Below are 46462 nucleotides of genomic sequence, written 5' to 3'. Positions count from 1 at the left end.
AGTGGCGCGTCCTGGAGGATTCGAACCTCCGACCGCCTGGTTCGTAGCCAGGTACTCTATCCAGCTGAGCTAAGGACGCGCAGATCTTCTTGCTAGGAAGTTGTGAAGTAAATCACATTCATTTCTTGCGAAACAAAAAAAAGGCCATCGGGCCAGTCAATGAATGGCGGTGAAGGAGGGATTCGAACCCTCGATACGGGATAAACCGTATACTCCCTTAGCAGGGGAGCGCCTTCAGCCTCTCGGCCACCTCACCGTTTTCATTGTTATATCTCAAAAGAGATATGGCGCGTCCTGGAGGATTCGAACCTCCGACCGCCTGGTTCGTAGCCAGGTACTCTATCCAGCTGAGCTAAGGACGCACTTTTTGTTGATAAATCAACGTTGCAAGAATGGCGGTGAAGGAGGGATTCGAACCCTCGATACGGGATAAACCGTATACTCCCTTAGCAGGGGAGCGCCTTCAGCCTCTCGGCCACCTCACCGTCTTGCGGAGGCACATATTACGTTTTACCGAAAATATGTCAAACACTTTCTTTGAAAAAAAACGCAAAAAACGCTTAACCGATGCGGATTTAATCAAAGTGACTATAAAACAAACCTTATCACTCTATTATGATGAAAAAAAGAGAATCTTCTCTTAAAAAATGACATTTATCAGAAACTAAAAAGGCTAGCCGATCGGCTAGCCTTTTTCATTCAAACTAAGCTCTGTAAACAGGAGCGACTTAGTAGTTACCTGAAGCAACGTTGCCATTGCCTTTTTCAGCCTGAATGCGCATGTAGATTTCTTCACGGTGAACTGAAACCTCTTTCGGAGCGTTAACACCGATACGTACTTGGTTACCTTTAACACCTAGTACAGTTACAGTCACTTCATCACCAATCATAAGTGTTTCGCCTACGCGGCGAGTCAAAATTAGCATTCTTTGCTCCTTGAGTAATCTCTAAATTTTCTTGCTACAAAGCTATTATCCAACAAAAGTTATATTTTCGTAAACTACCTTGTCACGGAAAATCAGCCTAAAAAGGCATGTTTTTGCTGAATGTTCAATGCTTCACTAGACGTAATGTAAGCATCATGAAGAATGTTTGCTGCTGTATCCACACTCTCAGGTGGCAATACCAGCATCATAGTGAGTGCATTCGTTGCGCAGAAGTTGATCGCAATATCTTGCTGAGCCAACAAACCGCATGCATGTTCCACCATTCCATTGGCTTCAAGCCCTACTGCGGTTAACAGACTTACTGCTTCACTATTACGGATTTTATCGCTGAACACCAGATCGAACTTGGCACATGCTTCTTGTTTTATCATGATACCTGTTCGTTCTGTTTCCTCGATCACATTCCAAATGTCTATGCCTAACATCTGACATTGTTTTGTAGCACTAGATAAATGTTCTTTATCGACTTCAATAATGGCAAGGTCACGTTGAATGGCTATACCAGAGACGGCTTGATGGCCTGATTCCCCCTTAACCAAACTGCCTTCATTAACTTCAAAGGTCGAAAGCACGCGCAGCGGTACATTATTCTTCCATGCGAACTGCACAGAAGGTAAATGTAGAACTTTTGCTCCTCGACTTGCCATTGCTTCCATTGAAGGAAAGTCAATGACCGCCATTTTCTGAGCATTTTTCACTACACGTGGGTCACAAGTATAAATACCATCAACGTCGGTAAAGATTTGACACTCGTCAGCGCGCAATGCGCCTGCAAGCGTCACGGCGCTCGTATCAGAGCCGCCTCGACCTAATGTGGTGATATCCCCATTTTCATTCACACCTTGAAAACCTGCGACAATGACGATTTGATCTTGTTCAAGTAAATCCGTAATCGTTGAGGTATCAATATGTTTAATCGTCGCGTCATTGTGTTGATTATCCGTCACAATATTCGCTTGTGCTCCGGTAAGTGAGCGAGCTACATAGCCCAGTTTATTGAGTGTCATCGCCAATAACGCCATTGACACTTGCTCACCAGCAGAGAGCAAAACATCAAGTTCTCGAGCCGTAGGAACACTATCTACTTGTTTCGCTAGGTCCATTAGTCGGTTTGTTTCGCCTGACATTGCAGACACAACTACGACAACTTGATTACCATCATTTTTCGCCTTAATGATGTGTTCAGCGACCTGGTGGATTCTTTCAATTGAACCCACGGAGGTTCCACCAAACTTTTGCACGATAAGGGGCTTTTTCACCAGTCTTCACCTTCCCAAGACCAAAGTCTCATTCGGACCACTTATATTCCACTAGTTGAAATTATATAAGCGGTAGTTACAACAAAAACCAAGCAGCTTAAATGACCTGGTTATTTTTCGGTCAATTAAACCACTTGGTTACCGTAAAAAAATTACGCCCAATCAAAGAAACTTGATTGAGCGTAAATTCGTTATGTAATGCTTATAAGCGCTCTTCTAGCCAAGGCTGAACAGTTTTGATCGCTTCTGGTAATGCTGACACATCAGTACCACCAGCTTGCGCCATGTCAGGGCGACCACCGCCCTTACCACCAACCTGCTCTGCAACCATTTTAACGAGGTCGCCCGCCTTAACTTTGCCTACGAGATCTTTCGTCACACCAGCAATCAAGCCAACTTTGTCATCTGTTACGTTTGCTAGAAGCACAACACCTGAGCCCATTTGGTTCTTGATGTCGTCAACCATTGTACGTAGGTTTTTGCTATCCGCACCTTCTAGTGCAGCAACCAGTACTTTCGTGCCGTTTACTTCCACTGCTTTACCCATGATGTTTGCGCTTTCAGCAGCAGCCATCTTGTCTTTAAGCTTCTGAAGTTCTTTTTCTAGCATTTTCGCTTTTTGTGCAGATTCTGCTAGTTTCTCTTCGTATTTTGCTGCTTGAGCTTCGATCGCATCTAGAGCAGCTTCACCTGTTACTGCTTCAATACGACGGATGCCCGCCGCGATGCCGCTCTCAGAGGTGATCTTGAATAAGCCGATATCGCCAGTGTTAGAAGCGTGGATACCACCACAAAGCTCTGTAGAGAAATCGCCCATAGACAGTACGCGTACTTCATCATCGTACTTCTCGCCAAATAGTGCCATTGCGCCTTTCTTCTTCGCAGACTCAATGTCCATCACGTTGGTTTCAATAACGTGGTTGCGACGAATTTGCGCGTTCACTAGACGTTCAACTTCTTTTAGCTCTGCCGCCGTTACCGCTTCTAGATGAGAGAAGTCAAAACGTAGGTTTTCTGCTTTAACCAAAGAGCCTTTTTGCGTCACGTGCTCACCAAGAACTTGACGAAGTGCGGCGTGTAGCAAGTGCGTTGCTGAGTGGTTTAGAGAGATAGCTGCGCGACGTTCTGCGTCAACGATAGTAGCGACTTCATCGCCTTTCGCTAGAACGCCTTCCGCCATAACACCGTGGTGTGCGATTGCGTTGCCTAACTTTTGAGTATCTTCTACTCGGAATACACCTGCTTCAGTGCGGATTTCACCCGCATCACCACATTGACCGCCTGACTCAGCGTAGAATGGGGTTTCACCAAGCACAATGATCGCTTTGTCGCCAGCAGATAGAGAATCCACTTCGTTGCCTTCAACGAACATTGCAGCTACTGAGCTAGAGCCTTTTGTTCCAACGTAGCCACAGAATTCAGTTTGTGTGTCAACTTTAATTGCTGCGTTGTAGTCTGTACCGAACTGACCCGCTTCACGCGCACGCTGACGCTGCTCTTCCATTGCTTTCTCGAAACCTTCTTCGTCAATCGCGAACTCACGTTCACGCGCAACGTCGTTAGTCAAGTCAGCTGGGAAGCCGTAAGTATCGTAAAGTTTGAATACGGTTTCACCGTCGAGCACTTTACCATCTAAGTTATCTAGCGCTTCGTTTAGAATCGCCATACCGCGTTCAAGCGTACGACCGAAGTTTTCTTCTTCGATACGCAGTACTTTTTCTACGACAGCTTGCTGACGTTTCAGTTCTTCACCTGCAGTGCCCATGATGTCAGCTAGTACACCAACCAATTTGTGGAAGAATGCACCTTGTGCACCTAGCTTGTTACCGTGACGAACAGCACGACGAATGATACGACGTAGAACATAGCCACGACCTTCGTTTGAAGGCATAACACCATCAACAATCAGGAATGAACATGAACGAATGTGGTCAGCGATAACGCGTAGCGATTGGTTTGATAGGTCTTCGTAACCGATCACTTCTGCGGCTGATTTGATAAGAGCTTGGAATACGTCGATTTCGTAGTTTGAGTGAACGCCTTGCATGATTGCAGAGATACGTTCGATACCCATACCTGTATCTACCGACGGTTTTGGTAGCGGTTCCATCGTGCCATCAGCATGACGGTTGAACTGCATGAATACATTGTTCCAGATCTCGATGAAACGGTCACCATCTTCTTCAGGCGTGCCAGGACGGCCACCCCAGATGTGCTCACCGTGATCGTAGAAAATTTCAGTACATGGACCACAAGGACCAGTGTCACCCATTTGCCAGAAGTTGTCTGACTCGTATGGCTTACCACCTTTCTTGTCGCCAATGCGGATGATGCGATCTGCAGGAACACCTACTTTCTTGTTCCAGATATCGAATGCTTCGTCATCAGTTTCGTAAACGGTCACCAATAGACGGTCTGCAGGCAGCTTAAGAACGTCTGTTAGAAATTCCCAAGCGAATGAAATCGCGTCTTCTTTGAAGTAATCGCCAAAGCTGAAGTTACCTAGCATTTCAAAGAAAGTATGGTGACGAGCTGTAAAGCCCACGTTTTCCAGGTCGTTGTGTTTACCGCCAGCACGTACACAACGTTGAGCCGTAGTCGCTCGAGTATAGGCTCGTTTTTCCAAGCCTAAGAAACAATCCTTAAATTGGTTCATACCTGCGTTTGTGAACAGCAGGGTTGGGTCGTTATGTGGAACTAACGATGAACTTTCTACGATTTGGTGTCCTTTGCTTTCAAAGAACTTGAGGAACGCGTTACGAACCTCGTCAGTGCTCATGTACATGCAGCTCTTCCTGAAAATAGTCGAGTTAGAATTTTGCCGTATTGTAGATCATGCAATCAGCTGAGACTAGTTTTCTTGCGGAAAAGAGGGGGTAGAAGAAAAAATTTGAAGCAAAACAAAAATCAGCGTGAATAATTCACGCCTAATCTTCGTCTTCAAAGCTTAACGCATAGCTAATTTGGTCAAAACTGTAGCCGCGATATTGTAAGAAACGAACCTGTTTAGCGTACTCTTTCTGGTCTTTGGCCTTTATTCCTTTAAATTTCTTCTCTGCTGCCAACTTTGCCAATTCAAACCAATCTTGGGGCTCTTCTGCCATTGCTTGTTCAATGACAGATTCTGCAACGCGCTTCTGGTTAAGCTCTTGGCGAATACGACGCTCACCATGACCTTTGTAAACGTGTTGACGCACTTGGCTTTTGGCGTAACGCAAGTCATCCAAATAATTGTGTTCTAAACAAAAGTTAATCGCAGCTTCAATATCAGCCTCTTCATAGCCTTTCATCGCAAGCTTTTGATGGAGCTCATATAAGCCATGATCTCGACGACTAAGTAACTGAATCGCGGCTTCTTTGCTAGATAGCGTCGGTGCTTGTCGCTTTTGGTACATAGTGATCCTAAAGGTAATTTAGCTGTACAGGCTTTTCGTTTGCCTTAAATTTCTTCGATTTTGATTTCGACAAATACAACAAAGCCCTGCAACGCAGGGCTTTATTTTTAGTTTATCAGAAGATTAAAACTCTTCTTCTTGCTCAGGCTTCTCACCGGCAGCAGGTGCTTCTGGTTGAGCTGGAGAAAGTAGCATTTCACGCAGTTTGGTATCGATTGTCTTCGCGATTTCTGGATGCTCACGCAGGTAGTTACAAGCGTTTGCTTTACCTTGACCAATCTTATCGCCATTGTAGCTGTACCAAGCACCGGCTTTTTCTACTAGCTTGTGCTTCACGCCTAAGTCAATCAACTCACCTTCACGGTTAAAGCCTTGGCCATACATGATTTGCGTGTTTGCTTCTTTAAATGGTGCTGCAATCTTGTTCTTAACCACTTTGATACGCGTTTCGTTACCTACAACTTCATCGCCTTCTTTGATTGCGCCAGTACGACGGATATCTAAACGAACAGAAGCGTAAAACTTAAGCGCGTTACCGCCAGTAGTCGTTTCAGGGTTACCGAACATCACACCAATCTTCATACGGATTTGGTTGATGAAGATACACATACAGTTAGACTGTTTCAGGTTACCTGTAAGCTTACGCATTGCTTGAGAAAGCATACGAGCTTGAAGACCCATGTGGCTGTCGCCCATTTCGCCTTCGATCTCAGCTTTAGGTGTTAGAGCAGCAACAGAGTCAACAACCATTACGTCGATTGCGCCAGAGCGAGCTAATGCATCACAAATCTCTAGAGCTTGCTCACCAGTGTCTGGTTGAGAAACCAATAGTGCATCGATATCAACGCCAAGTTTCTTTGCATATACAGGATCTAGAGCGTGCTCTGCATCGATAAACGCACAAGTTTTGCCTTCACGTTGTGCAGCAGCGATAAGCTCGAGAGTTAGCGTTGTTTTACCTGAAGATTCTGGACCGTAGATTTCTACGATACGACCCATTGGTAGACCACCAGCACCCAAAGCGATATCAAGAGAAAGCGAACCCGTTGAAATGGTTTCTACATCCATTGCGCGGTTATCACCAAGGCGCATGATAGAGCCTTTACCGAATTGCTTTTCAATTTGACCTAGCGCAGCGGCGAGCGCTTTCTGTTTGTTCTCGTCCATTACTTTCTCCGATTTATTCATCTTCTTTGGGCGACGAATAGTAATTCATTTTTCTTAAGCAGAAGTTCTGCTCAGCAATGAAAGTCATTATACTGTTGATTCATACAGTGTCTATACCTGTATGAAAAAAATTTGGCTCACAATATCGTGCAGTTTTCTCTAGCCCTTGTTTTCTCTGGGCTTACGCAGATCCAAAAAACTAGATTAAGTGTTGGTACAATTGACTCAATGCATGAATCACCGCTTGTTCGCGAACTTCTGCTCGATTTCCAGAAAAATGCATGGTTTCTACTAACTGCCACCCCTGATTATCTGCAAAGGCAAAACACACCGTTCCAACCGGTTTTTCCTCACTGCCACCACCAGGGCCAGCGATGCCACTGATAGACACCCCAATTGTTGCATTGGAATGTTTTAATGCTCCCTGCACCATTTCAACTACAACTGGCTCACTCACTGCGCCATACGCTTCGAGTGTTTGAAACTGCACTCCAAGCATCTCCATTTTGGCCTCATTACTGTACGTAACAAAAGCGCGGTCAAGCCAACCGGAGCTACCTGCAATATCAGTAATTGCGGCTGCAACGCCACCGCCAGTACAGGACTCTGCTGTAGTCAGCACATGCCCATGTCGCGCAAGTAACACACCTAAATCAGCACTTAATTTTGTTGTTTTTTCCATAGCCAAAATGCCCTTTGTCTCTTTTTACTTGATAGGGATTCACGTATCCTAAGCCGCTACGGAAATAAACAAAAGAACTTACCTGTGAAAGCTGAACAAAAACACACTCCGATGATGCAGCAATATCTCAAGCTAAAAGCTGAGAACCCAGAAATTTTGCTGTTCTACCGCATGGGCGATTTCTACGAACTCTTCTATGATGACGCGAAACGAGCGTCTCAACTGCTTGATATTTCATTAACCAAGCGCGGTTCATCGGCCGGAGAACCTATTCCTATGGCGGGAGTGCCATTCCATGCCGTGGAAGGGTATCTCGCGAAACTAGTTCAGCTTGGTGAGTCAGTCGCAATCTGTGAACAAATTGGGGATCCTGCAACGAGCAAGGGTCCTGTTGAGCGTAAAGTAGTACGCATTGTCACGCCAGGCACCGTAACCGATGAGGCACTGCTTTCTGAACGTCTCGATAACTTAATCGCTGCGATTTACCATCACAACGGCAAGTTTGGTTATGCGACGTTAGACGTTACTTCTGGCCGTTTTCAATTAACGGAGCCAGAAACCGAAGAAGCCATGATGGCAGAACTACAACGCACCGCACCGCGTGAGTTGTTGTTCCCTGAAGATTTCGAGCCAGTCCACTTGATGTCAAACCGTAACGGGAACCGTCGTCGCCCTGTATGGGAATTTGAACTAGATACTGCCAAACAACAGTTGAACCAGCAGTTTGGCACCCGTGATCTTGTCGGTTTTGGTGTTGAGCACGCCTCTCTTGGCTTGTGCGCCGCAGGTTGTTTGATCCAATACGTAAAAGACACACAACGCACTGCTCTACCACATATCCGCTCACTAACATTTGATCGCCAAGATCACTCTGTAATTTTAGATGCAGCTACGCGTCGCAATCTAGAAATCACCCAAAATTTAGCTGGCGGCACGGACAATACACTCGCCGCAGTTCTCGACCATTGCTCAACCCCGATGGGCAGCCGCATGTTAAAGCGTTGGCTGCATCAACCGATGCGTTGTATTGATACGCTAAACAACCGTCTGGATGCGATTGGTGAAATTAAAGATCAAGGCTTATTTACCGATCTTCAGCCAACTTTAAAACAGATTGGCGATATTGAACGTATCTTAGCGCGTCTTGCTCTACGTTCTGCTCGTCCACGAGACATGGCTCGCCTACGCCATGCCATGCAGCAACTTCCTGAACTAGAATCACTCACTGCATCCTTAACTCATCCATACCTAGTGAAGTTGGCTCAATATGCTGCGCCAATAGATGAAGTATGTGAGCTTCTTGAACGTGCTATCAAAGAAAACCCGCCGGTAGTGATCCGCGATGGTGGTGTGATTGCAGAAGGCTATAACGAAGAATTGGATGAGTGGCGCAAGCTCGCTGATGGTGCAACCGAGTATCTAGAAAAGCTCGAAGCGGATGAACGCGAGCGTCATGGCATCGATACGCTGAAAGTTGGCTACAACGCCGTACATGGGTTCTTCATTCAGGTAAGCCGTGGCCAAAGCCATTTGGTACCGCCACATTACGTGCGTCGCCAAACTCTGAAAAATGCCGAGCGCTACATTATTCCTGAGCTTAAAGAGCATGAAGACAAAGTTCTGAACTCAAAATCAAAAGCACTCGCACTAGAGAAAAAACTGTGGGAAGAGCTGTTCGATTTGCTGATGCCTCATCTTGAACAAATGCAAAACCTAGCTTCTGCCGTTTCACAGATGGACGTGTTACAAAACCTAGCAGAACGCGCAGACTCATTGGATTATTGCCGCCCTACTCTAGTTAAAGACGCAGGTATTCACATTCAAGCAGGTCGCCACCCGGTAGTAGAGCAAGTCACCTCGGACCCGTTCATTGCTAACCCAATAGAATTAAGCCCAAGCCGTAAAATGCTCATCATCACGGGTCCAAACATGGGGGGTAAATCAACCTACATGCGCCAAACTGCGCTAATTGCGTTGATGGCTCACATCGGCTCTTATGTACCTGCAGAGTCAGCACAAATTGGCTCATTGGATCGCATCTTTACTCGTATCGGTGCTTCAGATGACTTGGCATCAGGTCGTTCAACCTTCATGGTAGAGATGACAGAAACGGCCAACATTCTCCACAACGCAACCAAGAACAGCTTGGTGTTAATGGATGAGATCGGTCGCGGTACCAGTACTTACGATGGTCTTTCATTGGCATGGGCAAGTGCCGAATGGCTTGCAACACAAATTGGCGCGATGACACTTTTCGCTACGCACTATTTTGAACTAACCGAATTACCGAACTTGCTACCAAACTTAGCAAATGTTCACCTAGATGCGGTAGAACATGGCGACAGCATTGCTTTCATGCACGCTGTTCAAGAAGGCGCCGCAAGCAAATCATACGGCTTGGCGGTTGCGGGCTTAGCTGGCGTACCTAAAACGGTCATCAAAAATGCTCGTACTAAACTGTCTCAACTAGAGCAACTCGGTCAAGCTAGCGACTCGCCTCGTCCAAGCACTGTGGATGTAGCAAATCAGCTCAGCTTAATCCCTGAACCTAGCGAAATTGAACAAGCGTTATCAAACATCGATCCAGACGACTTAACACCTCGTCAAGCCCTTGAAGAGCTGTATCGTTTGAAGAAAATGCTTTAACGAGAATATCTAATCTCCCCTAAAACAGAAAAAGGGCTATGGTTATCCATAGCCCTTTGTGTTTCGAGAAAGCTTAGTATTAATCGTCTTCAACGTTAAACAAGTTTTCCATATTTAGGCCTTGTTTAATTAGGATTTCACGAAGTCGACGTAAACCCTCCACTTGAATTTGACGTACACGCTCACGGGTAAGACCAATCTCTCGTCCCACTTCTTCAAGCGTAGACGGCTCATAACCAAGCAAACCAAAACGGCGTGCAAGCACTTCTTTTTGTTTTGGATTCAACTCTTCCAACCAATGGATCAAAGAAGATTTGATGTCATCATCTTGAGTCGACACTTCTGGATCAGAGTTATTTGCGTCAGGAATAATATCCAGAAGCGCTTTTTCACCGTCACCACCAATTGGGGTATCAACGGAGCTAATACGCTCGTTAAGACGCAGCATTTTGCTGACATCTTCTACTGGTATATCTAATTGAGCAGCAATTTCTTCTGCAGTTGGTTCATGATCGAGCTTTTGAGAAAGTTCACGCGCAGTACGCAGATAAATGTTCAGCTCTTTCACGACATGAATAGGCAAGCGAATGGTGCGAGTTTGGTTCATCAACGCACGTTCGATCGTTTGACGGATCCACCATGTTGCGTAAGTTGAGAAACGGAAGCCTCTTTCTGGATCGAATTTTTCAACCGCTCGGATCAAGCCGAGGTTACCTTCTTCAATAAGATCGAGTAGCGCTAGGCCACGGTTGCTGTACCGACGAGAAATTTTTACTACTAAACGCAAGTTACTTTCGATCATGCGCTTACGAGCCGCTTCATCACCACGCAATGCTCTGCGGGCGTAAAGGACTTCTTCTTCAGCAGTAAGTAGAGGTGAGAAGCCAATTTCACCTAGATACAATTGAGTTGCGTCTAGGCTTTTACTGCTCGCGTCAAACTCTTCACGGACAGCTGTTTTGCCTTCGGTAGTAGATGATGATTTTTCGAGTTCGTTATCAATGGTCGTCTCTGACGCATTGTCGTATTCAAACTCTTCAACTTTGGATACTGTGTTGCTGATACTCATAACGCCTCCCCCTGGCGAGTTAGCAAGACATGACAACTCAATATGTCGCTAAATGATTTCGCAAGTTGTTTTTCAAAGTCTTACGGTAAATAGCGTTTTGGATTCACTGATTTACCTTGGTAGCGAATTTCAAAGTGCAGCTTGACGGATTTTGCGCCTGAACTACCCATGGTCGCAATTTTCTGTCCGCTTTTTACACTCTGACCTTCTGTTACCAGCAGTTTGTCGTTATGTGCGTATGCGCTTAAATAATTGTCGTTATGCTTCACTATAATTAGGTTGCCATAACCTCTTAGCGCATTACCCGAATAAACGACCGTGCCGGCTGCGGTTGAAACGATAGGCTGACCACGCTGTCCTGCGATGTCAATGCCTTTATTTCCCTGTTCTCCCGCAGAGAAGTTCTTGATTACTCTCCCTTTTGTCGGCCACAACCACTTCGATACTTTGTCGTTTTGTACCGTCGTTGTTGGCGGCTTCGGTTTAGTAGGTTGGTTATCTTTTGAACCAACATACTCCTTTGCTTTGGTTTGTTCAACTTTCTTTGGCGGCTCTTTTTGTGCGACTTTAGTCGGAGTTGTTGTAGGCTTTTGACTAGAGTTTTTACTTGAAGTCACAGGCTTTGTCGTCGTCGTTGGCTTCACCACTGGAGGCGGTGTCGTTGTAACTACAGGTACTACAACGGGTTCAACTTTTTGGCCATATTTTGGCGCGACATATTTCGGAGCCCAAAGTTTTAGCTTTTGACCTGGATAAATGGTGTAAGGCTGAGAGAGTTCGTTGTAACGTACAAGATCATTTACATCTTTATCTGTGACGTAAGCAATGAAATAAAGTGTGTCACCTTTCTTTACTTCGTAGTAACTCCCTCTATAACTGCCACGCTCAACGCTCGAATAATCCTTCTTTAGGCTGGAAACAGGCGCAGGTGAGTGAGCCGCGCAACCAACGAGTCCCGCAGCTAATACAAAGCTAATACCAATATGACGCAGTAACTTACTCACCTAACCTCAGATCCTTAAGCCAAATCACCCGCGACAAGAGGAACAAAGCGAACCATTTCCACAACGGTAGAAAGGTACTCGTCACCCTTGCGTTCAATTCTAAGTAGTTGCTGCTCAGCATCTCCGACAGGAATCACCATTTTACCGCCATCTTTTAGCTGTGAGAGAAGCGCTTGGGGAATCACTTCTGCAGCAGCGGTAACAATGATGGCGTCAAACGGACCTTTCGTTTCCCATCCTAACCAGCCATCACCATGCTTCGTCGAGACATTGTAGATATCAAGTTGCTTAAGACGACGTTTCGCTTCCCATTGCAAAGATTTGATGCGTTCAACGGAATAAACATGGTCAACGATTTGTGCTAAAACTGCGGTTTGGTACCCAGAACCGGTTCCGATTTCCAAAACGTTACTAGCACGTTGAAGCTCAAGCAGCTCGGTCATGCGAGCGACGATGTAAGGTTGAGAAATAGTTTGTCCCTGACCAATCGGTAGCGCATTGTTATCGTAGGCTTGGTGCATCATCGCTTGAGAAACAAAGCTCTCTCTCGGTAAACAATGCATTGCATCCAAAACGCGTTGATCTTTGATGCCACTGGAGATAAGAAACGCTATCAACCTGTCAGCATGTGGGTTACTCATTACTTCTCTTCCTTCAACCAACTATCCATCGCACGCAGAGACTCATGAGCCGTGAGGTCTACTTGCAGTGGGGTAATAGAAACTCGACCGTGCTCAATCGCATAGAAGTCGGTACCTTCACCCGCATCTTGTTCTTTCCCCGGAGGCCCTAACCAATAGATATCATGCCCACGCGGATCTTTCTGCTTGATCATATTCTCTGCGTGATGACGAGCACCTAAACGGGTCACTTCGATTTCACCAAGACTCTCGAGAGGCAAATCAGGTACGTTTACGTTCAACAAACGGTTGGTTGGGATTGGCGCTGCCAAGTGTTGCTCAACCAACTGTCGAGCAATTTTAGCAGCCGACTCAAAATGACGTTTACCAACCAGTGAAAACGCAATGGCCTGCACGCCAAGAAAGTGCCCTTCCATTGCAGCAGCGACGGTACCAGAGTACAGAACGTCATCTCCCAGATTTGCACCATGATTAATGCCAGATAATACAAGATCTGGCAGGTCATCTTTCATCAGCTCATTTAGAGCAAAATGAACGCAATCTGTCGGTGTCCCTTGAACTGAATAAGTATTAGGGGCAATTTCTGAGACTCGCAGAGGCTGTTCCAAAGTCAATGAGTTTGATGCACCAGAACGATTTCGGTCTGGGGCAACAATGATCACTTCCGCGATGCTTCTCAGCTCATCCGCTAACGCGTGAATTCCTTGAGCATGCACACCGTCGTCATTACTAATTAGAATTCTTAAAGGTTTTGTATTTAGTGAATCCAGTTCCATTAGTATTCTCTTTCTACTTTGACCTCATTCACCAACTCACGAACAATGGATGTGGCAAAAGAGCCTGCATCGAGTGAGAAGGTCAACGTAATATTGTTACCTTCAACGTTCCAATCTAAGTCTTTTGGTTTGAGTGCGATTTCACGACGATCGTGACGCATACGATTACCACGGATCAGAGCCATTAAATCAGGTTCTTCATCAATAAATGGTTGTTCTAATGCAAGTGCATCAGCTTGGGTCGGTAACGCATTATCACCCGCTAAAGCGGCAGTAATCTCAACGTCACTCAATGCAAGCTTGTTTTGCATATCAGCAAGGTTATTCGCATCAACAGCCAACAATCCTTGTGATGTCTGTGCGATGTCACCATCGATGAATTTATCAAACACACCATTTTCTAGACGAGCAGAAACGATGCGGTTGAAGATCCATGAACGCGCGGCAGACAGGTACATGCTGCGTTTGTTTTGGTTACGCGTACGAACGTTTTCTCGTCCCCAACGACGGGCTTCGTCGAGGTTATTTCCATCGTTACCAAAGCGTTGGCTACCAAAGTAGTTTGGCACACCAACTTGTTTAACTTTTTCAAGGCGTTGCTCTACATCCGCCATATCTGTCACTTCAGACAAGGTAACCACAAACTCGTTCCCGATTAAGTCACCAGGACGCAGTTTTTTGTTGTGTCGATCGGTCGCCAGAATTTCAATACTTGGGTATTGCGCCAAAAATGTCGAAAAATCTGGAGTCTCACCTTTAGGCAGATGAACACTTAACCATTGTTCGGTTACTGCATGGCGATCTTTCAGGCCAGCCCAACTAACGTCTTTAGACTTAACACCACAAGCTTTCGCTAGCTCGTTAGCGACGAAACTGGTGTTCTCACCTGTTTTTCGAATGCGCACCATTAAGTGTTCACCTTCTCCCGTGAAGGCAAACCCCAAATCTTCGCGAACCTGAAAGTGTTCTGGTTGCGCTTTAATTTTTGCTGATGCGACTGGCTTGCCTGTGAGGTAAGCCAATGAGGATAAAATATCTGACATGATGTATTTCCACTGCTTACGCAGCTTTAAGGAGCAAATTATTCGATTATTGCTTAAATAGAAGCACGACTGCTTCTGTAGCAATGCCTTCTTTGCGTCCAGTAAAACCAAGACGTTCTGTCGTCGTTGCTTTTACGTTGATGTTGCTAATATCGGTTTCTAGATCTTCGGCAATGGCTGCACACATTGCATCAATGTGAGGCGCCATTTTCGGCGCTTGCGCCATGATGGTAACGTCTGCATTACCAAGGCGGTAGCCTTGTTCTTTTACTCGACGGTAAACGTCTTTCAATAATTCGCGACTGTTTGCACCTTTCCATTTATCGTCGGTATCTGGAAAATGACGACCAATATCACCCGCAGCAATCGCACCTAACAAAGCGTCGGTAAGAGCATGCAGAGCAACGTCGCCGTCTGAGTGCGCAATCAGGCCTTGTTCGTAAGGAATTGCAACACCACCAATAATCACAGGGCCTTCACCGCCAAATTTGTGTACGTCGAAACCATGACCAATTCGAATCATTTTTTATCCTTTATCTTCTAACCGCGCTCGCGGCTAAGATAAAACTCGGCTAAGGCGAGATCTTCTGGCTGAGTAATTTTAATGTTATTCGCACTACCTTGAACTAAAGCTGGCGTTTCTCCCAACCACTCTAAAGCCGATGCTTCATCAGTGATCGCAACACCTTGCTGCAATGCGTCTGCCAGTGCTCTTGTTAGCTGCCGAGTTTTAAACATTTGTGGAGTCAGTGCATGCCACAATGCTTCTCTGTCTACGGTATGATCGATGTTGTTTTCTTTGTTCGCTCGTTTCATTGTATCTCTCACGGGCGAGGCAAGAATGCCACCAGTAGGATGAGCACAACAAACATCAATCAGACGATCAATATCGTTTAATGTTACGCAAGGTCTCGCGGCATCATGGACCAGAACCCATTCACACGGAAGCTGCGCACTTACATAGTTTAGCCCTGAAAGCACTGAATCGGCTCTTTCTTTACCACCAGCGACACGTATTACGTCTGGGTGCAGGGCAATCGATAGTTCAGGGTAGTATGGGTCACCTTCTGTAACCGCAACCACAACTTTCGCGATTTGAGGGTGAGCAAGCAGTTTCTCTACAGTATGTTCCAATACCGTTTTTCCATCGATTAACAAATACTGTTTAGGTCGATCTGCTTTCATTCGGCTACCAACACCAGCCGCAGGTACAATAGCGATATGAGATGAAACGTTCTCTGACATCTTACGGGTTTTCCTCACCAACTATGCGGTAGAAGGTCTCGCCTTCTTTCACCAAGCCAAGTTCATGACGTGCTCTTTCTTCAATCGCATCAAGTCCTTGCTTTAAGTCATCTATCTCAGCAAACATTTCATTATTGCGAGCTTGTAGCTTGCTGTTCACCTGCTGTTGAACTTCAATTTCATCTTTTACTGTGTAGTAGTCAGACACCCCGTTTTTACCAAACCATAGAGTGTATTGAAGCCAACCAAACAGTAACGTAAGGGCTATAACAAAGATTCGCATATCGCTGCTAACATTCTGTACCGGAAGGAATTAGATAAGGTGACATATATAGCATAAATGCCGAGTTGCCTCTAGGGGATAAAGGGAGACTCACACGCTCCTTACAGGAAATAAGCACGAAAATAAAAAATGCCTAAGTTCGATGGCACTCTTTAATCGAGAAAGTAAAGAACCGTTTACGTGCTAGAAAGAGGAAGATTCGGTTTCAATTACCTGAGAAATCAGGACGGTTAGCTAACTAAGAGCTTGCTAGATACAGATGAGTTGGTTGCTTCTAGGTATTACCGCAGTACAGTCAGAACGGCTCATCACTCTAAAATACCGGCCTTTAAACACAAAAACGCCCCACCGAAGTGGGGCGTTTTTAGAAAGCTTTCAAGCTAAACTTTATTCAATAGACGCCCCACCGAAGTGGGGCGTTTTTAGAAAGCTTTCAAGCTAAACTTTATTCAATAAGAATTAAGCTTGGCCTTTAACTTCTTTAAGACCGTTGAAAGGAGCGCGCTCACCTAGAGCTTCCTCAATACGGATTAGTTGGTTGCTTTCTTTTAGGTATAGCAGCAACACGGTCAAAACAGCTCATCGCTCTTAACCATCTGCTTTTAAACATACGCCTATAAACAAAAACCCCCGCCTTAGCGAGGGTTTCAAAAAGCTATTTAGCTAAACTAATTCAATAAGAATTAAGCTTGGCCTTTAACTTCTTTAAGACCGTTGAAAGGAGCGCGCGCTCACCTAGAGCTTCCTCGATACGGATTAGTTGGTTGTACTTAGCAACACGGTCAGAACGGCTCATAGAACCAGTTTTGATTTGACCTGCAGCTGTACCTACCGCTAGGTCAGCGATAGTTGCATCTTCAGTTTCGCCAGAACGGTGAGAGATTACTGCTGTGTAACCTGCGTCTTTAGCCATCTTGATCGCAGCTAGAGTCTCAGTTAGAGAACCGATTTGGTTGAACTTGATTAGGATTGAGTTAGCGATGCCTTTCTCGATACCTTCAGCTAGGATCTTAGTGTTTGTAACGAATAGATCGTCACCAACTAGTTGGATCTTGTCGCCTAGAAGTTGAGTTTGGTGTGCGAAACCATCCCAGTCAGACTCGTCTAGACCGTCTTCGATAGATACGATTGGGAATTGCTCAACTAGACCAGCTAGGTAGTGGTTGAACTCTTCAGAAGTGAAAGTTTTGCCTTCACCTTTCATGTTGTAGATGCCAGCTTCTTTGTCGAAGAACTCAGATGCAGCACAGTCCATAGCTAGAGTAACGTCTTTGCCTAGCTCGTAACCAGCAGCAGCAACAGCTTCTGCGATAACTTCTAGAGCTTCAGCGTTAGATTTAAGGTTAGGAGCGAAACCACCTTCGTCACCAACAGCTGTGTTGTAGCCTTTAGACTTAAGAACTTTAGCTAGGTTGTGGAATACTTCCGCCCCCATGCGTACAGCTTCTTTAAGAGTTGCAGCGCCAACTGGTTGAATCATGAATTCTTGGATGTCAACGTTGTTGTCTGCGTGCTCACCACCGTTGATGATGTTCATCATTGGTAGAGGCATAGAGAACTGACCAGCAGTATCGTTTAGCTCAGCGATGTGCTCGTATAGAGGCATGCCTTTAGCTGCTGCTGCAGCTTTAGCGTTTGCTAGAGAAACTGCTAGGATAGCGTTCGCACCGAATTTAGATTTGTTTTCAGTGCCGTCTAGTTCGATCATTACTGCGTCGATTGCAGCTTGGTCTTTAGCGTCTTTGCCAACTAGAGCTTCAGCGATTGGGCCGTTTACAGCTTCAATTGCTTTAAGAACACCTTTACCTAGGAAACGTGCTTTGTCACCGTCACGTAGCTCAAGAGCTTCGCGAGAACCAGTAGATGCGCCAGATGGAGCTGCCGCCATACCTACGAAACCGCCTTCTAGGTGTACTTCAGCTTCTACAGTTGGGTTACCACGTGAGTCGATGATTTCACGACCTAGAACTTTAACGATCTTAGACATTAATGTTTCCTCTCGTTTCAAATATAAATGTCAATTTTAAAGGGCAGCAGCACAACCTTCGCCGCCGCCCGTATCCTTTTACTTCTCGAATTCGCCGCGTGAGTATTGACCCGCAGCCTTAACGAAACCTGCAAACAATGGGTGACCATCGCGAGGAGTCGATGTGAATTCAGGGTGGAACTGAGCCGCTACAAACCATGGGTGAGCTGGGTTCTCAATCATTTCCACTAGCTTCTTGTCCGCAGATAGGCCTGACACTTTAAGACCTGCTTTTTCAATTTGTGGACGAAGAACGTTGTTCACTTCGTAACGGTGACGGTGACGTTCATGGATCGTCGCGCTACCGTACAGTTCACGAGCTTTTGTACCTTTTTCTAGGTGACATAGCTGAGAACCTAGACGCATCGTACCGCCAAGATCAGATGATTCAGTACGCTCTTCCACGTTACCTGTTTCATCAACCCATTCTGTGATCAAACCTACCACAGGGTACTTCGTGTCTTTGTTAAATTCTGTTGAATGTGCACCTTCCATACCCGCAACGTTACGCGCGTATTCAATAAGGGCAACTTGCATACCTAGACAGATACCTAGGTAAGGCACTTTGTTTTCACGTGCGTATTGAGCCGCACGGATCTTGCCTTCAACACCACGATCACCGAAACCACCTGGAACTAGGATAGCGTCTAGACCTTCTAGAAGCTCAACGCCTTTAGTTTCGATGTCTTGAGAGTCTACGTACTTAATGGTTACGTTTAGGCGGTTTTTCAAGCCTGCGTGCTTAAGTGCTTCGTTCACAGATTTGTACGCATCTGGTAGTTCGATGTATTTACCGACCATACCGATAGTTACTTCACCTGTTGGATTCGCTTCTTCGTAGATAACCTGTTCCCATTCAGAAAGGTCAGCTTCTGGCGCATCAATACCGAAACGAGTACACACTAGGTCATCAAGACCTTGAGACTTAACAAGTTGAGGGATCTTGTAGATTGAATCTACGTCCTTCATTGAGATTACCGCTTTCTCAGGAACGTTACAGAAAAGTGCAATCTTCTTACGCTCGTTCGCTGGGATCATGCGATCGCTGCGGCAAACTAGGATGTCTGGTTGGATACCGATAGACAGTAGCTCTTTAACAGAGTGCTGAGTCGGTTTAGTTTTCACTTCGCCAGCTGCTGCTAGGTAAGGAACAAGAGTTAGATGCATGAACATTGCGCGTTCACGGCCAAGTTCTACTGCTAGCTGACGGATTGCTTCCATAAATGGTAGCGATTCGATATCACCTACCGTACCACCAACTTCAACGATAGCAATATCGTGGCCTTCAGAACCTGCGATTACGCGGTCTTTGATAGCGTTAGTGATATGAGGGATAACTTGAATTGTTGCGCCTAGGTAGTCACCACGACGTTCTTTACGAAGTACGTCGGCATAAACACGACCTGCAGTGAAGTTGTTACGCTTGGTCATCTTGGTACGGATGAAACGCTCGTAGTGACCAAGGTCAAGGTCAGTCTCTGCGCCATCTTCCGTAACAAACACTTCACCGTGCTGAGTTGGGCTCATTGTGCCTGGATCAACGTTGATGTAAGGGTCAAGCTTCATCATAGTCACTTTAAGACCACGAGCTTCTAGAATAGCTGCAAGAGATGCTGCTGCAATACCTTTACCTAGAGAGGATACAACCCCGCCAGTAACAAAAATGTAATTTGTCGTCATGTTTAACCTGAAATTGGTTGAATGAGGGAAATGGAGTGCTTCTGGACGGGAGATAAATATACCAGAAGCTCCTTACCGCCACAACGTGAAATCTATCACACCGTAATTTTTTATTTTTTGCTTCAAATCAAAGTGGGTAGAGACAAAGCAAAGTGCTTATTTATGTTCTGAGTCAGACTTGTCCCATAAATCGCGCTGTGACTATTTTGTCTGCAACTTCACTCTTCTTTTTTCACTTCATTCCAAAAATTGTCGAGTTCTGACAACGTACACTCGGTGAGTGTTCTTCCTGATTGCGCGACCTTACCTTCAACTTGCTTAAAACGCTTGGCAAACTTAATGTTCGCTTTGCTTAATGCCACTTCTGGGTCTTTGCCAAGATGACGTGCTAAGTTGACCGTGGCAAACAACAAGTCCCCTAACTCAAGTTCGACTTTCTCTTCATCTGGATCGATTTGAAGCGCTTCTTCCATCACCTCATCCACTTCTTCTTGAACCTTACTGACTACTGGCCCAAGCGAATCCCAATCGAATCCGTATTTCGCACATTTTTTCTGAATCTTTGTAGCACGAGAAAGCGCCGGCAAAGAGTTTGGTATTGAGTCTAGGATACTTTCTTCAGCTTTGCCTACTTGCGCTTTTTCTTTTGCTTTTTCCGTTTCCCAGTTGGCATTAATTTCCTCGTCAGACTCAAACTCAACATCCGAAAAAACATGCGGATGGCGACGAGTCAGTTTTTCGTTCACGGTTTCGACCACGTCCGAAAATTCGAACAGCCCTTGCTCTTTCGCTAATTGACTGTAAAAAATCACCTGGAACAACAAATCACCCAGCTCTTCTTTCAGATTTGACCAATCACGATTCTGAATCGCATCCACCACTTCGTAGGTTTCTTCGATGGTGTGCGGAACGATGGTGTCAAAGGTTTGTTTTAAGTCCCAAGGGCAACCGCTTTCTGGGTCACGTAGCTTCGCCATGATTTGTTCTAATTGTTCAATTGGATGACTCATTTTCGTTCCTTTAAACCTTTCTATCTAAAGAAAAAGGTGAGCAGCTAAAACCACTCACCTTCTACATTATATTTTCTCAGCAGCTTCACTAAGTAATTGTTACTTTGACAAGGCAACAAGTTTTCGCGACTCCTGAGCATAGCTCGCCTATGTGATGAGCCTGGGCCGGCACTCCGGAGTAAACGCAGTAAAAGTGACAAGTACGACGTGAAAGTTAGCCTAAGCGTTTTACCGACATAACATCCTTAATCTGCTCGACACGTTTCGAAACGCGAGAGAGCACCTCAATATTGGTCACCTCAAGATCAAAATCCATGATGGCGAGCTGACGACGGTAATCGACACGGCTCTTCATGCTGGTCACTTTGATTTTCTCGTTGGCAAATAGTGTGGTGATGTCTTTCAATAGACCGCCTCGCTCCATCGCTTCGACACGCACGGTGAGGATGTATGACCCTACAAATCCGCTGCCCCATACGGTATCAATGATACGTTCTGGTGCGTGATGACGCAGTTCTTCGAGCTGTTCACAGTCACTGCGGTGCACTGAGATACCTCGGCCTTGGGTGATGTAACCACAAATGTCATCGCCTGGAATTGGCTGACAACAGCGAGCTAGGTGCGTCATTAGGTTATCAACACCTTCTACTACTACCGCGTCTTTTTTCGGGCGACTTTGCGCTGGTGCTTTGTGCTCGGCTTCTTGAAGTTTTTCTAGCGCTTGCTGATCCTCTTCTTCCGCCGTTGGTTTATTCACCAGTGCATTAATGTGGTTGATGATCTGATTGATACGCAGGTCGCCACTGCCTACACCGACGTAGAGTTCATCCGGCGTATTGACGTTGAAGCGTTTTAGGGCGTAATGCTCTGCATCTTTTAACGTCGCGCCAATCTTCACCAACTCGTGTTCTAGGATTTCACGTCCCGCTTCGAGGTTTTTCTCACGACTCTGTTTACGGAACCAAGCGTTGATCTTCGCACGAGCACGCCCTGAATGAACAAAGCCTAGTGATGGGTTTAACCAGTCTCGCGATGGGTTTGGCTCTTTTGCTGTGATGATTTCGACCTGATCGCCCATGTGGAGTTTATGGGTGAACGGCACGATTCGGCCACCAACTTTGGCGCCAATACAACGGTGCCCGACTTCTGAGTGAATGTGGTAGGCAAAGTCTAGTGGAGTTGCCCCCATTGGTAAGTCGACAACATCGCCACGTGGTGTAAATGCGTAGACGCGGTCATCGAAGACTTGGCTTCGGAGTTCATCCAACATCTCACCAGAATCGGACATTTCTTCTTGCCAATCCAATAGCTTACGCAGCCAGGTAATTTTCTCATCGTAACCACTGCGACTGCTCGCACCTTCTTTGTATTTCCAGTGCGCGGCAACGCCCAGTTCAGATTCTTCGTGCATTTGCTTGGTACGAATTTGAATCTCGATGGTTTTGCCTTCAGGGCCAAGAATCACGGTGTGAATCGATTGGTAACCGTTTGGTTTTGGGTTTGCAACGTAGTCGTCGAACTCACTCGGTAAGTGCTTGTATTTGGTATGAACCACACCTAATGCAGCGTAACAATCTTGCAGTTTGTCGGCGATGATACGTACTGCACGCACATCAAACAATTCATCAAACGCCAAACTCTTCTTCTGCATTTTTCGCCAAATGCTGTAGATGTGTTTAGGACGACCACTGACTTCAGCATTAATGCCACAAGCTTTCATCTCTTGAGATAAGTCTTCGACAAAATCTTTGATATATTGCTCACGGACAATACGACGCTCAGCAAGCTGCTTTGCAATTTGCTTGTAAGTATCCGGTTGTTGATAACGGAAAGCGTAGTCTTCGATTTCCCACTTAAGCTGACCGATACCTAGGCGGTTAGCCAGTGGAGCATAAATGTTGGCACACTCTTTTGCCGCAGCACGTCGAACTTCGTCCGGCGCTTTTTTGACTTCAATAAGGTTGCAAATTCGTTCTGCTAGCTTGATGACAACGCAACGAAAATCATCCACCATGGCAAGCAGCATGCGACGAACGTTGTCTACTTGAGACGACGCAGCGCTGCCTTCCATCGTGACGTTAAGCTGACCGATAGCGGCCATTTCTTCTACGCCATCAATGAGCTTAATGATTTCTTTGCTGTATTTTTCTTCAAGAAGTTCTCTGTTGAAAGCACCACTTGAAACCAATGGAAACAGTTGAGCCGCCACTAATGTTGCTTTGTCCATCGACAAGGTGATCAGAATTTCGATCATCTCTCGTCCACGCCACAACAGGAGTTCGGCTTGTTCGTGACCCGCCAAAATCGTTTGGCAATCTCGATAAACTTCGATTAAGCGTGATGCTGTGCTCTTCTCTTGTCCTAGGCTAGCCACCCAGTTTTCAAGTTCAAACTGTTCATTTTGGTTTAAATGCGCGCTTCTTACCGCAACCATCTCATCATCCTAATTATTATATTTGTGTGGTTTGACTAACACCGTCCAGGTTAGTTCTTGCCTCCACGTTGAGTGTTGGCTTTATGACCGCCCACCACAAGTAAGCGGCCAAAGTCTTAAAAGTTAAGACTTTTCAAACAGTGCCATCGATTCTAGATGGCTGGTATGAGGGAACATGTCCAGCATACCTAATTTGGTTAGTTGATAGCCTTGCTCTAGCAAGCTCTGACTGTCCCTTGCAAGGGTAGCAGGATTACAAGAAACATAAACTACACGCTGAGCGCCAAGCGCAGAAACTTGATCGATGATCCCACTCGCTCCTGCTCGTGCAGGGTCCAGCAATACTTTGTCAAACTTTTCCGCAGCCCAAGCTTGGCCGTCAAAATCCTGCTCAAGGTTAGCGTGATAAAATTGCGCGTTATTGATTTGGTTCAAAGATGCATTATTTGAGGCTTTTTCGACCATCTCAGCCACACCTTCTACGCCAACGACATGTTTAACACGCTTTGCGATCGGCAAGCTGAAGTTACCTAATCCACAGAACAAATCTAACACTCGTTCGTCATTTTGAGGGTCTAACCACTCAATCGCCTGTTCCACCATTTTCTGGTTAACCGCTTGGTTGACCTGAATAAAGTTGTTCGGTGCAAAAGGGATTTTTACGCCCGCTTCTTGATAGAAAGGCACCTCACCTGCAACTAAGTTAAGTTGGTCAGTTTCTGGCATCAGATACAACGAGGCTTGATGGCGTGTCGCTAATTCAACTAATGCACTGACTTCTTCATCGGCCAAATTACTTAAGTGTCGCAACGTGATACAAGGCCCGTTGTCACCCAACACCAGTTCTACATGCCCCAATTGCTCTGGCTTTTTGAACGTTGTTAGCACCGAATAAATCTCAGGCAATAGCACATTCAACTCAGGAGCCAATACCGGACAATCCGTCACTTGCGCAATTTGCTTGCTTTGCTTTTTGCGGAAGCCGAAGTGCAACTGACGCGTTTTCTTATCGACAAACAAACTCACGCGAGCACGACGTCGGTAACCTAAAGACTCGCCCAATACTGGCGCATCCAAATCAATGTCACTGCCAGCAAATTTTCGCATTAACTGACGAAGCGTCTGCTGTTTGTGCGTCAATTGTTGGTCATAATTAAGGTGCTGCAAATCACAGCCGCCACATTCATGATAATGCGGACAAAATGGCGCAACGCGCGCGTCGCTTGGCTTTAGAATTTTAATCAGCTTGCCGCGAGCAAATTTGCTCTTCTCTTCCACCAATTGCGTCACCACTTCTTCACCTGGTAATGCGCCGTCAATGAACAACGGTTTCTTTTTAAGGTAAGCAATACCTGCGCCGTGGTGATCCAAACGCTCTACTTGTGCCGCTTGGTGACGAGTGTTTAATTGCGTTTTCTTTTTAGGTTGAAAGATACGTGCCATGCTCTGTGCCTGATTAGTGTCTAATTGCTCTGCTGCTTCACTATTCTTGATTGCAGCCGTTGTGTGATTCGAGTGACTTGATTATGCTTACCGTTTATCCGGTGACGTCACTTCTTTGCTCAAGGCAGTATGACTACTCTTGAGAAATAATGCGTTATTTTCCCATATCCAGACTCCGATGTAATTAGATAACATGACCAGATATGGCTTACGAGCACGTGTAATTACGCTGACTCTCGCTCCCACTCTCATTATTGGTTTATTACTGAGCGGCTTTTTCTCCTTTAATCGCTATCAGGACCTAGAGAAACAAGTTATCACTACGGGCAATAGCATCATTGAACCTCTTGCGATCGCCAGTGAATCTCACCTACTTGCTGAAAGCCGTGAAGCCGTACGTCGCCTGATTAGCTACGCGCACCGTAAAAATTCCAAACTCGTTCGCAGTATTGCCGTATTTGATGAGCACCATGAACTGTTCGTCACGTCAAACTTCCATCCTAATTTTGAAGCTCTGATGTTCCCAAAAGATAAGCCGATCCCAAAGCTGGGAAATTCGGAAATCTATGAGAACTCCCTGATCCTGCGTGTGCCGATCTTGTCGGAAGGACACTATTTATCAGAACTGTCTAACGAAAACCAAGGCACAAAAGCCATTGGCTACATCGCGGTAGAAATGGATCTTTCTTCTCTACGCTTACAGCAATACCAAGAAGTCTTCTCCGCTTTCCTTGTTTTGATCCTTGGTCTAGGGCTTGCAAGCGTGTTTGCTTCCCGCTTAATGCATGATGTTACCCAACCAATCACGCACATGAAAAACGTCGTTGATCGTATTCGTCGTGGTCACTTAGATGTGCGTATCGAAGGCAAAATGCACGGCGAGTTAGACCAACTGAAAAACGGTATCAACGCCATGGCGGTTTCGCTATCGGAATACCACGTCGAGATGCAGCACAGTATAGACCAAGCCACGTCAGACCTACGCGAAACCTTGGAACAGTTAGAAATTCAAAACGTTGAGCTCGATATTGCGAAGAAGCGCGCACAAGAAGCCGCACGTGTGAAGTCAGAATTTTTGGCCAATATGTCGCACGAATTACGTACGCCATTGAATGGTGTAATTGGCTTTACTCGTCAAATGCTCAAAACGCAGCTTTCTAATAGCCAAACCGACTACTTGCAAACCATTGAGAAGTCCGCAAACAACCTACTGAACATCATCAATGACATTCTCGATTTCTCGAAATTGGAAGCCGGTAAGCTGGCGTTGGAAAACATTCCATTTGATTTCCGCGAAAGCTTAGAAGAAGTAATCAACCTACAAGCCACCAGCGCGCATGAGAAAGGTCTGGAGATCACCTTGAAAGTGGATCCGAAGATCCCGCCAGGTCTAGTCGGAGACCCGCTACGTATCCAACAAATTTTGACTAACTTGGTGGGGAACTCCATTAAGTTTACTGAGCGCGGAAACATCGATGTTAGCGTCGAAATGCGTTCACAAGCAGGTGACTCGGTTGAGCTGCAATTTATGGTGCGAGACACCGGTATCGGTATTTCAGAGCGTCAACAAGCGCAGTTATTCCAAGCATTCAGCCAAGCGGATGCCAGCATATCTCGTCGATATGGTGGTACGGGGCTGGGCTTAGTCATCACCCAGAAACTGGTAAGTCAGATGGGCGGCGAAATCAGTTTGACTAGTCGTCTTCACCAAGGTTCGACATTCTGGTTTACGCTTCGCCTCAACTCGACAGAAATGCCAATGAGCGATCTGATTGAAGTCGAGCTACTTACGGGCAAACAGTTGCTGTTGGTAGAACCAAACATGCAAGCGGCATCGGTGACTCAGCAGATCTTGAGTCAAGAAGGTATTCTCGTTACCTATCGTTCTTCCTTACCAGAGAACGAAGAGCACTACGATTACGTATTGCTGAACTTGGCAGCAAACCAAACTTATGACGAGCAATCAGTCGCAGCTTGGATTGAGCAAGCGAAGCGCATGGCGCCAAGTGTCATCATGGGTACACCGAGCACCGAATTAGCGCTTGCCGACCAAATCATGACCGAGCATCAAATCCAGTGCTTAACCAAACCGCTATCTCGCCGTAAGCTGCTGCAAAGTTTGATCAATGAACATGTTGAAGCACCTCAAGCTATTGCCGCTCCTGTTGAAACAGAAGAAAGCGAACGACTGCCACTGACAGTGCTCGCGGTGGATGATAACCCTGCAAACCTAAAACTGATTTCAGCACTACTGAAAGAAAGGGTTGAAACCGTAACGGCTTGTAGCAATGGCCAGCAAGCCGTAAATCTCGCTACCGAGAAGAAATACGACCTGATTTTTATGGACATCCAAATGCCATTAATGGATGGCGTGACCGCTTGTCAGAACATCAAAGAGCTTGAGTTAAACAAAGACACACCAGTGATCGCCGTTACCGCGCACGCCATGGCCGGGGAGCGCGATCGTCTAAAGACACACCAGTGATCGCCGTTACCGCGCACGCCATGGCCGGGGAGCGCGATCGTCTGCTCGCCGCAGGTATGGATGATTACCTCACCAAACCAATTGAAGAGCATGTACTGCAACAAGTGTTGGTCCACTGGAATCCGAATACCTGTACAGAAAGCATAGGGAAAGTTGCGCCGTCCTACGTCGATGAACCAGCAAGTGAAGCACCTGCTACAGCTGAAAATACACAACCTGATGTGATTATTGACTGGCAAGCCGCATTGAAACAGAGCGCTAATAAGGAAGACTTAGCCAAAGATATGCTGCGTATGTTGATCGATTTCATTCCAGAAGTAGAAGAAGTTGTCGACCACGCACTTGAGCAAGACGATTATTCGCGTGAAGAGTTAATTCATGTGATCCACAAACTGCACGGCAGTAGCTCTTATTGTGGCGTACCAAGGCTAAAATCTCTCTGTGCTACGCTTGAACACGCACTTCGTTCAGGAGCCAGCATTGAGGAAATTGAACCTGAAATGTTTGAACTGCAAGATGAAATGATTAAGGTCACCACCACCGCAAAACTTTATCTAGAGCAGTAGCATTCTGACTAAACTTCATACAAAAAAGCCAGAGCATTTGCTCTGGCTTTTGTTATTCAACTTAAAGGGTTAGGATTCAAGAATCACGGTCGCAACCGCGTAGTGACGTTCATCAGAAATGGATAAGTGCACGTGATTAACGCCCATCGTCTGCGCCATTTTTTGAGCCACGCCAGACAGCATTAAAATTGGCTTACCCAACTCATCATTCGAGACGGTAAAATCATGGAAAGTCACGCCTTGAGCAATCCCCGTACCTAGCGCTTTCGATGCTGCCTCTTTAGCGGCAAAACGCTTAGCAAGATAACGCCCTTGCTGCTTAAGTTGCGAAAACTTTGCCATTTCATCCTCAGAGAGAATACGTCGAGCAAAAGGTTCACCACTGCGGCCTAGCGCTTTCTCTATACGCTCGATTTCAGCAATGTCGGTTCCTAAACCTAAAATAGCCATTCGCAGAACCTAGTTATTTGCGTGCCGCGATCATCAGTGCTTTCATCTCTGCCACTGACTTTTCTAGGCCATCAAACACTGCACGTCCTATGATAGAGTGACCAATGTTCAATTCGTAAATTTCTGGTAGCGCAGCAATTGGTGCCACGTTGTGGTAAGTCAGACCGTGGCCAGCGTTCACAATAATACCAAGGTCATCAGCGTAGCTTGCGCCCGCAGCAATCTTCTTCAATTCTGCTTGTTGCTCTTCTTCTGTTTCTGCATCAGCGTAATGACCAGTATGAAGCTCGATAAATGGTGCACCACACTGCTTCGCCGCTTCAATTTGCTGACGATCCGCATCAATAAACAGAGAAACTTTAATGCCCGCTTCCGTTAGCTTTTGCGTTGCCGCTTTTACTTTCTCAAGTTGGCCAACCACATCTAAGCCGCCTTCAGTAGTGAGCTCTTCACGCTTTTCTGGTACGAGACAAACAAACTCTGGCTTAGTTTTTAGTGCGATCTCAACCATTTCCTCAGTGACCGCCATTTCTAGATTCATACGTGTTTGAATCGTCTCACGTAGAATACGCACATCACGATCCAAAATATGGCGACGGTCTTCACGCAGGTGGATGGTAATGCCGTCCGCCCCAGCACGCTCTGCGATTTCCGCAGCGTGTACAGGATCTGGGTATTTTGTACCACGCGCATTACGTAGAGTGGCAATATGGTCGATATTAACGCCTAAATAAATTGAGCTCATTTTCCATTACTCCGTGCTCTGGGTGTCTGAATAAACAATTCACGACTTTTTAAAGGTTTGCCGCCAAGATACGGCTTTAAGGCTATACGTGTAAAGCGTTTTGCCGCTTTTAACTGCTCTTTAGTGACAAACCGCCGCTCACTGATTGCAATCAGCTCATTGCCCAGAAATGTTAGATTGTCCCGCCTTACCGATGCGATAAATCCCTTTTGTTCTCGGTAGCGGTACGTCATCTCAGGATCGACCGACTCCCCCGTGCCAGCACAGTGCAAAAAGTCGACGCCATACCCCATTGAAGAGAGCAAAGCCAACTCAAAACGGCGTAATGCGGGTTCTGGGTTTTCACACTGAGCGAGCTCGGTTAAGGCATGCAGGTAATCATGAAACAGTGCAGGCATTGGGACTTCTGCCATTAGCACTCGCCCAACGAGCTCGTTGACGTACATGGCTGAGTACAGGTTGATCCCAAACAAAGGTAAACCTAGGCTGATAGGCTCTGCTTGGCGCAACGTTTTCATCGACCCTTTACCAGACCATTTAAGCAATAGAGGCGTAAAAGGTTGCAGTGCGCCTTTTAGATTGGAGCGTTTACTACGCGCGCCCTTGGCCATTAGCGTGATACGACCATACTCCTCGCTAAATACATCAAGGATTAAGCTCGATTCACTGTAAGGGCGTCGGTGCAGGACAAAGCAGCGTTGAAAACCTTCTGCGGATAAGTTGCTCATCTAAATCTATGTGCCTAAAAATCTAATGCCAGAATAGTAAAAAATAAGGAGCCATGCGGCTCCTTATTTTAATCGATATTGGATTCTACTTAATATTGAAACGAAGTGTTCTCGCCTCAAATTATAGATCGTCGATGTAACCCAGTGAGCGTAGTGCACGTTCGTCATCTGCCCAACCAGACTTCACTTTCACCCAAGTCTCTAGATAAACTTTACGGCCGAACAACTCTTCCATATCTAGACGTGCTTCACGACCAATGGTTTTGATCTTCTCGCCGCCTTTACCAATCACCATTTTCTTCTGACCATTACGTTCAACAAGAATCAAAGCATTGATATGGAAACCGTCGGTTTCTGGGTTGTAATCAAAACGCTCAATCTCAACCGTTACAGAATATGGCAGTTCATCACCAGTAAAGCGCATTAGCTTTTCACGTACGATTTCTGAAGCCATGAAACGCTGAGAGCGATCCGTTACGTATTCTTCAGGGAAGTGATGCGTCGCTTTCGGCAGGTGATTACGTACGTGCTTGCGCAATACATCAATGTTCTTACCTTGCTTCGCAGATATTGGCACTACATCGACAAAGTCCATTTTTTTAGACATTTCAGCCATGTGTAGCATCACTTCATTACGATCTTGCACGTTATCGACTTTGTTAACACAAAGTACAACAGGGAAGTTCGATTTCTGAAGCTTGGTCAACACCATCTCGTCGTCTTTCGTCCAATGGGTACCATCGACTAAGAAGAAAACTAGGTTCACGTCACTCAACGATGAGTTTGCAGCGCGGTTCATCAAACGGTTGATTGCACGTTTTTCTTCAATGTGAAGTCCTGGTGTATCAACGTAAATCGCTTGGTAATCGCCATCTGTGTCTACGCCCATGATGCGGTGACGCGTCGTTTGTGGCTTACGTGACGTGATCGAAATCTTCTGACCTAGAATTTTGTTCAGAAGCGTCGATTTACCCACGTTAGGACGACCAACAATGGCAATGAAACCACAATGCTGGTTTTCCGGTGAGCTCACCTCACCATGTGATGCGAAAAACGCATCGATGTCGAATTCGTTATCAGCCATTAGTTAATTGCTCTAGTGCTGTTTCTGCTGCCGCCTGTTCTGCCTTGCGGCGGCTGGTGCCTTTACCGATTACAGGCTTATCCACACCTGCTACTTCGCACTCAACCGTAAACTCTTGGTTGTGCGCTTCACCTTTAATATTAGTCACTGTGTAGACAGGCAGCGGTTTTCTTCTGCCTTGCAGGAACTCTTGTAGGCGAGTTTTTGGGTCTTTTTGTGATACGCCAGGTTTGATGGCTTCAAGACGCGAGTTGTACCAACTCAGAACAATACTGCGTACTTTCTCAATATCACTATCTAGGTAAATTGCACCAATAATGGCTTCTACCGCATCGGCTAGAATAGAGTCTCGGCGGAAACCGCCACTCTTCAATTCACCTGGACCTAATTTTAAATAATCTCCTAGATCGAATTCACGACCCAGTTCCGCCAATGTGTGTCCACGTACCAGAGTAGCGCGCATACGGCTCATGTCACCCTCGTTCACTTTCGGAAAACGATGGTACAGATCATCAGCGATGACAAAACTTAAAATTGAATCGCCCAGAAACTCAAGACGTTCATTGTGCTTGCTGTTGGCGCTGCGGTGAGTCAGCGCCAAGTTGATAAGCCCAGCATCCTTAAATTGGTAGCCGAGCTTTCTCTCTAGTTTATCAATTGGAGAATTCATACTCTCTCGATATTAAATAGTTAGTGAATACCACCGATGCGGTTGAAACGCACACCAGTTGGGATCCATGAAGGTAGAACGCTATCTGCGCCACGATCAAACTCAAAGCTGATCCAAATGGCAACAGCTTTGCCGACAAGGTTAGCTTCAGGAACAAAGCCCCAGTAACGGCTGTCTGCACTGTTGTCACGGTTATCACCCATCACAAAGTACTGACCTTGAGGTACCACCCATTCAGTTGTACCGCTACGTGGGAAGTATTGCTCCACACGGTTACGTACAAGTGGGTTAACCAAAATATTGTGCTCAACGTTACCCAATTTCTCATCCAGTTGGATCATTGGGATACCGTTTGATTTGAATTGACTCTCTTCTACATTGCTCAGTTTAACTGGCTTACAGCTGGATTCGCCTTGGCTTTGAATGCACAACTGCTTATCACCAGAATAACGAACAATGTCACCCGGCAAACCAATGACACGTTTGATGTAATCAACGCTTGGTTGAGGTGGGTATTTAAAGACAACAATATCACCACGTTCAGGCTTACCAGTTTCCACTAACTGAGTACGCCATACTGGGTCTTTTAGACCATACGCGTACTTCTCAACTAAAATGAAATCGCCAACCAGCAAGGTTGGCATCATTGAGCCTGACGGGATTTGAAACGGTTCATAGATAAAAGAACGTAATACTAAGACGAAAGCGATAACAGGGAAAATAGACACACTGTTTTCAATCCACCATGGCTGGCGCTCCACTTTCTGTAGAGTGACCGCATCCAAACCATTTGTAGTTTGCGCTTGAATCTCCGCTACTTTCGCTTGACGTTTTTTTGCAAACACCAGCTTTTCCAGTAGCCAAACTACACCCGTTACCAAGGTGACGATAACCAGCATCAGTGAGAATGTATTCGCCATTAAATTCCCTTATCTAAAAATACGAAAGTGAAAGAGCCTAAACCCTTTCACTTATTTAAGTTCTAACGTCTTATGACCAACAATAGTGGGACAAAGTTCAACTCTAATCTTTGCCGACGTGAAGAATTGCTAGGAACGCTTCTTGAGGCAGTTCCACGTTACCGATCTGCTTCATACGTTTCTTACCTTCTTTCTGTTTCTTCAGAAGTTTCTTCTTACGACTCACGTCACCACCGTAACATTTTGCGATTACGTTTTTACGTAGCTGCTTAACGGTAGAACGCGCAATGATGTGGTTACCAATAGCCGCTTGAATCGCGATATCGAACATCTGACGAGGGATAAATTCTTTCATCTTCTCAACCAGCTGACGACCACGAGTCTGAGACTGATCTTTGTGCGTGATAAGCGCAAGTGCATCCACTTTGTCGCCGTTCAATAGTACGTCGACGCGTACCATGTTTGACGCTTCAAAGCGTTGGAAGTTGTAATCCAGAGATGCGTAACCACGTGACGTAGACTTCAGACGGTCGAAGAAGTCGAGAACAACTTCCGCCATTGGAATATCGTAAGTCACTGCCACCTGGTTACCGTGGTAAACCATATCAACTTGGAGACCACGCTTCTCCACACACAGTGTGATCACGTTACCTAGGTAATCAGAAGGCACCAAGATGTTACAACGCGCAATCGGCTCACGAATCTCTTCGATGTCGTTAATTGCAGGTAGCTTCGCTGGGCTATCAACGTACAGTAGCTCACCATCCGTTTTCTCAACTTCGTAAACTACCGTTGGCGCTGTGGTAATCAGGTCGAGATCGTATTCACGCTCTAGACGCTCTTGGATAATTTCCATGTGCAGCATGCCAAGGAAACCACAACGGAAACCAAAACCAAGCGCTGCTGAGTTTTCTGGTTCGTAGAATAGCGATGCATCGTTTAGGCTCAATTTACCCAGTGCGTCACGGAAGTTTTCGTAATCGTCAGATGATACAGGGAACAGACCCGCGTATACCTGAGGTTTTACTTTCTTAAAGCCTGGAAGTGGCTTATCGCTGCCGTTTTTCGCTAACGTTAGCGTATCACCTACTGGTGCGCCTAGGATGTCTTTGATACCACAAACAACCCAACCTACTTCGCCAGTATTTAGAACATCAGTATCCACTTGCTTAGGTGTAAAGATACCCAAACGGTCTACACCCCAAGCTTGGCCTGTGCTCATTACTTTGATTTTGTCGTTCTTCTTCAGTGAACCGTTTTTGATTCGTACCAAAGATACTACGCCAAGATAGTTATCAAACCATGAGTCAATGATCAGCGCTTGTAGCGGCGCATCAGGATCACCTTCTGGCGCTGGAATTGCTGATACGATGTTTTCTAGAACGTCCTCAACACCCAGACCTGTCTTCGCAGAACAGCGTGTTGCGTCCATCGCATCAATACCAACGATTTCTTCAATTTCTTCAGCTACACGTTCAGGATCAGCGGCTGGCAAGTCGATCTTGTTTAAGATTGGCACAACTTCCAGATCCATTTCGATCGCGGTGTAACAGTTAGCAAGTGTTTGCGCTTCTACACCCTGACCAGCATCAACAACCAATAGCGCGCCTTCACAAGCCGCTAGAGAACGTGATACTTCGTATGCAAAGTCTACGTGTCCCGGAGTATCGATGAAGTTCAGCTGATAAGTTTCACCGTCTTTAGCGGTGTAGTTTAGCGTCACACTCTGAGATTTAATGGTGATACCACGCTCACGTTCAAGATCCATAGAATCCAGAACCTGTGCGGCCATTTCACGATCGCTTAATCCTCCACAAACTTGGATTAGACGGTCTGATAGGGTCGACTTACCATGGTCGATGTGGGCGATAATCGAAAAGTTACGAATGTGCTTCATAGATTTAGGGTGACTAACTCTTTACAAATTGGGACAGTAAGAAAGCCATCATTTGACGGCATTTCAATCAAGTTGGCAGATTCTACCGAATTTCGTTAACGGGCGCACCTAATTTAAAGTGTAGAGCTTATTGGATAGGTTCACCGAGAACTCGAATGAGGGTGACTTGGCGTTTTGACTCATCTTCAAGCGGTTTTGATAGGCGTTTTGCGAACCACATACCACCGGCTGCAAATAGCATGGATGCGAGAATAACAATGCCTTCTCCACCAGCGGTCAGAGGAGTCAGTAAGAAATGACCAACCATAGCACCAAGAATCAAACCAAATAAAGGCAGTAGATACACCGCCATGGCTGACTTGATAAGGCTGGATTCAGGAAAGCCGATTTCCACGACTTGACCGACTTGCACGTTTTTTTCTGTGCGCAGATGCCACGACAGGCTCTTATTACCTATCGCTTTAGTGACAACACCTGTGCCACAACTTTTTTGCGAGGAGCAGCTGCTGCAGCTCGTTTGCTGCTCGCAGCTTAAATCTATCTCGTACTGCTTACCGTGACGCTCTACTCCGGTCACGGTAGCTAACGCAGTCATCATTATTGCTTACTCTTTGTTACATTAAATGTGACAGATTGAGCAATGCGCTGCGCCGTAGCTGGCGGAATATCTCCGACCACAGAGATTTCATAATCACCATTCACAAAACTGTGTAAGGTTCTACGGCCTTGACGAACCAGTTGTCCTTTTAATGAATGCTCATCTTTGTTTGCTACGTAAACAGAGAAGTTGAACAAGCCATCAGAATACAACTGACTTTCTACCATTTGGTCTGTTGATGCCATACGGTAGCGGTTGAGATCGTTTGGATGAAAACCGTCTGGAGTCCAGCCCACAGTCCAATTGCTCGTGCCAATTTCACCTTTCGGCATTGTAAGCACAGCAGGAAGTTGAACGTCTTCAAGGCCGCTCATCAACTCTGCAATTTTAGGGTTTACTGTGTAAGAGATCGTGCGGTATTGCTCTAGCATCTCGCCATCACGATCGACAAGATCGGCGCGAAGTGGCAATTTGCTCTTTTCGTCAATCCAAAGGACATAGGAATAACGTAGTCCGTCTTTCGGCACAATGCGTAATACCTGAGTTGGAACACCGGCTTCACGCGCACGCCCTACTTGAACGTAGTCGTAATACAGGTTTAGCTCGTCGATATTGGTGTTAAGCATCGGTATCGTTGGTGCAACCATTTTGCCTGATTCGATAGTGAACGGTTCCACGCCAGTTTCGATATAACTCACTTCTGTTCCGCGACGAATCACCTCACGTACAGGTCCACTTAAATAAACAAGATGAGCGTACTGATCTTCGCCGTGTGTCGCGTGACGATACAGCAAAGGCTCAATGCTGTTCTTTTTGATAAGGATGTAAGAAAGTTCGTAACTTAAATTCTTACTCGCCTCGCTCATTTGATGCAATAAAGCCTCCGCCGGCTTATCACCAGCAAAGGCTTGCGAAGACATCATACTGAACAGAGCGCAAGCGCTGATCAGAAATTTTTTCATTCACTATCCGGAGTCAGATGCGCATCTTGCTGAGATGCGTCACTGTTAATTCTTAACTGCAATTCGTAGTCACGCAGCATAGCATGAACGCGTTTACGTTGCTCCTGCATATTTGCCTCACCCACTGAGCGCTCTACGGACTCACGAGTTAAGCTCACAGGTTCAGCACTGCCTGCAAACGGAACGGTTTGCAAAACTGGTAACTGTTCAGCTTGTGGCGACATTGGATCGCTACCGCCGTATTGCTGCACACCTAAGATAACGACTAGCGACACACATGCAGCAACAGCGACTTGCCCAAACTGAGTTAACCACGCTGGCAACTGACGTTTGGCTTTTTGCGGTTCTGGTTGCGACTCTTTAGGCGCATCAGCGATTGAAATGACATTGGCACTGCGCGAATCGATCGCACGATGCACAGGTTCGTCTTCTAACGCTAACGCTACGCTTTCAGCAATATTCCACTCAGGTTTTGCTGGCGCCTCGCCTCGCATCACATCACCAATTAGGTGATAATTCTGCCAAGCTTCACGGCTCTCTTGGTCTTGCTCTAACTCTTGAATTAAAGCCTTATCGACCAATTCTCCATCCATGAGAGCTGAAAGTTGTTCTTTGTCAGCCATTGTTTTCACCATAGTTATTACTTGTACTAGCGCTGTAAAAGAGGTCTGATTTTCTTTTCCACCGCTTCACGAGCACGGAAGATACGTGAACGTACCGTTCCTACCGGGCAATCCATCACTTCAGCAATTTCTTCATAACTTAAGCCATCAAGCTCTCGCAATGTCATTGCTGTCTTTAAATCTTCAGGTAAAGCTTCGATTGCACTGAACACTACCCGTTGCAATTCTTTGGACAACGTTAAGTTCTCAGGGTTCGAAATTTCTTTAAGTGCACTACCTGTTTCGTAAAATTCAGCTTCTTCAGCATCAACATCTGTCGCTGGGGGTCTGCGCCCTTGAGCCACAATGTGATTTTTCGCAGTATTCACTGCAATGCGATACAGCCACGTATAAAACGCACTTTCCCCGCGAAAGCTAGGGATAGCTCGGTAAGCTTTGATAAAGGCTTCTTGTGCTACATCTGGTACATCGCCAGGATTACTAACGTATCTGGAAATAAGATTACACACCTTGTTCTGATACTTTGTTACCAGCAGGTTGAATGCTTGCTTATCACCATTCTGAACTCGCTCAATCAATACTTGATCGGTCAGCTGCTCGTTCATTCGAGCGGATACTCCTATTTGTTATGCCCCTACTCTTCTCAGATATGGGTACTAATTATGCAAAACGTAGTATTGACACCACTGCTTACTTGAGCACTATTGTGACTCCAATGTGAATGAGAAAGTTCCATGGTTTCTCAAGTTTTTTGTCATTGTTTTTTCACAGTGTGATGTCATGCGCCAAATCCCATGCACTGCCTGACTTATGTCTAATTTGACAAGCGAGCATATTAAAGGGAAATGGGTATAATGGATGATCTCTGTCCCAGATTGTGCTGGGTAGAAACTAGAAAAGCAATGAGATTGACAAACTATTACTTTTCATTTGCATGGCTATTGGCTGTCTGAATAACGCGTTTTCAACCAAAACTCAGAAAACAACCGTGTGTCATTAGGCCTCAATGACCTAAGCATGCAAAAAGAAGAGTGGCTCAAGTCACCAGAGTAACTGTGGTTTAGATAAGTCTCCCAACTTAGCCCTTAGTGACGGATGTCACGCATATGGAATGCACATGGTGTGCAAATAATACACAAGGTAACGTTGTTACCTTAGCTTGGGATTATAAAAGTTATATGAACACAAATCGTGAACATGAATGTGATGTGTTAGTGGTAGGGAGTGGCGCTGCGGGCTTGTCGTTGGCTTTACGTGTCGCAAACCACTGTAAAGTAATGGTACTTAGCAAAGGACCGCGCAGCGAAGGGGCAACTTACTACGCTCAAGGCGGTATCGCCGCTGTGTTCGATGAATCCGACACCATTGAGTCGCACGTTGAAGATACCCAAATTGCCGGGGATGGTATCTGCGACGAAGAGACCGTGAGATTCATTGCAGAACACTCAAAAGAATGTGTGCAATGGCTGATTGATGGCGGTGTACCGTTTGACCGTGAAGACGATGATTCTGACGATGAACCTCGTTACCACCTAACTCGCGAAGGTGGCCACAGCCGCCGCCGTATTCTGCACGCCGCAGACGCAACCGGTATGGCAATGCAAACCTCATTGCAGGACAACGCCCACAACCATCCCAATATTCATGTTCTTGAACGCCACAACGCTCTGGACTTGATCACTGAAGATAAAATCGGTGGTGATAAAAACAAAGTCATCGGTGCCTATATCTGGAACCGAAACGAAGAGCACGTAGAAACCGTGCGCGCCAAATTTGTGGTTCTAGCGACAGGTGGCGCGTCAAAGGTTTATCAATACACCTCTAACCCTGATGTCTCATCGGGTGATGGTATTGCTATCGCGTGGCGAGCGGGCTGTCGAGTGGCGAACTTAGAGTTCAACCAGTTCCACCCAACTTGCCTTTACCACCCTGAAGCTCGCAACTTCTTGCTGACCGAGGCCCTTCGTGGTGAAGGCGCCTACCTTCGTCGCCCAGACGGCACTCGCTTTATGCCAGATTTTGATGAGCGTAAAGAACTCGCCCCCCGCGATGTTGTCGCTCGTGCCATCGACTTCGAAATGAAACGCTTGGGTGCAGACTGCATGTATCTCGACATCAGTCATAAACCAGCGGACTTCATCACCAAGCACTTCCCCACCATTTACTCGCGCTTGATGGACTTGGGCATTGATATGACCAAAGAGCCTATTCCAATCGTACCAGCTGCGCACTATACCTGTGGCGGCGTGATGGTGGATCAAAACGGTCATACGGATTTGAAAAACCTATACGCGATTGGCGAAGTGAGCTACACCGGCTTGCATGGTGCTAACCGTATGGCATCGAACTCACTGTTGGAATGTGTGGTTTATGCGTGGTCTGCTGCAAAAGATATTCTGAAACATCACACCAGCGTTGAGCTGCCTTCACGTGTTCCATGTTGGGATGAAAGCCAAGTCACCAACAGTGATGAAGAAGTTATTATTCAACACAACTGGCACGAACTTCGCCTGTTCATGTGGGACTACATGGGCATTGTGCGTACCGATAAGCGCTTAGAACGTGCATTGCGCCGCATTCAACTGCTACAACAAGAAACGCATGAGTACTACAGTAACTTCCGCGTATCTAATAACTTGTTGGAGCTGCGTAATCTACTGCAAGTTGCAGAGCTTATGGTTCGCTGTGCAATGCAACGTAAAGAGAGCCGCGGCCTGCACTACACGCTTGATTACCCAAATCAACTGGAAAACAGCGGTCCGACAATTCTGGTACCAGCAAAGCAGTTAACCGATAATTAATATCGAATCTAACGCTTATCAACAGGGAGCTTTGGCTCCCTGTTTCATTTTCCATTGACGCAAAATCAAGGAAAGTTGCCGATAGCACCGTTCATCACAACTGTCTCGCCAAATCGTCACCATTTCATCCGACTCTAGCGTAAAGGAGAGTTTAAAAGGCAGCGTCGTCAGGTTGACGTGTTTGATATGCGAATTACTCGTTTCATTTTTTACCGTGCCGTCGCTGTGCACATACCAATGCCCTTGACTCGACAAAAGGACAAAGCCTGGATCACGTAGCTTGCTAGCAATCAGTAATAACAAATAAATCGATAATACGAGCGGAATGTCGGAAAGAGACACGGCCCAAGTCAAGCTTAAGAAAACGGTCAGATTGCTGACTTGAGCCGTAATTGAGGAAGATACGTTAAGATTAACGAACTTTGCTGAGGTTGTGGGCAACAATTTTATCAACCATTGCTGCATGGCCTAGGTTCTCGCTACGACCATGTCCCATCACCCAAGTGAACAGATCTGGATCATCACATTCAAGCAGAGAAACAAAGTCACGCTGTTCTTGTTCGTTCAGCGCATCAAAGCACTCTTCAAAAAACGGCATAATCACCACATCCAGCTCAAGCATGCCACGACGACAAGCCCATTTAATACGCGCCTTTTCTTCAGGAGTGTACATTCATTATTCCTTCATAGATGTCTTGTTATTAATGCGGAGTGTAACAAGGGATGTGCAACGTCACTAGTGTGCGGGTCACAATACGTTAAGTAACTTCAAGGTGTCAGATTCAAAGCTGGTCACTGATTCAACACCACTGAACCTCACGTTTAGCAACAGCGAGCTCTTTCCTAATTATTCTGCCATGAAATCACGATAGAAAACGTCACCTATCCTTGATTGGCATACGTTGTTGACGTTTGTTACTCAAGGTTGATTAGATTTCCAAATTACCGCTACATCTGAAAACTGAGCGGTTCTCGCTAAACCGAACACCTTAAGGTGACTTGGGCATATTGAAAGCTGACAAATGGTGAATCTGCATTTAACATAGCTGAAAAATATCTTCAAAAGGCATTGTAATCATGGAATGGCAAACTCGCTTTTCACCGCTCAACCTATCGACTCAAGATGCTCTACCAGAACTGTCTATCTCACGACTCGATCATCTAGGCATGATCACCATGGTAGGCGATGACAAAAAATCGTACCTGCATGGTCAAGTTACCTGTGATGTGGTTTCTCTAGAAAAAGACCAATCAACACTCGGTGCGCACTGCGACGCGAAAGGTAAAGTGTGGAGTGTATTCCGCTTGTTCCATCATGGTGATGGCTACGGCATGATCCAGCCGAAATCTGCGATTGAAATCGAACTGAAAGAAATAAAAAAATACGCCGTATTTTCCAAAGTCACGATTGAAGAATCTAACGATGTGATTCTTGGCGTTGCAGGTGTCAACGCCGATGCGTTTGTGTCTGCTTTAAATGAAGATGCCGGTGATGTACGCATCATCAATGGCGGCACTGCGGTAAAAGTAGAGGCGAACCGTTGGTTACTTGTTGTGACAGAAGAAGCGGCGCAAGCACTGATCGAAAACAGCGATGCTACGCTGACAACACGCGAGCTTTGGACTCGGTTCGACATTGAATCTGCACTGCCATTCGTTTCTGCCACAGCGCAAAACGAGCACATTCCACAAGCCTTGAACATTCAAGCCCTAGGTGGCATTAGCTTCACTAAAGGCTGTTACACAGGCCAAGAAACCGTAGCTCGAGCGAAATACCGCGGCACAAACAAGCGCGCTATGTACATCGTGAAAGGCGTAACGTCGACCGCGTTAAACGATGATGCGATTGAACTAGAACGCAGCGTAGGCGACAACTGGCGCTCAGTCGGCACGTTACTGGCTCACTATCAGTTCAGTGATAACCAAGCTATGGGTTTGATCGTGTTACCAAATAATCTGGATGACGACACTCGCCTTCGTTTGACGTCTCAGCCTGATTGTGAATGGACCATCGCAGAATTGCCTTACAGCCTTGATGATGAATAATGCCATTCATACTCCTTTGATGCAGTTTCTTGCCGACCAAAACATCACGTTTCGTCTGCTTCCGCATCAAAGACCAGCTACAACAATTGAGGATGCCGCGCAACAACGCGGCATTCGCCCTTCTCAAATGGTCAAAGCGATATTGCTGCGAGACATGGGCAATCAATACGCCCTCGCCTGCGCCCCTGGTGATCGCAGTGTGGATCCAAAAAAGGTACGAGCTTTACTGCAATGTCGCCGCATGACTTGTGTCGACCAGGCCGATGTAGAAGCCATCACTGGTTATAAAATTGGCACTGTGACGCCGTTATTACTCAAACGACAGATGCCGATTGTGTTTGACCCAAGCTTATTGGAAGAACGTGAAGTCACCATCAGCAGTGGGGACCGCATGGCAGGGCTGGCGTTATCCATCGACGATTTGGTTCAGCTATGCCACCCCACCGTGGCCGAAATCTGTCGTTAACATCCAATTCATAATGCAATAAAGCGCAGTGTTCTCATCACTGCGTGATCTCCCTCATATCTATAAAAACACGCTAAAGAATTTTTAATCAAAATTAAAACATAAATAGTCACCATTATAAAACTCGTATATGCTGATTCTGTTGGTTAAGTTTTCAACAAGCACTTAACCAACATAAAGTGAATCGGCTGACAGGCATGACCACGCTCATGATGTCAGCTATCCACTTTTGTGTAATGCATCTGTGACTATTCGCCCGCTCAAGCGGGCTTTTTTTTGCTTGGAACTTTTTTCAAGCAGTCTCATCTAATCTTGTGTAAGCAAGCTATAACACTTAGATAGAAGGTGTAGGTTTGAAAAGGAAACAATTAGCAAACAATCATTTTCCTTCTATTCTTATTTCTGTAACAAAACTATTGCTTAATGCACCACGTATGAAGGAGAACAGAAACATTTGGGTTCCTTCCAGTGTAATTTTTTGGGGTAATCCTCACGCTATTTGAGATATCAGTCTGTCAATTTGTCTAAGGCAGCACAATTCTCCAAAGCGATACATTTCACCTGTACTTAATACTATTGCTGTCACAATAATTTTTACGTCCAAAACGTAGAATAACTGGGCTAGGTAAGAGAAAAGGAAAGTAAATATGAGACTGTTTAAGCGCTATACACCAAGTATGATTGCTAAACATATAAGTCGTCTTTTTAAGGGAAGAATCTATATTTACGGGGTCGGAAGATTCGAGTTTGATAACGGTAAATTGATACTACCGGAAAAAGCGGAGCAACGTCATTTTCGAGCGGTAAAAGAGATTAACCAAGAAATAATGAAACTCCGATGCGCATACGCTTAGCACTTCATCGATGTCAAAAAGACAAGTAAAACAAAGGCTGGATTATCCAGCCTTTTGTGTTTTTAGGTAATGTAACTCAGAGCTATTGACGAGCCAGTTCTGGTAGGTGCCCCTTCAAACCCAGTGCACGTTTCATGATCTCATCTTTAGCACCCGGTAATTGTCCCGCTAAACTCAAGCCAATACCGCGAACCAGTTTTTTCGCTGGATGGCCACCAGAGAATAAATCACGGAAACCTTGCATCGCCGCAATCATCTTCGCCGCTTCAGCTTTACGCCAACGCTCATAGCCACGCAGATTGCGTTTACTACCAATGTCTTGCCCTTGTTTCCAAAGAGTCAGTACTTCTTGCGCCAGACTGGCAGCATCCAATAAGCCGAGATTCACGCCTTGGCCTGCTAATGGGTGGATGGTATGAGCCGCATCGCCAACCAGTGCAACACGCTCAACTACAAAGTCTCGGGCATAACGCATTTTTAGCGGAAACGCCGCTCGCTCTCCCACCACTTCACACACGCCTAAACGAGCATCGAATTCGCTGGTTAGCGTTTTGTTGAACGCTTCATCGCTCATGACCAGCAATTCTTCCGCTCGGTTTGGCTCTGTCGACCAAACGATAGAACACATGTTTGGTTGAGACATTGGCAAGAATGCCAAAGGCCCGTGAGGTGTAAAAATCTGACGCGCGATGCTGTGGTGCGGATCCGCTGTTTTCACATTAGCAACCAACGCATGGTGACCGTAGTCCCAATGCGTCAAAGGAATATCCATCTGGTTACGCAGCCACGAATTCGCGCCATCTGCGCCCACCACCAGCTTCGCTGTCATCGCTTGGCCGTTATCGAGCGTTAACCAACTCTCTTGTTCACCAACCGCGAGTGTCGCACAGCGCGCTGGCATGAATAGCGTCACATTCTCTAGCTTTTGCAATTGTTCCAACAACGCTAACTGAATCACGCGATTTTCAACGATGTGACCCAAATCAGGTTGCGCCATACTTTGTGCATCAAACTCTATTTTTGCGAAGCTGTCTTGCTCCCACACTTCCATACCGTAGTAAGGTGAAGCACGGCGTTGCTCAATACCCTGCCAAGCTCCTAGCTTACGTAAAATGGTTTCACTTGAGCGGCTCAGTGCAGAAACTCGCACATCAGGCAGTTCATTCAACACTTCATCTGGCACGCTACCTTCGATCACGGCGATACGCAGGTCACTGTCTTTGAATGCGGCGGCAAGCGCCAACCCAACCATCCCTCCGCCGATGATGGCGATATCTACACTTTGCATCATTGCTATTTATTACCTAATAACTGGTTGTTACCTAGTTTGTTGCAGTCAATCATCGTTTCACTAAACCAAGAGTATGGCGCAAGAGCGGCTGCTTAAAAATAGAAAGGTTATCCATCGCGGCTAAGGCTGTATTTCGCCCAATTCGCATCGCGAGTAAATCGTTCGAAAAAACATGGACTAACGAGCTTGTTAGCCAAATGGTTTCGTTGCGGTCTGCTTCTCGGCGTTGACTAAAGCGGATCAGGCCTTGGTAACGCCCAACATCTTCACCTTGCTTGACCAATTCCTCAGCGAGAGTGACCACGTCTCGGATCCCCAAGTTGAAGCCCTGTCCAGCAATCGGATGCAGCGTTTGTGCTGCGTTACCGACTATCGCAAAACGGTGTGAAATATTTTGCTTGCGATGACGAAGCAACAACGGATAGCTCGCACGCAGCCCCACTTTTTGCATCGCACCTAATCGCCAACCAAAATCTTGCTGAAGCCGTTCAAGAAATTCGCTTTCGGACAATTCCATTACAATTTGAGCGTCATCAGGGCGTAAGCACCATACGAGCGACATTCGATTATCACTCATCGGCAGCAGGGCAACTGGGCCGTTTTCAGTAAAACGCTCAAATGCGCGACCTTGATGCGGCTCTTGAGTCACAATATTGGCAATTACGGCAACTTGGTCGAAATCATGCTCAGAAAGCTCCAAACCAATTTGCTGACAACATTGCGAAACCGCACCATCGGCGGCAACAAGTAATTTCGCATTAAGCAACTCACCACTAGCAAGCTCAAGCGTCACATTTTCTTGAGTTCGGGTAATGTGCTTCGCGGAGTCTGGGCAGTACAAATCGATAGCGGTACTGTGAGTCAGCAATTCTTGGTAAACACGACCAACATCGGCTAACTCTACGACATAACCTAACGCTTCAACGCCAACGTCGTGCTTAGTGATGTCCGTCATTCCCGCATGAGAACGATCGGACACATGGATGTGTTCAATCGGGGTCGTAAAAGGTTCAATCTCAGACCATAACTCTAAGTGACGCAGCAAGTTAACCGTACCATAAGACAAAGCAATCGAGCGCGAATCAAAGCCCGGATGCTGATCAGATTGCGCTTTAAACGGTTCAACAACGGCAACACGCAAAGCCCCTCGAGACAAATGCTCAATCGCTAAAGCTAGTGTAGCCCCAGCCATGGCACCACCAGCAATTACTACGTCATATTGCTTCATGTTAACCTCTGGTCTATCTAGATTAATGAATCGTCGGTTTGCTTTCGCTGCTTTCTGGGCGAGCTCCGAACTCTGCATGAATGGTAAGTACGCAAGCTTTCACGTGTTCAATGACTTGTTCCAGCAATTGTGCTTGTTCACCAAAGTCGTCATCTTCATCAATGCCTAACTTGGCAATTTCTTCTAGGTCAGCCAACGCTTCTTTTGCATCATCCGATGCATTGTTCAGCGCAATGCCTGCTAAACCAAGACCAGATATAAAGTGATTCACAAAATCAGACAAGCTATCTGCCAACGCGAATAAACCCTCTTCGCCCGACTCATCCGGCAGAAGTAGTGACAGCTCCATGGATGAACCCGTTAGCTCGTTCGCCGTCACTTTGAAGACCGTCTGTGCAAAAGCTAACGCCGTCGTTGGCCAGCCCATGCCATCATTGGTGTAATCGAATAGAATTGGTTGCCAGGTTTGATCGTTAATCGCCAATCCACCACTTAGCATGCCGACAAGCAAACCGTGCAGCTCCGCAGGTGTCACAGCTAAACTTGCAGATTGTAGCTCTGCAGCAATAGATTGATATTCTGGAAGGGTGATTTCACTCATAACTTGGCTCATTCTTGCGTAATAATGTATCGACATATCCTACCATCAAGGTTAGTCGTCTGAAACGGCTATCAAATTCAATTTTGAACACCATTTGTTCAATTTGCCCAATTCCTGTGTGATCACGTCATCATTTCTCTTTCTGTGATGGGAAATGCTTGAATCTTAATAACGGTTTTCCTATAGTTTCCTCCTCGGTAGTTGCACGTAGCAACACCTTAGATAGCGCGAATATAGAGTTTATTCATCATGAGCAATCAAGCGATCGACGTAGAAATACTAGGCAAAGTTACACGAGTAAATTGTCCAGCAGGGCAAGAAGAGTCTCTCGTTGCAGCAGCAAAAGATCTTGATCGCCGATTGAAAGAGATGAGCGAACGTACTAAGGTAACCAATGAAATTCAACTGCTGACGTTTGCTGCATTAAACATTTGTTATGAGTTGCACACCAAGTCATACGAATCAAACGGTCAACAGCAAGAAATTACTGAGCGCATGGAAAAGCTCACCGCGTCTTTAGAGAACGCACTAAGCAAAGTTACGCAAGGACAGCCGTAGATACAAAATTTACCCTGGGGTGTTCGTCAGACGGATTTAAGTCCCTGAGCCGATAAGCAATACCAAAGGGTTAGTACTTGATAGCTATTGAGCAAGCTTGGCATGCACCGAGAAGCCTACGGTTATCATTGCTGATCCG

At 46.0% G+C, this 46462-nt stretch carries 40 protein-coding genes, 4 tRNA genes, 1 other RNA gene and 2 pseudogenes; 8 read left to right on the top strand and 39 right to left on the bottom strand.

Translation table 11 applies throughout. From position 1 onward, the window contains the following. Positions 1-2: 2 nt before the first annotated feature. From OU793_RS19640 to pncC, 10 genes are all read right to left on the bottom strand, one after another. Positions 3-79: transfer RNA gene (locus tag OU793_RS19640), tRNA-Arg, on the bottom strand. 85 nt (positions 80-164) lie between these two features. Beyond that, positions 165-256 (bottom strand) — tRNA-Ser (locus OU793_RS19635). A gap of 29 nt (positions 257-285) precedes the next feature. Next, positions 286-362: transfer RNA gene (locus tag OU793_RS19630), tRNA-Arg, on the bottom strand. A gap of 31 nt (positions 363-393) precedes the next feature. After that, positions 394-485: transfer RNA gene (locus OU793_RS19625), tRNA-Ser, on the bottom strand. Positions 486-728: 243 nt separating this feature from the next. Then, complete coding sequence (csrA, locus tag OU793_RS19620) at positions 729-926, bottom strand: carbon storage regulator CsrA (RefSeq protein WP_004415691.1); 198 nt, start codon at positions 924-926, stop codon at positions 729-731. Positions 927-1018: 92 nt separating this feature from the next. Next, positions 1019-2206: an aspartate kinase gene (locus OU793_RS19615; protein ID WP_005478552.1), complete on the bottom strand. Its 1188-nt coding sequence runs from the start codon at positions 2204-2206 to the stop codon at positions 1019-1021. Between the two features lie 202 nt (positions 2207-2408). After that, positions 2409-4991 carry an alanine--tRNA ligase gene (alaS, locus tag OU793_RS19610; RefSeq protein WP_140104006.1) on the bottom strand — a complete coding sequence of 861 codons (2583 nt, stop codon included), beginning with the start codon at positions 4989-4991 and terminating at the stop codon, positions 2409-2411. Positions 4992-5133: 142 nt separating this feature from the next. Continuing rightward, positions 5134-5601: a recombination regulator RecX gene (recX, locus tag OU793_RS19605; RefSeq protein WP_005455548.1), complete on the bottom strand. Its 468-nt coding sequence runs from the start codon at positions 5599-5601 to the stop codon at positions 5134-5136. Between the two features lie 123 nt (positions 5602-5724). Further along, positions 5725-6768, bottom strand: a complete 1044-nt coding sequence (gene recA / locus OU793_RS19600; RefSeq protein WP_005478550.1) for a recombinase RecA — start codon at positions 6766-6768, stop codon at positions 5725-5727. 199 nt (positions 6769-6967) lie between these two features. Further along, on the bottom strand, positions 6968-7450 hold the full coding sequence (pncC, locus tag OU793_RS19595; protein WP_140104007.1) for a nicotinamide-nucleotide amidase: 483 nt from the start codon (positions 7448-7450) through the stop codon (positions 6968-6970). A gap of 84 nt (positions 7451-7534) precedes the next feature. Between pncC and mutS the strand changes: the two genes are divergently transcribed. Beyond that, positions 7535-10096, top strand: a complete 2562-nt coding sequence (gene mutS, locus OU793_RS19590) for a DNA mismatch repair protein MutS (protein ID WP_005478546.1) — start codon at positions 7535-7537, stop codon at positions 10094-10096. A 79-nt stretch (positions 10097-10175) separates the two neighbouring features. On the opposite strand, the gene rpoS is transcribed toward mutS, so the two are convergent. The 13 genes and pseudogenes from rpoS to rlmD form a co-directional block, all read right to left on the bottom strand. Continuing rightward, positions 10176-11165, bottom strand: coding sequence for an RNA polymerase sigma factor RpoS (gene rpoS, locus OU793_RS19585; protein WP_005478537.1), 990 nt, complete (start codon positions 11163-11165; stop codon positions 10176-10178). A gap of 80 nt (positions 11166-11245) precedes the next feature. Then, complete coding sequence (locus tag OU793_RS19580) at positions 11246-12169, bottom strand: peptidoglycan DD-metalloendopeptidase family protein (protein WP_005455560.1); 924 nt, start codon at positions 12167-12169, stop codon at positions 11246-11248. Positions 12170-12183: 14 nt separating this feature from the next. After that, a complete protein-coding gene (locus OU793_RS19575) occupies positions 12184-12810 on the bottom strand; it encodes a protein-L-isoaspartate(D-aspartate) O-methyltransferase (RefSeq protein WP_005455562.1) in 627 nt (208 codons plus the stop codon). Beyond that, a complete protein-coding gene (gene surE / locus OU793_RS19570; RefSeq protein ID WP_005478553.1) occupies positions 12810-13586 on the bottom strand; it encodes a 5'/3'-nucleotidase SurE in 777 nt (258 codons plus the stop codon). The genes OU793_RS19575 and surE overlap by 1 nt, the downstream gene beginning before the upstream one ends. Beyond that, positions 13586-14629 carry a tRNA pseudouridine(13) synthase TruD gene (gene truD / locus OU793_RS19565; protein WP_140103985.1) on the bottom strand — a complete coding sequence of 348 codons (1044 nt, stop codon included), beginning with the start codon at positions 14627-14629 and terminating at the stop codon, positions 13586-13588. The genes surE and truD overlap by 1 nt, the downstream gene beginning before the upstream one ends. Positions 14630-14675: 46 nt before the next feature. Next, entirely contained in the window at positions 14676-15152 is a 477-nt protein-coding gene (gene ispF / locus OU793_RS19560) for a 2-C-methyl-D-erythritol 2,4-cyclodiphosphate synthase (protein ID WP_005380896.1), read from the bottom strand. A gap of 17 nt (positions 15153-15169) precedes the next feature. After that, positions 15170-15874 (bottom strand): 2-C-methyl-D-erythritol 4-phosphate cytidylyltransferase, encoded by a 705-nt coding sequence (gene ispD / locus OU793_RS19555; protein ID WP_140103986.1) that lies wholly within the window; start codon positions 15872-15874, stop codon positions 15170-15172. A gap of 1 nt (position 15875) precedes the next feature. After that, on the bottom strand, positions 15876-16157 hold the full coding sequence (ftsB, locus tag OU793_RS19550; RefSeq protein ID WP_005455577.1) for a cell division protein FtsB: 282 nt from the start codon (positions 16155-16157) through the stop codon (positions 15876-15878). Between the two features lie 683 nt (positions 16158-16840). Beyond that, positions 16841-18144 (bottom strand): annotated as a pseudogene (gene eno, locus OU793_RS19545) (phosphopyruvate hydratase). 78 nt (positions 18145-18222) lie between these two features. After that, a complete protein-coding gene (locus tag OU793_RS19540) occupies positions 18223-19863 on the bottom strand; it encodes a CTP synthase (RefSeq protein WP_005455581.1) in 1641 nt (546 codons plus the stop codon). 218 nt (positions 19864-20081) lie between these two features. Beyond that, positions 20082-20873 carry a nucleoside triphosphate pyrophosphohydrolase gene (gene mazG, locus OU793_RS19535; RefSeq protein WP_025612817.1) on the bottom strand — a complete coding sequence of 264 codons (792 nt, stop codon included), beginning with the start codon at positions 20871-20873 and terminating at the stop codon, positions 20082-20084. A 214-nt stretch (positions 20874-21087) separates the two neighbouring features. After that, positions 21088-23307, bottom strand: coding sequence for a GTP diphosphokinase (gene relA / locus OU793_RS19530; RefSeq protein WP_005490307.1), 2220 nt, complete (start codon positions 23305-23307; stop codon positions 21088-21090). Between the two features lie 123 nt (positions 23308-23430). Beyond that, positions 23431-24750, bottom strand: a complete 1320-nt coding sequence (gene rlmD, locus OU793_RS19525) for a 23S rRNA (uracil(1939)-C(5))-methyltransferase RlmD (protein WP_159404031.1) — start codon at positions 24748-24750, stop codon at positions 23431-23433. Between the two features lie 193 nt (positions 24751-24943). Here rlmD and barA point away from each other — a divergent pair. Beyond that, positions 24944-27801: pseudogene (gene barA, locus OU793_RS19520) on the top strand (two-component sensor histidine kinase BarA). 69 nt (positions 27802-27870) lie between these two features. Here the strand turns inward: barA and acpS are convergent. The 11 genes from acpS to rpoE form a co-directional block, all read right to left on the bottom strand. Further along, positions 27871-28251, bottom strand: coding sequence for a holo-ACP synthase (acpS, locus tag OU793_RS19515; protein WP_017449143.1), 381 nt, complete (start codon positions 28249-28251; stop codon positions 27871-27873). Positions 28252-28264: 13 nt separating this feature from the next. Continuing rightward, the gene (gene pdxJ, locus OU793_RS19510) at positions 28265-28996 is read right to left on the bottom strand and encodes a pyridoxine 5'-phosphate synthase (protein WP_005484124.1); all 732 of its coding nucleotides are present in this window, start codon (positions 28994-28996) and stop codon (positions 28265-28267) included. Further along, positions 28993-29724 (bottom strand): DNA repair protein RecO, encoded by a 732-nt coding sequence (gene recO / locus OU793_RS19505; RefSeq protein WP_140103764.1) that lies wholly within the window; start codon positions 29722-29724, stop codon positions 28993-28995. Before recO ends, pdxJ begins: the two co-directional genes overlap by 4 nt. 121 nt (positions 29725-29845) lie before the next feature. Then, positions 29846-30808 carry a GTPase Era gene (era, locus tag OU793_RS19500; RefSeq protein WP_005460684.1) on the bottom strand — a complete coding sequence of 321 codons (963 nt, stop codon included), beginning with the start codon at positions 30806-30808 and terminating at the stop codon, positions 29846-29848. Next, positions 30801-31478, bottom strand: a complete 678-nt coding sequence (gene rnc / locus OU793_RS19495; protein WP_005460683.1) for a ribonuclease III — start codon at positions 31476-31478, stop codon at positions 30801-30803. Before rnc ends, era begins: the two co-directional genes overlap by 8 nt. 20 nt (positions 31479-31498) lie before the next feature. Further along, entirely contained in the window at positions 31499-32398 is a 900-nt protein-coding gene (gene lepB, locus OU793_RS19490) for a signal peptidase I (protein ID WP_020841275.1), read from the bottom strand. Between the two features lie 103 nt (positions 32399-32501). Further along, positions 32502-34295 (bottom strand): translation elongation factor 4, encoded by a 1794-nt coding sequence (lepA, locus tag OU793_RS19485; RefSeq protein WP_005460681.1) that lies wholly within the window; start codon positions 34293-34295, stop codon positions 32502-32504. A gap of 127 nt (positions 34296-34422) precedes the next feature. After that, on the bottom strand, positions 34423-34893 hold the full coding sequence (locus OU793_RS19480; protein ID WP_031828819.1) for a SoxR reducing system RseC family protein: 471 nt from the start codon (positions 34891-34893) through the stop codon (positions 34423-34425). Then, positions 34893-35855 (bottom strand): sigma-E factor regulatory protein RseB, encoded by a 963-nt coding sequence (gene rseB, locus OU793_RS19475; RefSeq protein WP_005490311.1) that lies wholly within the window; start codon positions 35853-35855, stop codon positions 34893-34895. The genes OU793_RS19480 and rseB overlap by 1 nt, the downstream gene beginning before the upstream one ends. Next, the gene (locus OU793_RS19470; RefSeq protein WP_005481241.1) at positions 35852-36478 is read right to left on the bottom strand and encodes a sigma-E factor negative regulatory protein; all 627 of its coding nucleotides are present in this window, start codon (positions 36476-36478) and stop codon (positions 35852-35854) included. Before OU793_RS19470 ends, rseB begins: the two co-directional genes overlap by 4 nt. A gap of 26 nt (positions 36479-36504) precedes the next feature. Next, positions 36505-37083 carry an RNA polymerase sigma factor RpoE gene (gene rpoE / locus OU793_RS19465; protein WP_005493913.1) on the bottom strand — a complete coding sequence of 193 codons (579 nt, stop codon included), beginning with the start codon at positions 37081-37083 and terminating at the stop codon, positions 36505-36507. A gap of 573 nt (positions 37084-37656) precedes the next feature. Here rpoE and nadB point away from each other — a divergent pair. Continuing rightward, positions 37657-39279 (top strand): L-aspartate oxidase, encoded by a 1623-nt coding sequence (gene nadB / locus OU793_RS19460; protein WP_005490333.1) that lies wholly within the window; start codon positions 37657-37659, stop codon positions 39277-39279. Positions 39280-39297: 18 nt separating this feature from the next. Here the strand turns inward: nadB and OU793_RS24930 are convergent, their stop codons facing one another. Then, complete coding sequence (locus tag OU793_RS24930) at positions 39298-39744, bottom strand: protein YgfX (RefSeq protein ID WP_224067043.1); 447 nt, start codon at positions 39742-39744, stop codon at positions 39298-39300. After that, complete coding sequence (locus OU793_RS19455) at positions 39692-39952, bottom strand: succinate dehydrogenase assembly factor 2 (RefSeq protein WP_005458651.1); 261 nt, start codon at positions 39950-39952, stop codon at positions 39692-39694. The genes OU793_RS24930 and OU793_RS19455 overlap by 53 nt, the downstream gene beginning before the upstream one ends. Before the next feature lie 404 nt (positions 39953-40356). Between OU793_RS19455 and ygfZ the strand changes: the two genes are divergently transcribed. The 3 genes from ygfZ (at position 40357) to OU793_RS19440 (ending at position 42645) form a co-directional block, all read left to right on the top strand. After that, positions 40357-41325 (top strand): tRNA-modifying protein YgfZ, encoded by a 969-nt coding sequence (gene ygfZ / locus OU793_RS19450; protein ID WP_005493910.1) that lies wholly within the window; start codon positions 40357-40359, stop codon positions 41323-41325. Next, positions 41318-41791 (top strand): aminoacyl-tRNA deacylase, encoded by a 474-nt coding sequence (locus tag OU793_RS19445; protein WP_020835379.1) that lies wholly within the window; start codon positions 41318-41320, stop codon positions 41789-41791. Before ygfZ ends, OU793_RS19445 begins: the two co-directional genes overlap by 8 nt. A gap of 647 nt (positions 41792-42438) precedes the next feature. Further along, positions 42439-42645 carry a DUF1107 domain-containing protein gene (locus OU793_RS19440; RefSeq protein ID WP_005380970.1) on the top strand — a complete coding sequence of 69 codons (207 nt, stop codon included), beginning with the start codon at positions 42439-42441 and terminating at the stop codon, positions 42643-42645. A gap of 82 nt (positions 42646-42727) precedes the next feature. Here the strand turns inward: OU793_RS19440 and OU793_RS19435 are convergent, their stop codons facing one another. From OU793_RS19435 to OU793_RS19425, 3 genes are read right to left on the bottom strand one after another with little or no spacing between them, the layout of a single operon-like run. Further along, positions 42728-43936 (bottom strand): FAD-dependent 2-octaprenylphenol hydroxylase, encoded by a 1209-nt coding sequence (locus OU793_RS19435; RefSeq protein WP_140103993.1) that lies wholly within the window; start codon positions 43934-43936, stop codon positions 42728-42730. Positions 43937-43985: 49 nt separating this feature from the next. After that, positions 43986-45164 carry a 2-octaprenyl-6-methoxyphenyl hydroxylase gene (ubiH, locus tag OU793_RS19430; protein WP_053046848.1) on the bottom strand — a complete coding sequence of 393 codons (1179 nt, stop codon included), beginning with the start codon at positions 45162-45164 and terminating at the stop codon, positions 43986-43988. Between the two features lie 22 nt (positions 45165-45186). Beyond that, a complete protein-coding gene (locus OU793_RS19425; RefSeq protein WP_005457285.1) occupies positions 45187-45765 on the bottom strand; it encodes a YecA family protein in 579 nt (192 codons plus the stop codon). Between the two features lie 249 nt (positions 45766-46014). Between OU793_RS19425 and OU793_RS19420 the strand changes: the two genes are divergently transcribed. Together OU793_RS19420 and ssrS are read left to right on the top strand one after the other, a co-directional pair. Beyond that, on the top strand, positions 46015-46323 hold the full coding sequence (locus OU793_RS19420) for a cell division protein ZapA (RefSeq protein WP_005484120.1): 309 nt from the start codon (positions 46015-46017) through the stop codon (positions 46321-46323). A gap of 8 nt (positions 46324-46331) precedes the next feature. Further along, a non-coding RNA gene (gene ssrS, locus OU793_RS19415) (6S RNA) lies at positions 46332-46462 on the top strand; the annotation flags it as partial.

Source organism: Vibrio sp. VP6 (assembly GCF_028823755.1).
In the GTDB taxonomy this organism is placed as follows: domain Bacteria; phylum Pseudomonadota; class Gammaproteobacteria; order Enterobacterales; family Vibrionaceae; genus Vibrio; species Vibrio parahaemolyticus.
This window is presented reverse-complemented; position numbering and strand designations above follow the sequence as displayed.

What these genes read in the sequence shown, in the direction of transcription:
- csrA (WP_004415691.1), bottom strand. Translation starts at nt 926, where the DNA reads ATGCTAATTTTGACTCGCCGCGTAGGCGAAACACTTATGATTGGTGAT.
- alaS (WP_140104006.1), bottom strand. Translation starts at nt 4,991, where the DNA reads ATGTACATGAGCACTGACGAGGTTCGTAACGCGTTCCTCAAGTTCTTT.
- recX (WP_005455548.1), bottom strand. Translation starts at nt 5,601, where the DNA reads ATGTACCAAAAGCGACAAGCACCGACGCTATCTAGCAAAGAAGCCGCG.
- recA (WP_005478550.1), bottom strand. Translation starts at nt 6,768, where the DNA reads ATGGACGAGAACAAACAGAAAGCGCTCGCCGCTGCGCTAGGTCAAATT.
- pncC (WP_140104007.1), bottom strand. Translation starts at nt 7,450, where the DNA reads ATGGAAAAAACAACAAAATTAAGTGCTGATTTAGGTGTGTTACTTGCG.
- rpoS (WP_005478537.1), bottom strand. Translation starts at nt 11,165, where the DNA reads ATGAGTATCAGCAACACAGTATCCAAAGTTGAAGAGTTTGAATACGAC.
- OU793_RS19575 (WP_005455562.1), bottom strand. Translation starts at nt 12,810, where the DNA reads ATGAGTAACCCACATGCTGACAGGTTGATAGCGTTTCTTATCTCCAGT.
- surE (WP_005478553.1), bottom strand. Translation starts at nt 13,586, where the DNA reads ATGGAACTGGATTCACTAAATACAAAACCTTTAAGAATTCTAATTAGT.
- truD (WP_140103985.1), bottom strand. Translation starts at nt 14,629, where the DNA reads ATGTCAGATATTTTATCCTCATTGGCTTACCTCACAGGCAAGCCAGTC.
- ispF (WP_005380896.1), bottom strand. Translation starts at nt 15,152, where the DNA reads ATGATTCGAATTGGTCATGGTTTCGACGTACACAAATTTGGCGGTGAA.
- ispD (WP_140103986.1), bottom strand. Translation starts at nt 15,874, where the DNA reads ATGTCAGAGAACGTTTCATCTCATATCGCTATTGTACCTGCGGCTGGT.
- ftsB (WP_005455577.1), bottom strand. Translation starts at nt 16,157, where the DNA reads ATGCGAATCTTTGTTATAGCCCTTACGTTACTGTTTGGTTGGCTTCAA.
- OU793_RS19540 (WP_005455581.1), bottom strand. Translation starts at nt 19,863, where the DNA reads ATGACGACAAATTACATTTTTGTTACTGGCGGGGTTGTATCCTCTCTA.
- mazG (WP_025612817.1), bottom strand. Translation starts at nt 20,873, where the DNA reads ATGAGTCATCCAATTGAACAATTAGAACAAATCATGGCGAAGCTACGT.
- relA (WP_005490307.1), bottom strand. Translation starts at nt 23,307, where the DNA reads ATGGTTGCGGTAAGAAGCGCGCATTTAAACCAAAATGAACAGTTTGAA.
- rlmD (WP_159404031.1), bottom strand. Translation starts at nt 24,750, where the DNA reads ATGGCACGTATCTTTCAACCTAAAAAGAAAACGCAATTAAACACTCGT.
- acpS (WP_017449143.1), bottom strand. Translation starts at nt 28,251, where the DNA reads ATGGCTATTTTAGGTTTAGGAACCGACATTGCTGAAATCGAGCGTATA.
- pdxJ (WP_005484124.1), bottom strand. Translation starts at nt 28,996, where the DNA reads ATGAGCTCAATTTATTTAGGCGTTAATATCGACCATATTGCCACTCTA.
- recO (WP_140103764.1), bottom strand. Translation starts at nt 29,724, where the DNA reads ATGAGCAACTTATCCGCAGAAGGTTTTCAACGCTGCTTTGTCCTGCAC.
- era (WP_005460684.1), bottom strand. Translation starts at nt 30,808, where the DNA reads ATGGCTGATAACGAATTCGACATCGATGCGTTTTTCGCATCACATGGT.
- rnc (WP_005460683.1), bottom strand. Translation starts at nt 31,478, where the DNA reads ATGAATTCTCCAATTGATAAACTAGAGAGAAAGCTCGGCTACCAATTT.
- lepB (WP_020841275.1), bottom strand. Translation starts at nt 32,398, where the DNA reads ATGGCGAATACATTCTCACTGATGCTGGTTATCGTCACCTTGGTAACG.
- lepA (WP_005460681.1), bottom strand. Translation starts at nt 34,295, where the DNA reads ATGAAGCACATTCGTAACTTTTCGATTATCGCCCACATCGACCATGGT.
- OU793_RS19480 (WP_031828819.1), bottom strand. Translation starts at nt 34,893, where the DNA reads ATGATGACTGCGTTAGCTACCGTGACCGGAGTAGAGCGTCACGGTAAG.
- rseB (WP_005490311.1), bottom strand. Translation starts at nt 35,855, where the DNA reads ATGAAAAAATTTCTGATCAGCGCTTGCGCTCTGTTCAGTATGATGTCT.
- OU793_RS19470 (WP_005481241.1), bottom strand. Translation starts at nt 36,478, where the DNA reads ATGGCTGACAAAGAACAACTTTCAGCTCTCATGGATGGAGAATTGGTC.
- rpoE (WP_005493913.1), bottom strand. Translation starts at nt 37,083, where the DNA reads ATGAACGAGCAGCTGACCGATCAAGTATTGATTGAGCGAGTTCAGAAT.
- nadB (WP_005490333.1), top strand. Translation starts at nt 37,657, where the DNA reads ATGAACACAAATCGTGAACATGAATGTGATGTGTTAGTGGTAGGGAGT.
- OU793_RS24930 (WP_224067043.1), bottom strand. Translation starts at nt 39,744, where the DNA reads ATGCAGCAATGGTTGATAAAATTGTTGCCCACAACCTCAGCAAAGTTC.
- OU793_RS19455 (WP_005458651.1), bottom strand. Translation starts at nt 39,952, where the DNA reads ATGTACACTCCTGAAGAAAAGGCGCGTATTAAATGGGCTTGTCGTCGT.
- ygfZ (WP_005493910.1), top strand. Translation starts at nt 40,357, where the DNA reads ATGGAATGGCAAACTCGCTTTTCACCGCTCAACCTATCGACTCAAGAT.
- OU793_RS19445 (WP_020835379.1), top strand. Translation starts at nt 41,318, where the DNA reads ATGAATAATGCCATTCATACTCCTTTGATGCAGTTTCTTGCCGACCAA.
- OU793_RS19440 (WP_005380970.1), top strand. Translation starts at nt 42,439, where the DNA reads ATGAGACTGTTTAAGCGCTATACACCAAGTATGATTGCTAAACATATA.
- OU793_RS19435 (WP_140103993.1), bottom strand. Translation starts at nt 43,936, where the DNA reads ATGATGCAAAGTGTAGATATCGCCATCATCGGCGGAGGGATGGTTGGG.
- ubiH (WP_053046848.1), bottom strand. Translation starts at nt 45,164, where the DNA reads ATGAAGCAATATGACGTAGTAATTGCTGGTGGTGCCATGGCTGGGGCT.
- OU793_RS19425 (WP_005457285.1), bottom strand. Translation starts at nt 45,765, where the DNA reads ATGAGTGAAATCACCCTTCCAGAATATCAATCTATTGCTGCAGAGCTA.
- OU793_RS19420 (WP_005484120.1), top strand. Translation starts at nt 46,015, where the DNA reads ATGAGCAATCAAGCGATCGACGTAGAAATACTAGGCAAAGTTACACGA.